The sequence below is a fragment of the Burkholderia sp. HAN2018 genome (genome assembly GCF_024704855.1).
Lineage (GTDB): Bacteria > Pseudomonadota > Gammaproteobacteria > Burkholderiales > Burkholderiaceae > Burkholderia > Burkholderia cepacia.
The window spans coordinates 56,128-98,567 of sequence record NZ_QOBB01000003.1 but is presented as its reverse complement, the minus strand read 5'-3'; the positions used below and the strand labels follow the sequence as shown (position 1 = coordinate 98,567).

Here is a 42,440-nt window from a genome sequence, read left to right as displayed (position 1 = left end):
GGCGTCGCTCAGCCGGCGTCGCGCGCGCGGGCGAGCGCCGCGAGATTGCCTTCGCCGAACCCGTGGTGTCCCTTGCGCTGCACGATTTCGAAGAAGATCTCGCCGGGCCGGCGCTTGACGAAAGTCTGGAAGAACAGCTTCGGCACGCCGTCGCCGCCGATCTCGCCGTCGACCAGCACCGCGCGACGGCGCAGCGCGTCGAGATCGACACCATGCCCGGGCAGCCGCGCGTCGACGTCATCGTAATAGCGGGCCGGCGGCTCGATGAATTCGACGCCGTTCGCCCGCAGCGCATCGACGCAGGACAGGATGTCGTCGGTAGCCAGCGCGACGTGCTGCACGCCCTCGCCCGGATGGTCGGGCAGATACGCGTGCATCAGCTCGGTGCGCCGCGTGCCTTCCTCGTAGACCGGAATCCGCACCGCGCCGCACGGCGACACCATCACACGCGATTCCTCCGACACGTGCCAGTGCGCGTCGATTTCGTGGATCTCGCGAAAATGCAGCAGGTCGTGGTAGAAATCCAGCCACTCCCGCATGCGCCCCGCGCCGACGGTCTGCGTGAAATGATCGACCTGCTGCAGCCCGACGCCCACGCAATCGAGATCGGTATGCGCGGTCGCGATGTCGATCGGCCGGAAATCGATGTCGAAGATCGAGATGTCGCCGACGCCGCCCCGCTGGCCGTCGCGCCCGCGCCAGCGGTCGACGAAATAGAGGTGCGAATCGCCGATGCCCTGGATCGCGGGGATCTTCAGCTCGCCGACGCCGACCTTCTCGCCTTCGAACGCCCACGCACCGAGCTCGATCGCCCGCTCGAACGCGCGCCGGGCGCTGGCCACGCGCAGCCCGATCGCGCAGACACCCATCCCGTATTCCTCCGCGTAGCGCGCGGCGAACGAATCGGGCTCGGCGTTGATCAGGAAATGCATCTGACCTTGCCGGTAGAGCGTGACGTTCTTGCTGACATGCCGCGCGATCGCCTTGAACCCGAGCTGCTCGAAGCGCTGCGCGAGCGCCTCGGGCACCGGCGCCGCGAATTCGACGAATTCGAGGCCGGCCATCCCGAGCGGATTGGCGGCCGGATCGGCAACGGGCGGCGTATCGCTGGACAGGGGGTGGGAATTGCCGGGCATTCCAGTCTCCGGGGGCATGCGTTCGATGGGGATGGCGCCCGTCGCTGGCGGCAAACGCGGCCAGCGTGGCGACCGCATCCGCCCCGAACGGGCAAGTTCTCAATGCTGCAGATTTTAACCAGATCGTTCACGGCGGCACACCCTGGCCAAACGGGATATCGTCGCGCCGCCTAGTGCAAACCCGAAAAGCGTTCGATAATCGCACGGACTTGTACGATAATCGCGCACTCTGTCCGATTGGCCGATTGCCGCCGTACGGCGCGCGCCCTATTCTCCGTTCACTCATCGACTTCAATGCAGCATCGGACGCGGCGCCGCCACGATTCCACGATGCGCCGTGCCAGGAGACACCGCCATGACCCCAACCTTCGACACCCTCGACGCCGCCGCCAGCGCCCGCGTCCGCAGCCAGGCCCGCAAGGCCGCGATCGGCAGCTTCGTCGGCGCCGTTGTCGACTGGTACGACTTCCTGCTGTACGGGATCGTCGCCGCGCTGGTATTCAATTCCGAATTCTTCCCGAAAGTCAGCCCGACGATGGGCACGCTCGCGGCGTTCGCGACCTTCGGTGTCGGTTTCCTGTTCCGGCCGCTCGGCGGCATCGTGTTCGGCCACTACGGCGACCGGCTCGGCCGCAAGCGGATGCTGGTCCTGACGGTGATGCTGATGGGGCTGTCGACGGTCGCGATCGGCCTGCTGCCGGCATTCTCGACGATCGGCTGGTGGGCACCCGTGCTGCTGGTGCTGATGCGCGCGATCCAGGGTTTCGCGGTCGGCGGCGAATGGGGCGGCGCGGCGCTGATGGCCGTCGAAAGCGCGCCGAAGCAAAAGAAGGCGTTCTACAGCAGCGGCGTGCAGGTCGGTTACGGCGTCGGCCTCGTGCTGGCCACGGGCATCGTGTCGATCCTGAGCCACACGCTCGGCGAGGCCGCGTTCAAGTCGTGGGGCTGGCGCCTGCCGTTCGTGTTCAGCATCGTGCTCGTGCTGATCGGGCTGTGGGTGCGCAAGAACATGGACGAATCGCAGGAGTTCGTCGAGAAGGTCGAACACGGCAACCGCAAGCTGCGCCTGCCGGTGCTGGAGGCACTGACGCGCCATCCGAAGGCGTTCCTGCTGATCATTGCGCTGCGGCTCGCCGAGCTGTTCACGATGTACATCGTCACCGCGTTCGCGCTCAGCTATTCGACGACGAACCTCGGCATGTCGCGCGACCTGTTCCTGAACATCGGCCTGCTGGTGGGGGCGGTGAGCTGCGTGACGATCCCGTGTTTCGCGTGGCTGGCCGACCGCTACGGCCTGCGCCGCATCTACCTGATCGGCGCGCTGATCGGCGTCGCGTCCGCGGTGCCGTTCTTCCTCGCGCTGGAGGCGCGGTCGATCGCGTGGATCGTGATCTTCTCGATCCTGCTCGCGAACGCCGCGCACGACATGGTCGTGAGTGTCCAGCAGCCGCTGTTCACCGAGCTGTTCGGCGCCGAATACCGCTATAGCGGCGCGGGCGTCGGCTACCAGTTCGCGAGCGTGGTCGGCGGCGGGTTCACGCCGTTCATCGCGGTCGGCCTCGTCAGCGTGGCAGGCGGCTCGTGGCACCTCGTCGCCGGTTATCTCGCGGTGGGCTGCCTGATCTCGCTGATCGTCGCCGCGCGGATGCGGGCGGCGCAGTAACGACCCGATGGCCGGCCCCAACCGTGGCCGGCCATCACGCATCGCTCGACGGCGACTGCCAACGGCCTCGCTGCGTCGCGCGCGACGTCAAACACTGTCAGTTATACGCGCCGATTCCCCCTTTTCCCCTCTGAACATTCCACGCCGCCCGCCGACCAATGGCATCATATGGGCCTACGTCAGTCACCGATACGCCCCCATATCATGTCGAATCTCATCGTCCACGGCGGCACTCCGCTGCGCGGGGACATCAAGCCGTCCGCGAACAAGAACGCCGTCCTGCCGATCCTGTGCGCCACCCTGTTGACCGACCAGCCGTTGCGCCTCATCGGCGTGCCGGACATCACCGACGTGCGCAAGATCCTCGACATCTTCCGCACGCTCGGCAGCGACGTGTCGGTCGACTTCACGACGGGCCTGCTCGAACTCCACCATCGCGACACGAAATTCGATCCGGCCGTCCATCGGCTGCCGGAAGCGATGCGCTCGTCGATCATGCTGATCCCGCCGCTGCTCGCGCGCTTCGGCGTCGCGCGCCTCGAGAACGACGTGAAGGGCTGCACGCTCGGCGTGCGCGAGATCGATCCGCACGTCGAGGTGTTCGAGCGCTTCGGCGCGCACATCGAGCGCACGCCCGATTCGCTGATCGTCCGCACCGACGGCCCGCTGACGGCCAACGATCACTGGCTCGACTACGCGTCGGTGACGACCACCGAAAACTTCGCGCTGTGCGCGACGACCGCGAACGGCACGTCGACGCTGATGAATGCCGCGTCCGAGCCGCACGTGCAGGAGTTCTGCCAGTTCCTGGCGATGATCGGCGTCGCGATCGAGGGGATCGGCACGTCGCGGCTCTGCGTGACGGGCGGCCGCAAGCTCGGCGGCGGCGAGTTCCGCTTCGCCGAGGATTTCCATGAAATCGCGACGTTCCTCGCGCTCGGCGCGATCACGGGCGGCGACATCACGGTACGCAACTCGTCGCCCGAACACTTCCCGCTGATCGACCGCACGTTCGCGAAGTTCGGCGTCAACGTCACGCACCGCGACGGCTGGTCGCGCGCGGAACGCGACGGCCCGCTGCGCGTGCGCCGGCCGTTCACGCAGAACATCCTCACCAAGGTCGAAGCCGCGCCGTGGCCGTACCTGCCGGTCGACCTGCTGCCGATCTTCATCGCGCTCGGCGTGCGCGCGGAAGGCAGCGCGATGTTCTGGAACAAGGTCTACGACGGTGCGCTCGGCTGGTCCGGCGAACTGTCGAAGTTCGGCGCGCACGTGCTGCTGTCCGATCCGCACCGGCTGATCACGTTCGGCGGGCTGCAGCTGACGCCGGCCCGCGTCGAGAGCCCGTACATCATCCGCGTCGCGATCGCGCTGCTGATGGTGGCCGCGAGCATCGAAGGCCGCTCGGAAATCATGAACGCGCTGCCGATCCGCCGCGCGCATCCGCATTTCGTCGAGAACCTGCGCTCGGTCGGCGCGAACGTCGAATGGACGAGCAGCGAGTAAGACCCTGAAGGTACGGCGCACGCCACACGAGCGCCGTACCGCCACCCGCACCCGGTCGGCGGCTGTGTCAGCCGCCTTCTCCCGTCCCTCCCCCCGTTACTCACCGCCCCCGCAATCGGCATCGCCGGCGCCCATGTGGTCGAACCCGTAGAGCATCACGGCCGTCGTCCCGCGCGCCGGGTTGCTCGGGCGCTTCGCCAGGCTTTCGTCGAGCGGGGACGACGGATACTGGACGCTCGTGTCCATCAGGTTGCCCGGCGCCGAGCGCAACTCCGCGTCGGTCAGCTTGCGCGCTTCCGCGCGCGGCAGCCCGAACGCCTTGCGCACGTCCGCTTCGTTCCAGGTTCCCTTGAGCGTGACGGTGACCATCTGCAGGTCGCCGTGCTCCCAGTCCAGTTCGACCTTCGTCGCGAGCGGATGCACGCCGGCCGCGAGCCGGTCGGGGAACACCGGGCCTTCGTAGTAGGCCTTCGTGTTCCCGCACGCATCGCCGGTATTCCGGTACTTCTTCAGCGCGCAATTGAAGCGCTTGTCACGGTAGCCGAAGGTCGTTTCGACGTAGCAGCCGAATTTCGGCGACGTCATGCGCGGCCACGCACGCACGTCGACGGACGGCTTCGGGAGGGGCGTGCCGGACGAGGGATTCGCCGCGGCAAGCAGCGGCACGGCCGCGACGAGCACGGCCAACACGGATTCGCGAATTTTCATTGTTGTGGTCCAGTTGAGGCGCCGATTCTAAACGACAGGCATGTTCCGGGCTCGGGGCACGCACCCGGCGCCGGCGCATGCAAGCCCGGCGATACATTGCGGCAGATCCGATTTGCGCGATAATCGCCCACTCATGCGCGATTGCCGCGCACCGGGACGCCACCTTCCGACGATGAAAAAGCCCGAACTCGACCGACGCGACTGGATTGCCGGCCTCGAAAAAGGCCTGGCGATCCTCGAGGCATTCGACAGCCAGCACGCGCGCATGACGCCCACCCAGGCCGCCGCGCGCACCGGCCTCACGCGCACGGCCGCGCGGCGCTACCTGCTGACGCTCGAATCGCTCGGCTACGTGTACACCGACGGCAAGCTGTACGGCCTCACGCCGCGCGTGCTGCGGGTCGGCTGGTCGTACTTCGATTCGGCACGCCTGCCGCGCACGGTCCAGCCCTATCTACAGCAACTGAGCGCGTCGCTGAACGAATCGGCGTACGTGAGCGTGCTCGACGGCTGGGAGCTCGTGTTCATCGCGCGCAACGGCGTGTCGCGCGTGATGACGACCGGCTTCGTGCTCGGCGCGCGCGTGCCGGCGCCGCTCACGTCGCCGGGCGTCGTGCTGCTCGCCCATCATCCCGATCGCGAAGCCGTGCGCGCGTGGCTCGACGACACCGAACTGCCGCCGTTCACGCCGCACACGGTCACCAACAAGGCGCGCCTGCTCGAACAGGTCGACCAGGCACGCGACGCCGGTTTCGCGGCGATCGAACAGCAATTGCAGGTCGGCGTGCGCGGCATCGCGGTGCCGCTGAAGAACCGTCACGGCGAAGTGGTCGCCGCGCTGAGCACGAACATGCCGATCGGCGCGGAGACGACCGATGCGGCCGTGCGGCGCGTCCTGCCGCACCTGCAGGAAGCCGCGCTCGCGATGCTCAACGTGCTGTAGGAAAGTTCGCCGATTGTCCCGTCTGCCGCCTGCTCGTTTCCGCAAATCGCTGAAGTCGCTGACGGCCTCGATACCGTCATCGATCGGATAGAAGACCCACGCCGCTCGCGACGCGTCACGGCAAGTACATCGACAGGCCATCACCGCTTCACCGCAACACCTCGCGCAGCTGTGTCACGGCGGCGATTCAAGATCGGGGCCACCGCCGCGCACGATCCGACGCCGCATGAGCAGACAAGATCGGCGCGCTGCCCCGCAGGACGAGCCGCGCGCCGAGCCTCGCCACTGGCTCGTGGCATCGGTCCTCCCGCCAGGACCAGGCGCCTTTCCACCCTCCTTCAATCGAGATCCGCGCCATCGCGATTGAGCAACATGCGAATGTCCTGCCCGGCGATCCGTCTCGTTTCAAGATGCTCGTTGACGGAAAGCGCCGCCGCATGCCCTACCGCATGACCGTAGGAAAAGCATTGCGCGGTGACACGGGCCGATGCGACGGCTTCGTGCTCGGCAGACAGGCAGCGCCCGGCAAACAGCAGCGATTCGCCGGAGGAAGGGACGAAGCAGCCGAATGGCACTTCGTAGAAGTCGTTGAGCAACCATTCGACGCGTGGCCGGTTTCCGGCATGCAACTCGATCGGCCATGGCGACCGCGCAATGCCGTCTGCGAATTTCGCGCCGCCGAGAATATCCGCATTGCGTAGTGTCGCGACGCCTTGCGCCTGCCGGGTCTGCCGGACGCCCACCTGGACGGCCGTGTCATTCACCCAGCTCGCCTCGCAACCGGCGAGGTATTGGCGGAAAAACCGTGCGTACTCGCGCGCCTGAATACGCCCTTCGACTTCGGCATCCGAGAAATCTCGATAAAGCACCGCGTTCAGTTCGCGGCCGTCGCTCCCCGTGACACGCGTACAGTTGCACAGCAATTCGCCCGGCCGCGTCGTCGGAAACAGCCATATCTTTGTGCGCGGGAGCCGGTAGCCAGAGGTATTCGCGTGCGCGATATGCGCCATCACCTCGGCGGGCATGATCGTGTCTCGCCCATAGGCCGACACGAATCGCTCGACGTCCACGCCCGTCAACCGGAAGATCATCGTCGGGTTCTGCACGTGCCCGTTGTCGCCCATGAAGGTCGGCAATCCGGCCATCGCAACCAGATCCGCGTCGCCGGTCGCATCGATCGTCACCCCGGCCCTGACCTGCACCTTGCCTTCCTTCGTGTACAGCTGAGCGCCCGCAACACGGTCGCCCTCCATCAGGACCTCCGTGACGGTCGAGTGATAGATCGTCGTCACGCCTGCTTCGGCGAGCAATGCATCGGCGCTCTCACGCCAGGCCAACGGTTCGTGAACGCGCGTATAGGTCTTGCCGTACTTGAGCGGCGCGCTCAGCCCGTCACGCCGCTCCATCTGCACAATGAACTCGTCGACGAAGCCATGCACCAGTTGCCGCGGCGGTGCGTCGCCGTCGCTGGCCTCGTACAGGCCGCAGATCGTGCCGGACAATCCGGCGACGGCGCCGCCGCCGCAAAAGCCGTACCGTTCGACCAGAATCACCCTGCACCCCTGGCGAGCGGCTGTGACAGCCGCCGCCAGACCGGTTGCCCCGCCGCCCGCCACCAGGACATCCGCATGCAGGACCTGTACGGGGCGCTGGTCCGAGCAATGAACCGCGTATTGGATCGCCATCGAATGATCTCCTCGTTGGGCGCCCGCGGCCATCGCGAATCGTAGCCGCAGGCGCCATCGTCAATCCGCAAACAGCTCGGCTTCCATGAGCTTGAGATTCTCGGCGATCCGCTTCGGGCGAAACGCCATCTGCTCGAGCACATCCCGCTGCACATCGATCCCCTTTGCCACCTCGGTCAGGACAAGTCCGTCCGGCTCCACTTCGAACACCGCGCGCTCGGTGATGATTTTGGCCGTCTGCCCGCGCTCCCTGACGTTCTTCATCACCGGATAGGTGATCTGCTCGGCCTCGGACACGAATTTCCTGACCCGCCCTTCGCGCGCGATGTTGAGCCCGCCTGCCCCGATCTCGGCCTCGAGCCCGGCCGTCGTAAAGGTGCCGGTAAAGATCAGGTCCCGTGCGTTGTATGCGATGTCGATGAATCCGCCCGCTCCGGGGTTGAACGCACCGAAACGGCTGACGTTGACGTTGCCGGCGGCATCGAATTGCGCAAACGCGAGTGCAGCGAACCGGCAGTTTCCGCCATTGATGAAATCGAACTGGTTCAGGCCGTCGAGCAACGCCTCCGGATAAAGGTTCGCGGAAAACTGCCAGCCGCTCATCACGAGGCCGCCGAAGGTGCCATGCTCGGTCGTCATCCAGTAGTCGTTGATCCGGTCGCCTTCGAACAGGCCGTCCTCCCACATCGTCAGCGGGGCGTCGGACGATGCACCGAATCCGAAGATACTGACCGTCTCGCGAGGTACCTCGCGGGCGGCCCGTCGCGCGACGACCTTGTCGATCGTCAGCGGCAGCGGCGCGAGGCCGTTGAAGGTTGGCGGCTGTCCGCCCAGGTAGGCTGCGTCGAACGGCGTATCGGTCACCATCAGTTGCTCGGCGTCGACGACGACATGATCGACCAGCACACCGGGAATCTTGACGTCCTGGACGGCGCGCGTACGCCGTTCGGTGATGCGCTGGACCTGCGCGATCACACGGCCGCCGCATGCCTTGACGGCGAGCGCGATCGCGAGCGACGACGACATGAGCGCCTCGCTTTCGAACGACAGGTTGCCGAACTCGTCCGCGCTCGATGCGCGAATGATGCCGACATCGAGTTTGCGCGTCGGATAAAACAGGAACTCTTCGCCGTTGAACTCGACGAGCTTGATCAGGTCTTCCTCGCTGCGCCCGGTCAGCTTGCCGCCATGCTGACGCGGATCGACATAGGTTCCCAACCCGATCCGCGTGAGGTAGCCGGGCCCCCGCCGCGCAACTTCGCGCAGCCAGTGCATGCTCGCGCCGATCGGCCAGCTATAGGCTTCGATCGCATTCTCCCGGATCAGCCGCATCAGTTCCGGCCGTTTGCCGGTGCGCGGATCGACCGGATTGACGTACGAGCCCGATACGATGCGCTTCATCAGCCCCGGCTTGGCCACCCAGTCCATGCCCTTGATCCCCATCGAGTCGCCGGTGCCGCAGGGAAAATAAAACGAGAGGTTCGAGGGCGAACCGACCTGATCGTGGCGCTCGCGAATGGCCCGCAGGATGCGATCCGGCGTAATCCATCCGATCACGCCGACACTCGCCACCTCGCAGCCATCGGGAATCTTCGATACGGCTTCCTGCGCTGTGCAAATCTTGGTCATGCTTTGACTCCGAAGGCATTGAGGGTCGCCTTCGCGACCGGATGTTCGCAGTTCTCGGCGAACAACAGATTGGCTTCCGCGTCGCGAATCTCGCCGTGGGCGGCGAAGCTGTCGCGGAAATAGCGTTTGGTGGCAACGACCGCGGGCAACGGATAGCTCGCGAGCGTGTTCGCGACCTCCAGCGCCATCGGCAGCGCGCTCGCCTCCTGCGTCACGTAATCGGCGAGACCAAGGCGCTGCGCCTCGGCGCCGTCGATGGCTTCGACGCCCCACGCGAGGCGCCGCGCGGTTGCCGGCGTGCATCGGCCCAGCAGGAATTCCAGGCCCCACGGCGGAATCCAGCCGATCTTCACTTCCGGCATGTGCCATCGGCACGTCGCGGTCGTCACGACGAGATCGCATGCCGCGGCAAGCGCCACCCCGCCGCCCAGCGCAAAGCCCGACACCGCACACAGAACCGGCTTGCGAAGCATCGAGATGCTCCGCGCCAGCGCGGCCGTCACCGCTTCGTGCTCGCGCATCTCGGCCATGCTCATGTTGCCCAGTTCCTTGAGGTCGCTCCCCGCGCAAAAGCCGGGTTCGGTACCGGTGAGGACGATCGCGCGGACTTCGTCGTTCGCCTCGGCGTCGCGCAAGGCGGTTTTCAACCCGCAGATCAGGTCGGTGCCCAACGCGTTGCGACGCCTCGGGCGATCGATGGTCAGGATGTTGACCGCTTCTTGATGCTCGCTCAGTAACATGAAATACCCTCCGAATATGCTCAGGTCGTAGCCGGTTCATTGGCCGAGGTGCGCGCCGGGTCGTTTCGCTCGATACGAATGAACCAGGAAGCCAGGATGCCGACGAGGACGCACCCGGCAAGGAAGATCCAGCCGTTCGAATAGTCCTTGCCCGCCGAAGTGGTGACGATGAGGCTCGCAAAAATCTTCGCGCTGAAGGCCGCGACGACGTAGCCGACGCCATTCACGAATCCCATGGCCTTGCCGTACACCTCCGGGGTGAAGATTTCGGCCGGCACGGTCAGGAACGGCCCCCACGCCATATTTGCGAAAAAGCCCATCCCGCAGAGCGCAAACGCGAGGAGTTGCTGGTTGCCGTCTCGCAGTGTCGCGATCACCAGCAGGAACGGGATCAGCCCCGCGAAGCAGGTCGCGATCATGATGCGGCGGTTGCCGCGAAAAACCTTGTCCGACAGGTAGGAAGACACGAAGCTGCCGATTGCGCCCGCCACGAAATAGAGGCCGGCCCACAAGCCCATCGTCTGGATCTTGAATCCGAACTTGTCTGCGAGATAGATCGGAATCCAGATCGATGCGCCCCAATAGGTCACCTGCATCACGACGTCGACCACGACGACCGCGATATAGGCAGGATGCCTGAACAAGTCGAGGAACGAAAAATGCTTGACCTTCAGGATCCGGCGTTGCACGTCGGAGAAATTCTTGCCGTCCAGTACACCCGCCTCGATCTCGTCCTTGTAGCTGTATTCGAGCTCCGCTTGGGTGATGCGGGGATATTGTTCGGGGCGGTCGAAGACGAAATACGCGATCAGGGCCAGCGGGATCACGCCAAGCGCGCCGGAAATGAAGAACACCAGACGCCAGCTACCCGTGTGCGCGGCCAGCTGCGTGGCGAAGATGCTGGCCCATGCCGGCGTCAGGATCCACGCCCACGACAGCAGTGCCTGCGCCCGCGCCCGCCCTTCCTTGTTGAACCACCGCATCAGCACGCGGGCCGACGGAACGTACTCCGTGCCGACCAGTACCCCGAACAGCGCCATCCGGATGAAGTACTCGTTCCGGGTGTGCAGGAAACCCATCCACGCGGTCATCAGCGACCACGAGATGACCGAGAAGATCAGCATCTTCTTCGCGCCGTACTTGTCGGTCAGCACACCGGACACGTATTGCGAAGGGCCGTAGAAGATGAGCATCAGGAATGTGCCGGTACCGATATCGGCGGCGCTCATCCCGATGTCGGCCGCAATCAGCGGGTTGAGCAGATTGGTTTTCACGCGATCCAGGAACTGGATGCTGTAAGCCACGAACAGTACGGTGGCAATGATCCACCGGTAATCGACTCTTGATTTCATACGGTTTCCTTGCGATTCGAGTTGCTACGCCAAGCCCCACATCATTCGGATATCGCTGATATGTTAGTAGAATATTAACGAGAGGCTCGATCGTCAAAGCGGGTATACCCGCGCAACCAGACGCGGGCTGGCCGGTATGCAGGGGTTGGATGCGCGGCGCGAGTCACGTTAATATGTCAGTGACATTTTTGAGGCGATGGCCCATGTACCAGACAGAACCGACCGGACAGACCAGCGGATCACTTGCCGATCAGGCCCATCAGCAACTGGAAGAACTCATCGTGACCCTGAAGCTGGCGCCCGGCAGCGTATGGTCGGAGGTGTCGCTCGCGGAGAAGTTGAATACCGGGCGCACGCCGGTTCGTGAAGCCGCGCAACGATTGGCCGCGGCGCACCTGCTGGAGATCGTGCCGCGTCACGGCATCATGATCACGGTGCCCAATATCCATGATCAGTTGCTGGTGCTCGAAACACGCCGCGAACTGGAGCGCCTCATTGCCCAGCGCGCGGCGCGGCGTGCGCTACCCGACGAGCGGAACCGGATGCGGGAAGTCGCCGCGAAGCTCGAGGTCGCCGGCGAGTCGCGCGACGTGCTTGCGTATCTTCGAAGCTTGTATGTAGCCAATCGGCTCATGGCGCAGCTCGCGCGCAACCGGTTCGCGGCGGAGGCCATCACGCCGTTGCATGCGCTGTCCCGGCGTTTCTATTTCATCCATCACACGGACCTGAACGATCTGCTGAAGGTCAGCCTGCTGCACGCCCGTGTCGCACGCGCGATCGCCGACGGCGACGAGCGGGAAGCCGGACTCGCGGCCGATACGATGATGGACTACGTCGACGCCTTTACGAAGCAATCCTTTACACGTGATTTCGAGCCGCATCAGATCTGATGTCGCGCGACCGCGTCGAACTTTTTGATCCACGAAGCGATTCGGGCGGAAACGCACGCGGACAATGCGCGGCAACGGGCACCGGCCGGTTCGCGTACACCACGCTCAGGCGGCCCTTGCCTTACCCGATCCGCCACCACCGCGGCAGCAGATCGCGCACTTCACGCCGCCGGTAACGGTCGTCGATCAGATGCACGACGCCTTCGTCGTGCTCGGTGCGGATCACGCGCCCGGCCGCCTGCACGACCTTCTGCAAGCCCGGATACAGGTACATGTAGTCGTAGCCGTTGCCGAAGCGTGCGTCCATCGCACGCCGCATCTGCTCGTTGACGTCGTTGACCTGCGGCAGCCCGAGCGTCGCGATGAACGCGCCGATCAGCCGCTCGCCGACCAGGTCCACGCCTTCCGAGAACGCCCCGCCCAGCACCGCGAAGCCGACGCCGCGCCCGCCCGCGTCGAAGCGCGCGAGAAACGCGTCGCGCTCGCCTTCGGTCATGCCGGGCGCCTGCGCCCAGACGGGCACGTCCGGGTGCCGTGCCTGCATCAGCGCGACCACGCGCCCCAGATAGTCGAAGCTGCTCAGGAACCCGAGGTAGTTGCCGGGCCGCGTCGCGTATTGCGCGGCGATCAGGTCCACGATCGGTTCGAGCGACCGGTCGCGGTCGCGCCAGCGGGTCGACACGTGGCTCGCGACGCGCACCGTCAGCTGCTCGGCGCGGAACGGCCCGTCGACGTCGAGCCAGCCCGTGTCGCCGGGCAATCCGAGCGTGTCGCGGTAGAAATGAAACGGACTCAGCGTGCCCGAGAAAAGCACGGTCGCGCACGCGGCTTCGTAGCGCGGCGCGAGAAAGCCGGCCGGAATCACGTTGCGCACGCACAGCGTCGACTGGACGCGGCGCCGGCGGCCGGCCGACGCAACGCCGTCGAGCGCCGGCTGGCGCGGCATCGGTTCGCCGTGCAGCGTCGCGTCGAAGATCGACGCACTGTCGAACGCTTCGGCGAGCACGCCGAACTGGATCGCCTCGAAATGAAACCGCAGCAGCGCATCGCCGTTCGCGCGCGGCGCGTCGGCCAGGTGCTCGCCGACCGCCGCGACGAGGTTCTGCAACGCCGACACGATCGGGCCCGGTATCTCCGGATACGCGGCATAACGCTCGGCCTGCGCGCGGTTGACCGTGCCCCACGCGCGGGCGAGCCGGTCGAAGGCCTTGCGCAGCGCGGCGGGTGCGGCTTCGCGCGCGGCCGCGAATGCGAACGGATCGAGCGATGCGCTGTACATCTTGCGCGCACGATCGAGCAGGTTGTGCGCTTCGTCGACGAGCACGCCGACGCGCCACTGGTTCTGCTGCGCGAGCGTGTGCAGCATCGCGCTGCCGTCGTAGTAGTAGTTGTAGTCGCCGATCACCATGTCGGACCAGCGCGCGAGCTCCTGCGACAGGTAATACGGGCAGACGTCGTGCGCGAGCGCGGCCGCGCGCACGGTGTCGCGGTCGAGCAGCCCGGCCTCGATCGCCGCGTCGCGCGCGGCCGGCAGCCGGTCGTAGAAACCCTTCGCGAGCGGGCACGACTCGCCGTGGCACGCACTGTCGGGATGCTCGCACGCCTTGTCGCGCGCAACGAGTTCCAGCACGCGCAGCGGCAGCGCGGGCGTGCCGGCGCCGAGCGTCGCCGCCGCTTCGAGCGCGAGCGCGCGGCCGGGCGTTTTCGCGGTCAGGAAGTACACGTGGTCGAGCTCGCCCTCGCCGCAGGCCTTCAGCAGCGGAAACACGGTGCCGAGCGTCTTGCCGATGCCGGTCGGCGCCTGCGCCATCAGGCAACGATCGTCGCGGGCCGCGCGATAGACGGCCACTGCCAGCTCGCGCTGGCCGCTGCGGAACTGCCCGTGCGGAAACGCGAGCGCGCGCAGCGCCGCGTCACGCGCCGCGCGGTGCGCCGTCTCGCGTTCGGCCCAGCCGACGAAGCACGCGCACTGCTCGGCGAAGAACGCCGCGAGCTCCGCCGCCCCCAGCGTTTGCGTCAGCACCGTCTCGCGCTCGGACACGATGTCGAAATAGACGAGCGCGACATCGATTTCCGGGAGGCCGCGCGCGTCGCACATCAGGTGCGCGTAGACCTTCGCCTGCGCCCAGTGCAGTGCGCGGTGGTTGGCGGGCATCGCGTCGAGGCTGCCGCGGAAGGTCTTGATTTCCTCGAGGCGGTTCGCCACCGGATCGTAGCCGTCCGCGCGGCCGCGCACGGTGAGCGTGCCCCACGTGCCCGTCAGCGCGATCTCGGTTTCGTAGCGTGCACCTCGGTTCGACGTGACCGCGCCGTGGCCGGCGATGCCTTCGAGCGCGGTGGGCGCGGGCGTGAAGCGCAGGTCGAGATCGCCGCGCCGCGCGGTGAACTCGCACATCGCCCGCACCGCGACGACGTAGCTCATGCGGACAGGCCCGCCGCTTCGACGGGCACGACGTCCGCGCCGGCCCATTCGACATCGATCACGCGCACCGGAATGCCGTGCGCGACGCAGTATGCGAGCCAGCGCGTCTGGTTGTCCTGCAGGCGGTCGCCGGGGCCTTTCACCTCGACGAGTTCGTAGCGGCGCTCGCCGGGCCAGAAGCGGACGAGATCGGGCAGCCCCGAACGGTTGCTGCGGATATCCGCGAGCAGGCGCGTGAACCACAGCCGCAGATGTTCCGGCGGCAGGCACGCAAGCGCCTCGTCGAGCAGTGCGTCGCTCAGCACGCCCCAGAACACGAACGGGGATTGCAGCCCCGCCTTCGTCGCGAAATGCCGGCGAATCGTCTCGCGATAAGCGCCCGAATCGAGTTGCGCGAAGCACGCGGCGAATGCGTCCGCACGGCGCGCGGCGAAATCGGGCGCGTGCAGGTCGGCCGGGCCGCGCTGGAACGGATGGAAGAACGCGCCGGGTACCGCGGCGAACACGGGTTCCCAGCACAGCAGCCCGAACAGCGAATTGATCAGCGTGTTCTCGACGTAATGGACCGGCGCAGCCGGTTGCGCGAGATGGTCGCGCACCGCGAATTCGACACTGACGAACGCATCGGGGCGCGCGAGCACGAGCGTTTCGCGCGGCACGTCCGCCGCCGAAGCCGCGCGTTCGACGCGCCGGCCGAGCCGGCGCTGCAGGCGCGGCAGCATGCGCTCGACACGCTGGCGCTCCTCGTCGCTCTCGAAACCGCCGCGCGCCTCGAGCGCCAGCGCAAGCGCATCTTCGTCACGCCCGCAGCGTTCGAGCACGCGGATGCGCCGATGGCGGCTGCCGGGCCAGGCGCTGCGCACATACGCGTCGAGCGCGCCGGCCCAGTCGGCCCGGCGCTCGCACGTCTGCCCGAGTGCGAACAGCAGCTTCGCGCGACGCGTCGCGAGCCAGGGCTGCGCGCAGCCGACCGCGTCGATCTCATGCACCAGGTCGTCGAACGGCAGATCGTCGGGCCATGCGTCGAGCGCATCGCGGCACGTCTGCAGCGCGAGATACGTGTCGACGTCGCCGCGCTGCTGGAACGCGCGCGACGACGGCGCGATCGGCACGCTTTCGTACTGGAACACGCCGAGATCGGCGAGCACGAATTCGCTCCAGTCCTGGTGGAGATTGCCGAAGAACATCAGGCGCAGCCGGTCGCACAGCGCGCCGACCGTCACGCGCAGCACGCGGTCGCCGGCCTGCGCGCACCACGCGTCGAGCGGTTGCGCGATGTCGTGCGCGGGCCGCAGCCGTTCGAGCCACTCGGGCTTGCGCTCGCCCGCATGCGCGGCGAGTGCCGGGAAGATACGCAGCAGATCGGCCTTGGTCGACAGCGCGAACAGTTCGTCGAGCGTCAGCGCCGGGGCCGGATCGATCCAGCCGAGTTCGACGAGCGGCGCGGCCGCGTCGAGCACGCAGCCGATTTCGTCGTACACGAGCTTGCTCGCGCGGAAATCGGACCCGTTGCGCATCAGCATCCGGACGAGCAGCGCACGCGACGCCTGCGGCAGCGCGGCGAACTGCCGGACGAACGCGTGCTCGTGCGCATCGAACAGGTCGTCGTAACGCGCGCCGAGCCAGGCCAGCGCGCGTTCGAAATTGGTCAGGTAGTAAAACGCCGGGGGCGTCGGCGAAGCAGGCGTCACGGGGATTGATCACTGTACATTTGTACAGGTCGGAATCATATCAAATGTGACGGGAAATGCCGCTGCCCCGATCGCCTCCCTGCTGCCCGGCCTTGCTCAGAACTGGTAATTCACCGACATGTCGAACACGCCGTTGGTCGACTGCTGCGTGATCGGGCTGCGCGCGGCGCGGCCGACGAGCTGCTCGATCGCGCCGTCGATCGTGATGAACCAGTGCTTGTTCACGAACCAGGCCATGGTCACGCCCGCACCGTACGACTTGATCCCGGCCCCTGACGAATACGCCGGCAGCCCCGAACGCGCGGCGGCCCCCTGGTTCACGCCGAACCAGCTGTTCATGTAGCGCGAATCGGCAAACGACACGGTCGGCCCCGCGAACCAGAAGAAATGCTCGTTGCTGCCCGGCAGCGGCATGTACGCGGAGAAATCGCCGACCCAGCCGTTCGAGCCGCCGATGCTGCGCCGGATATCCGCGCGCAGCACGAGCGGAAACTCCTTCGAGATCACGTAATCGGCCGCCAGTTTCATCACCGGCGCCGCGTTGATGTTGTCGAGGCCGTTCAGGTGCTGGATATCGTCGGCCGAGCGGCGCCCGAGGTCGTAACCGACGGACAGGCTCACGCGCCAGTTCGGCCCGCGCAGCACGTTCGCGCCGAGCCCCTCGCCCGTCGACAGGAAAAACAGGTCGCGATAGCGGATGTCGAGGTTCGGGCCGCCCATCACGCGATAGCGGTCGGAGCCCGCATAGCGCGGCTGCAGGGTCATCGCAGCGCCCACGCTGATATTCCACGTGGAAATGTTCGGGTCGAACAGTTTTTCGAGCGGCACCCCCGCCGAGTATTGCCACTCGCCGAGCGGCGAAGGCGTCTGGGCCGACGCATCGCGGGCGCCGGCCGCGGCAAGCGCCGCGCACGCCGACAGGCCGGAAACGAACCGGCGTGCGCCGGGTGACAGCAACAGGCGAGCAACTGTGGCCAAGGTGGTCTCCGTCGGTTGCGCGAAACGAACCTGAAGGAAAGCGCATCGCGCCTCTTCGGCCGCAGCGGCTGCCAGGCTGCGGCGCGAACGTAGCGTGTGCTGAATTAACGGACATCCTACGCGACGCGCACGCAGACGCAAAGCGCCCGCTGCGCGCGGGCACTTTGCCCTGCATGGGGATCGACCGGCGAAGCAGGGATGAATCAGAATCGTTCGACGTGATAGTCGCCGGCCAGCGCGGCCGGGCTGCGTGACGACATCATCCGCGAGAAGCCGTCGGCGAGCCGGCCGAGCGCCAGCTGCTTCTGGCTCGCATCCCAGTGCGTATAGGTGTCGTACGCGGCATCGTCGAACGACACGGTGACGGCAGCCGGGCGGCCGCTGGCGCGATAGCCGATCTGCAGCACGCCGCCCGGCAGTTCCTCGATGTGATAGCGCAGCGAACGCGATTCGAAATAGCGGCCCAGCACCTGAGCGATCGCGCGCTTGTCTGGCGATTGCACGTGAATGTCCATGACGGTCCTCCTTTTCAAGGTTCGCGCGGCCGGTCGCGATGCACCGCTTCCGCCCGGCATCCGCATCGGCGGCGGGTTCGACGGCGGGTCGCCCTGCGGCAGCCCGTCAGGCACCGGCGGGTCGACCGGATCGTCGTGTCCGGGCGGCGGCGGGTCCGGGTCGACGTCGGGAGTCGTCGGCTCGGGGCGGTGCAGCATGGATGGCATATTCATGTCGCTCCTGCGCGGCGGCGTGCGCATTTCGATGGCGCGGCGAGCGCGCAAGCAGCATGCCTGCTGTCGCGCCGCGAACGTCGGCGGTTTCGCTCAGTCGTCGTAGGCCGCCATCACCAGCCACATCGTGCGTCCTTCCGCGGTCAGCTGCACCGCGAGCGCGTACGGGTCGGACGGCGCGCATTGTTCGGCGAGCGCCCGCTGCGCGCGCTCCGGGCCGTCGTAGACGGTGCCGTTCAGTTCGCGTACCTCGTCCTTGCCGTCGAACATGCGCCGCTCGGGCCGGTAGACCAGCGATTCGCGTTTCCACGTGTCGAAGCGCTCGCGCACGTGACCGAAATCGCCGCCGCACACGTTCGCGTCGTAACGTATCCTTTCCCTGGATGCATCCATCACGTTGTCCTCTCGTTCCCGCCGACGGCGCGTGCCTCGTGGCCGCACCCCGTCCGCCGCCCCCGGCGCGCAAGCGCCGTGCCGCCGAAGCATGACGGGCACGGCGCTTGCGCCTTCAATCGCCATCAAGGAGGTTCGACCATGACCGTTCACGCCCCCGGCCGCCACCACGCCGTGCCACCGGCTGCCGGACTGCTCTGGCTCGCCACGTCGCGCCCGCCGTCGAAAGACAAGACGGAGGAGCGCATCGACGAGGGACTCGAGGAGACGTTTCCGGCCAGCGACCCGCCCGCCGTTGGCGGCGCGACCCGTATCGACCCTGCCAGGCCGTCCGGCGAGCACGAACGCCGCGCGCCGCACGTTCCTTCCCCGCCCCGCGATCACGGCTGACGGCGGCACCCGGCTCGCGCTGCGCGGCGGTGCAGCGGTGCGCCGGGGCAATCCGGAGTTGATCTGATGAAACGCCTTGAACGCAGATGGCATGAAATCAGCGGCGCCGCCGGCGTCGCGGCGCTGGCGGCAATCGAAAGCGCAGTGGTGCTCGTGATCGTCGCGATGACGGGCATCGGCCACTGACACCCTGTCCGGCCCGTTCGCGGCTTGCGCCGTGGAAGATGTACAAGCGGGCTGGCAAATTTCTCCGTCGCACGGCCGTCGAGGCCCGGCGTGTGTGTCACGCGCGCGGCACGCCGTCTGCTTGCACATCGTCCCGCTCACGAAGGAGGCTTCATGTATCGCGTCACCGAGATCATGTCGCGCGACGTGGTGTGCGTCGCGCCGACCGACACGATTCGCCACGCGGCCGAGCTGATGCGGCGCTTCGATATCGGCGTACTGCCCGTTTGCGACGGCGACGAACTCGTCGCGATCGTAACCGACCGCGACCTTGCGGTGCGCGGGCTGTCGCACGGCCATTCGTTCGATACGCCGGTGCAGGCGGTTGCGTCGAGGCCCGTGCAATGGTGCGTCGAGGACGACGGTGTCGGCGACGTCCAGCAGCGGATGGCCGACGTGCAGCTGCATCGATTGCCGGTACTCGACCGTCACCGGCGGCTGGTCGGCATGGTGTCGCTCGGCGACATCGCGACGCGCGCGGGCGGCCCCGAGCGCGACGAACTGGCCAATACGCTCGAGGACGTGTCGCTGCCGCGCCGGCGCTGACCGGCGCCGTTCATATCGGCGACCCGCCCGGGTGCCGCTTCGACCAGGAGGTGTTCGATGACAACCGACAGACCGTCGCGCGACGCCACGCGCATCGTCGGCGACGACCGCCGCACGGCCGGCGGCGGGCCGGGGCCCGACGTGATGGCCGCCCGCACGCTCGAAGGCGATCGCGTGCTGACGATGGACGGCGACGACATCGGCCAGGTCGACGACATCATGCTCGACGTGCGTTCCGGCCGTGTCGCGTATGCGGTCGTTTCGTCACGCGGCCGGCCGGGGATCGGCGACAAGCTGCTTGCGGTGCCGTGGAACGTACTCGTGCTCGACGTCGAGCGCCAATGCTTCGTGCTGCCCGTGGCCACCGAACGGGTGCGCGAAGCCCCCGGCTTCGACAGGAATCGCTGGCCGGCAATGGCCGATCCGGACTGGGCCGAGGCGCTGCATGCGTACTACGGCAGTTCGCCGTACTGGCTCATCGAGGAAGGCGAAACGGCGCTCGACTCGCCGCCGTACGAGGCGTCGCCGGAAGGCCCGGAAGGCGGCAAGCGGTAACGCGATCGTCGGTCACGCCGGTCAGTGCGCGGCCGCCACCGTCCGCTCGAGTTGCCGGGCGGCTGCCAGATGCGCGTTGAGCATCGGCAGCGTGTTGGCCGCGAACGCGCGAAGCTGCGGGTCGCGGCCGTTCCGTGCCTCTGCTTCGTAGAGCCGGATCGCCGCTTCATGCGCGCGCGGGCCCGCCAGCGCGACATAGGCCGTGTCGAACGCGCGCCCCTCCCTGGTTCTCAATGCCGTGACGGCCGGATCGACGAGCATCCGCGACTGCACCGGCAGGCCCCTGGCCGCCCCGAGTTGCTGCAATTCGCCGGCGATCCGTCGGTGATCGTCGACCATCCGGCGCGCGAACGCCTTCACGTCCGGGTTCGACGAGCGGTCGAGCGCGAGCTGGCTGGCCTGCCGCTCCACCTTGCCGATCATGCCGGCCTTGTCGACGAACTCGGCATCGATACCGGTCGGCCGCTGCGTCATGCCGGCCTCGTCGGCCGTCGTGCCGGGGCGGATCACACCGGGCCCGACCTGCGCCGACGAAGCGGGCGACGCCTGGGCCGGCGGAAACGCGGCGGCCAGCAGGCCGACGGTCGCGGCCAGCACGGTCGCCGCCGGCCGGCGGGTTCGGTTCGCTTTCATTCCGACCTCCGTGTGTCGCGACGGCACGCGCCGGTTGCGCGGGCTCCCGTCACGCCGGGCGCCGGGACGATGTGAAGAAATCGGTCCACGCGCCGTGCCGCCACGCCCCCTCGGTTCGCTCCACCGACAGCGCGCCGGCGGCGACCATCGTCCGCTCGGCGAACACCCTCGTGCGTCGCGTCACATGCGCGGCGAGCACGACACCGTTCTCGCACTGCTGCAGCGCGCCGCGGCCCTCCGGCGCATCGCCGCGCATTTTGCCGAGCGCGCCGCACAACGCGCCGACGTAACCGCCGACCAGCGGCACGCCGACCCATGCATGCGGCGAATGGAATCCGCCCACGTGGAGCAGCGCGGCTCCGGCCAGCCCGGCAATCGCCCCGATCGCCACACCCGCCAGCGCGCCCTTCCCGCCCGGCCGCGCGGCGGAATCCGCATACGCGTCACCGCCGAGCCAGAACAGCGCGTGCTGCCCGGGCGGATTGAGAAAGAAGACTTTCACGTCGTCCCGATGCACGAGGTGGCCGCGCAGTTGCTCCGCGCAATGTTGCGCCTGCTCGAGCGTCGAAAAACGGCCGGCAATGATGGTGTCCATGTCGATCCCTCCTGCCCGGCAAAGTACCGGACCGGGCCGCGCGCACGCGGCGCGCGACCGGCCCGGTGCTTTGCCGGTGCCTCACGTTGCTTCCGGCGGATCTGCCGCCTGTCGAGCACGCGGCTCACGCCGTCGACGTCGTGCGCTGCCGCTCGTCGGGTACGCTGCCCGTCGGTTCGGCCGCGCGATGGCGAACCTGCAGGTCGATATCGCCCGATGCCCCGGCTATCCGCCGCTACCGGTCATGCGGGTTCCGATCGTGCCCGGCATCCGGCGCGACATCGGCGATCACGCTCGCCAGCGTCGGCATGTCCACCGGCTTGCACAGATACGCATCGAAGCCAGCGGCCATCACGCGGTGCCGGTCGGCGTTGCCGGCGTGCGCCGTGACGGCGACGACAGGCAGATGTCCGCTGCCACCTGGCAAATGACGGATGCGGTCGAGCAGCCAGAAACCGTCGCCGTCGGCCATCGCGAGATCCGACAGCACGACGTTCGGCGCATCCTGTTCCACCACTTCGAGTGCGTCGTGCCCCGATTGCGCGGTCGACACCTGCGCGCCCATCGTTTCGAGTGCCGCGGCGAGGCTCGCGCGCGAGGTCGCGTCGTCGTCGACGACGAGCACGCGCCGGCCGTCGAGCGCCACCGTATCCGGCGTGCCCGCCGCGTGCAGCAGGTCCTCGGCCGGATCGTCGACATCCCACCGGGTCGGCAGCGTGACCGTGACGGTCGTCCCGCGCCCGGTGCCCGCGCTCGTCGCGACGACCTCGCCGCCGTGCAGTTGCGCGATGTTGCGCACGATCGACAGGCCGAGCCCGAGGCCGCGCCTCGGCGATGCGAATGCGCGTTCGGGCCGGCTGAATGTCTCGAACAGATGCGGCAGGTATTCCGGCGCAATACCCTGCCCCGTGTCGGCGACCGACAGCCGCACACGCTCGCCCGCCCGGGTCAGCGACACGACGACGCGGCCGCCGGACGGCGTGAACTTGATCGCGTTCGACAGCAGGTTCGACAGGATCTGGCGCACGCGCTCGCGATCCGCCGGAATCACGCAGGTCGCCATTTCGTATTTCGTCGAGAGGTCGAGCCCGTTCGCCTGCGCCGTCGCGTCGAGTTCCCGCATGGCATCGCGCACGATCCGCACGAGATCGACCGGCACGCGCTCGAGGCGCAATCGGCCCGTCGCGAGCGACGACGCGTCGAGCAGGTCGGCCACCATGTGCGACAGCGACCGCGCGCTGCGGTCGATCGCGTCGACCGCCTGTTGCGCGAGCCCGTCGCCGTCGACGTTGCGCAGTACCTCGACCCAGCCGTAGATCACGTTCAGCGGCGTGCGCAGTTCGTGCGACACCGTGGCCAGCAGTTCGTCCTTCAGCCGGTTCGACGCGTCCGCCTGTGCGCGTGCGTCGCGCGCGCCGCGCAGCGAGCGCATGTTGCGCCGTTCGCCGCGGCGCCGTTCGTGCGCGTCGCGCAGCGTCATCGACAGCCCCGTGCAGTCACCCCGCGCATCGACGATCGGCGACGCGGCGAAAGTCGCACGAAAGCGGCCGCCGTCGCGCCGCACGCACAGCACGTCGAACGGACCGACCGGCGCACGTAGCGTCGCGAGCGATCCGGACAGCGGATGCCGCCGCAACCAGCGCGGCGCGATCAGCTCGGCGACGTCGAGCCCGGCGGCCTGCGCCGCATCGATGCCGAAGATCCGTCGCGCGGCCGGGTTCCAGCTCGTGATCCGGTGTGCGGTATCGACGCCGACGATCGCGTCGGGCGACGCGTCGACCACCCGGCGCAGCAGGCCGTCGTCGGGTACGGGCACGCGCGCGGCCGGCGAAGGCTCGCCATGCGGCTCGCGGGCACCGGCGTCGCCGTCGTCATGGAATTCGCGGAGACGATCGCTTGCGAGCAGCGGCTTCACGGCCATCACGAGCACGCACTCGACGAAGCTGATCGCGACGAACGCGCCGGCCTGCTCGAGCAGCGTGGCCAGCGGCGCGTTGCGCCACCAGAGCGCGCAGATCACGGCCACACTCGCGGCGGCCGCGACCAGGCCGCCGCCGAACGACGCCAGCCATGCGACGGCCGCAACGCCTGCATAGAAAGGCAGCGGCGCAAATGGCGCGTGCCCGCCGACGACGCGAACCGTCCACGCCTGCAGCGCGGACGCCAGCCCGACGGCCAGCACGACCCATGCACCCTGCCGTAACAGCTCACGGGTCAGGGTCCTCATTGCATCCTTGCCTCGCGCCGGCTCCCGTCGCACGGCGTCATGCCGCTTGTCGACCAGCCTGCCGTCGAGCGTGCCGGGCGAGCCTGATGGCACCCGCAAGCGACATGCCCGATGCGTGCTTCAGGCGGCCGGCCGGCGCCAGCCTGCCGGGCTGCTCCGAAGGCCGCGGCCGGTCGGGCGCCGGCCGGTATCGGGGTACGCATCGACGCAAGGTGTCGCGACCGTCTTTTTCATCGGCGCGCTGTAAAAAAGCACCGATGTGCGCCTGGACCTCTGAAGTGCCGCGATTCGTGCGGTGAATCGATGGCCTGTTTCTTCCGTCCCCGCCACGCACATTGGAAATTTCTATTCCGCGGCACCTTCGTGGTCGTTTCGCTGTCGATGATAAATATTGCAATCAACGGAACGGGTGATGCCGATTTTCAAAACGACCCGCTAATGCCGATGGGAGATACCGCAAACCGTTCGAAGCAGCGTGCAGACGCCCGCCGTTTGTCGGGCCGTTCGTCCGCGATGCGCACGCTGCTCGGCCGCATCGAAAAAATTGCGCCGACCCGCGCCAGCGTGATGATTGCCGGCGAAAGCGGGGTCGGCAAGGATATCGTCGCGCGCCGGCTGCACGATCTCAGTGCCCGGCGGGACGGCCCGTTCGTGCCCGTGAACTGCGGCGCGATTCCGCCCGATATCGCGGAATCGCAATTGTTCGGGCACGAGAAGGGCAGCTTTACCGGCGCGATCGCGCAGCGGGAAGGTTTCTTCGAAGCCGCACGCGGCGGCACGCTGCTGCTCGACGAGATCGCGGAAATGCCCGCGTCGCTGCAGGTGAAGCTGCTGCGGGCGCTCGAATCGAATGCGATCGTCCGGGTGGGCGGCACCGAGCCGATTCCGCTCGACGTGCGCATCGTGTCGGCCACGCGCCACAACCCGGCCGAAGCCGTGCGCGACGGCCGGTTGCGCGAGGACCTGTTCTATCGCCTCGCCGCGTTCGCGCTGTACGTGCCGCCGCTGCGCCAGCGCGACAGCGACATCGAGACGATCGCGCTGGAGTTCGTCGACGCGCTCAACGCGCGGCACCGCGCGCACAAGCGGCTGACCGACGCGGCGATCGCGGCACTGCGCGCGTATTCGTGGCCCGGCAACGTCCGCGAGCTGCACAACACGATCGAGCGCGCGTACATCCTGTCGGACGAAGGCATCGACGTCACGCTGCCGAAGCCCGCGGTGCCGCCCGAGCGTCTGTCGGAGGACACGATGGCGCTGCCGCTCGGCGCGACGCTGCACCATGCGCAGCAGCGCTTCATCGCGGCGACGCTGCGCCACTTCGACGGCAACAAGCCGCGCGCCGCGAAAGCGCTCGGCATCAGCCTGAAAACGCTCTACAACCGGCTCGCGCTGATGCGCGACAACGGCCGCTCCTGAGCGGCGCGGCCGTGTCGCCCGCGCACCGCATGCCGCGGTTGCGCGGTGCGCAACAGGATTACGCGACCTTGAACCGCCCGACCGTGGTCGCGAGCGCGTTCGCCTGCGACTGCAGTGCGGTCGCGGCGGCGGTCGACTGTTCGACGAGCGCCGCGTTCTGCTGCACCATTTCGTCGAGCTGCGTCACGGCGCGATTCACTTCCTGGATGCCGCGCGTCTGCTCGTTCGCCGCGTGCGTGATCTCGGAGATGATCGTCGTCACGTTCGACACGTTGGAGACGATCTCGCGCATCGTATCGCCGGCCTGACGCACCTGCCCGGACCCGGCCGACACGCTCGCGACCGTCGATTCGACCAGTACCTTCACTTCGCGCGCGGCCTGCGCGCTGCGCTGCGCGAGGCTGCGCACTTCCTGGGCGACCACCGCGAAGCCGCGGCCCTGCTCGCCCGCGCGCGCCGCTTCGACGGCCGCGTTCAGCGCGAGGATGTTGGTCTGGAACGCGATCCCGTCGATCACGCCGATGATGTCGCCGATCCGGCCCGACGCTTCCTCGATCTTCTCCATCGTCGCGACGACGTCCGACACGACCACACCGCCGTGCGACGCGATCCGCGACGCGGCTGCCGCGCGTTCGTCGGCCTGGCCGGCCGCCGCCGCCGACTGGCCGACGGTCGCGGTGATCTCTTCCATCGATGCGGCCGTTTCCTCGAGGCTCGCCGCCGCCGATTCCGTGCGCGACGACAGGTCCTGGTTGCCCGCCGCGATCTCGTTCGCGGCCGTGCGCACCGATTCGCTCGCATCGCGGATCTCGCGCATCACGTCGTTCAGCTTGTCGACGAAGCTGTTGAACGAGCGTGCGATGTCGGCCACTTCGTCACGGCCGTCGGCCGGCAGGCGCTGCGTCAGGTCGCCGGCGCCCGAGCCGATCGCGGCCATGGCCTGGCGCACTTGCGACAGGCGGCGGAACGCGGTCGCGGTGATCGCGCCGATGATCAGCGACGCGACGCCGACGATCACGAGCAGCGTGATCAGCGAAGCGGTCAGCAGCGAGCGCATCCCGGCCGTCGCCTCGTACTTGTCGAGCAGCACCAGCGCGTACCAGTCGGTGCCCGGCACGGGGCGCGCGCGCACCAGCTTCGCGTCGCCGCCGACGCTCACCTCGACCGGCGCGGTCGCGGCCGCGATCGTCGCGCCGTTCGTCGCGCCGAGTTCGGGCGACACGTCGGCGACCGGCTTCAGCGTGAGCTTCGGATCCGGGTGCGCGACCACATGGCCGCTGCTGTCGATCAACATCCCGAAACTCGCGGGCGTCGGGTGGATCGACTTGACGTTCGCGATCACGGTGTCCATCGCGACGTCGGCGGCGACGACGCCCTTCAGCGTACCGTCGCGCAGGATCGGCACCGCGAACGTGACGACGAGGTTGCCCGTGCCGGCATCGACGTAAGGCGGCGTGACGACCGGCTTGCCGGCCTGCGCGGCCTGCTTGTACCACGGGCGGCCGGTCGGATCGTAGTCGGGCGGGATGCCGGTCGGGTCGGAGAAGTGGAACGCCTTGTCGGCGTAGCCCGCGTAGACGTTCGTGAAGCCGCCAGCCGTGGCCATCTGCTTGAACACCGGCAGCGGATCGGGCGTCAGCGCGGCATCCTGCAGCGACGCGATCATCCGGCTCCGGGTGGCGACCCAGTCGGCAATCCCGACCACGTGTCCGCTTGCGACGGAGGTCAGGTTGCGGTCGATCGCGTCGTCGTTGTACGAGCGCGCGATGAAGTAGTTGATGAGCGTGGTGGCGACGAGCGCGAATACGACGATGGCGACGCACGCGGCGAGAATGCGGGCGCGGATGGACGAGAACATGGCAACGACTCGGTAAGGGAGCGCGAACGCCCGGTGGACGAATTCACCGGGTAAACGGCAATCGCGCCGCTTACTTGAGGCCACTGTGACAATTCAGTGAAACGTCTGACAAAACGCAATGCCGATCGTCAGCGGATCGTCGGCGAATCGTCAGGATGACTGCGCGGTCCTGCGACGCGCGCGCACGCCGCCGGGACGCGACGACGGTACCTGCGAGCGTGGGCAGGAGGCGTCGAAAAGGAGGTCGAGACAGGCCGGTTCCCGGTCGACGGATGCATGCGTGTCGATTGGAACCCGGCCGCAGCGCGGCGACGGATCGCGCCGCGCCCGCGTCATCAGTTGCGGCGCGCGCCCGTCACAGGCGATGGCCCGGACGCGGATCGGCTTCCGCGGGCGGCCCGTCGGCCCGCGTGTCGTTGTCTAGCTCGTCCTGCCGGCGCATCCGTTCGCGCAGGTGCCGGATCGCGAACACGTGGATGTAATCGTGCACCCGCGCGTCGGACGACAATACGCGCACTTCGTCGTCGAGCATCGCACGCAACTGATCCGCGCCGATCGCGCGCTGCCTGGCGGCTTCCTTGAGTGAATCGAGCAAACTGTCCTTGGACATCGACGACTCCTGACGGTCGAGGAACGAAAAGAAGAAGGTACTGGAAGCTTAAAGACTGAACGGCCGCGCGGCGTGCGATGCGCCGGCGCGTGTTTGCGCGCGATCAACGGCACGTTGCGTGCCGCCGTGCCGATCCGTCCCCGAACCGGCCGCGCAAGATTCGCGGCGCAAACGGCCCGCGAACGAGACTGGAAACCTGCCACGCCACCCCGGGGCGCGGCACCGGCTGGCGGGCGAACGATGGGACGCTGCTCGACGCCGATGCATCCGCGAACTTAGACCGGCCGAAATCATGCGTCAAGCGCGCTCCGCCACGCGCCGGCCATTCGTCGGAACGAACGGGCGGATCGTCGCCCGGACGGCCGATCGGGCGCCCTGCGTGTCAGCGGATTCCGATACGCACCGCGCAATCCCTGACAGCGAGTTCAGCGCACGCTGCTTGGCAGCGTACTGGCGCCCCACGATACTGGTGACATGGACGAAACGTTCATACAGGTCATCGCTCAGCCGGCCGTCGAGCCGGCATGCGGGGCCTGGCGCAGGAGACCAACCATGGCACATCGCAACTTACCGGGCCGGGACGGCCAACGGCGCGCGTCGGGCAACGCACGCGCCCTGCCCGCCCAGGCCGTGCCGGCCGGCAACCGTCCGTCGGACGATATCGACACCTTGCTTGCGCTCGCTCGCGAAGCCGGATTGCTCGTCACGCTCGACGGGCAGATCGGCCGCGAGAAGTACCAGAGCGTCGCGGGCTCGGTTCTCGCGTTGCAACGGTTCGCCGCGGCACTGTGCGCACGGGCCGCACCCGACGCGCCGGCCGCGGTCGAGGCACGCCGCAAGGCGCGCCCCGGCTGGCCGCATGCAAACCGCCTGCGCAACCGTACATGCGGCCTATGCGCGCCGCTGCACGTCGCGCGCCAGCGCCCGCGGGTACGCCGCGGCGCTGGCCGGCGACACGACTTGCGGTCGATGCTTCGCACCGGCTGAGCGGGCAAGCGGCCGGCACGGCACGGGGCCGTGCAATGGCTGCTCACCGCGCAACGTCGGCAGCGCCTGCCGCACGCCGAGCCTGTAGGACGACGGCGCGGCAACGGTGAGCCCGCCGCGACCCTCACCACTTCGCGTCGGCGCAACCGCGCGCCATCACGCATCACCACGCGCCGTTCCACACGGTCGCAATGACAACGATTCCTGCGGGGAATGCACTTCAGACGGGGCCAACGACAACACCCATGCGGAAAGCGGACGGGGTGACTTGCACCCCGCCCGTCCTCCAAGGCAGCCGACGGCTGCCTACCCTCGTGCCAGAGAGTTCTCGGCAGGATGACGCGCCGTGCATCGCACGTCGCGGCTCCGGAAAATGATGTGATGCCGGTGAATGCACCGTCGATCACGGCCTTCGACGCTCGCGCGGTTGCGCGGTGCATGCACGACAGACCGGCCGCGCGGCCGGTTGTTCCGTCAATGTCTCACGCGATACTTGCGCCATTTCTGATGCAGATCAAACCAGGCCGGTTTCGATCTCGACACCGCGCGATTTACTCGGTACCGCGCACGAGCAGGACGGGCACCTGGGCGAGATGCGCCACGCGACGCGCGACGCTGCCGATCAGCCAGGCGGCGATGCCGCGCCGGCCGTGCGTGCCGACCACCAGCAGTTCGGCACGCCAGTGCACGGCGTCGCGCATCAGTGCATGGGCGACGTCGTCGCTGGTCGGGCGGGTTTCGACGATACCGCGCTTGGTCGGGTTCCCGGTCGCATGGAACAGCGGGCCGATCTTCGCGAGTGCATCCTCGCCCTCCGCGCGATAGGCATCCTCGAGCGCGCGCACCGGCACGATATCCGTCAGACGAACCGCGCGATCGATCACGTATGCCGCGTACAGCAACGTTGTCGGCGTCGCGAAGCCGAGCCCGACGCGCACTGCGTGCAGCGACGGCTCGCTGCCGTCGACCGCGAACATCAGCCGCTGCAGGCCGCCATTCGACGGCAGCGCATAGGCGGCCGGCACGATCAGCAGCGCGCAGCGCGCGCGTGTCGTCAGCGTGTCCGACATCGCGCCTTCGACGAGCCGCAGCAGCCCGTGATGCGGATTCGCGCCGACTATCAGCACGTCCGCGCGCCATTCCGACGTATCGTTCACCAGTGCATCGGCCACCGAGCCGCCCGTCACCGACGTATCGACGATGGCCTGCTCGACCTCGATCCCGCTATCGGCGAACAGCGCGGCGATCCGCTCGTTGGTGGCTTGCGCTTCGCGCATCATGTCCTCGCGCGCGGACGTCAGCAGCGCGTCGATGCGCGGGATGTCGGGCAATACGAGGCGGGGGTTGTCGATTGCGCAGACGATGCGCAATCGCATGCCGGGACGCAGCAGCGTGCGCGCGTAGCGTGCGGCGGACAGCGATTCGGGCGTCGGATCGACGGCCAGCGCGATCCGCGCAAGCGTCGGGATGGACTGGGCAGGCTGCATGGCGAAGGCCTCCGTGCGTGCGCGTCGTCGTGGAACGACGACGGGAGCTTCGCGCGGAAGCGGCGCGCGGCGGCCGGACGGCCGCCGCGGTCGCGGGGATCGGCGGGATGTCACGCGAAGCGCGGACAATCGATGCGTTCAGCATAGGACGTCCGGCCCGCGCGTGCATGATCGCGATCAAGGGTCGCGCGGGCCCCTGCCCGCGCCGCTTACGACTTCGTCGGCACCGATGCCGCCGGGCGGTTCGCGTAGAACAGTGCATACGCGATGCCGAGCAGCACGATCCAGACCGGCCCGATCACGAGCGCGACGCGCGTGTCGGGCGTGAATGCCATCAGCACGACGACCAGCACGAGAAAACCGAGGGCGACGAACGAACCGAGCGGATAGAACGGCACGCGGATCGGCAGGCGCGCGATCTTGTCGGCCGACAGCGTGCGGCGAAAGCGCATCTGTGCGATCAGGATCACGCACCACGTCCAGATCGCGCCGAACGTCGACACCGACGTGAGCCACGTGAACACGTGCTGCGGCGCGAGATAGTTGAGCAGCACGCCGATCAGCAGCAGCGCGACCGAGACGATCACGCCGTACACCGGCACGCCGTTGCGGTTGACCTTGCCGAGCTTGCTCGGCGCCTGGCCCTGCTGCGCGAGGTTGTAGAGCATCCGCGCGGTGCTGAACAGGCCGCTGTTGCACGACGACAGCGCCGCGGTCAGCACGACGAAGTTGATGATGCCGGCGGCAGCCGGGATGCCGAGCCGCGAGAACGTCATCACGAACGGGCTGCCCTGCGTGCCGATCTGATCCCACGGATAGAGCGACATGATCACGAACAGCGCGCCGATGTAGAAAATCAGCACGCGCCAGAACACCGAGTTCACGGCCTTCGTCAGCGACTTCTCCGGGTTGCGCGCCTCGCCTGCCGTGAGACCGAGCATCTCGACGCCGAGATACGCGAACATCACGATCGGCAGCGCGGCGATCACGCCGTTGATGCCGTTCGGCATGAAACCGCCGTGCGCCCACAGGTTCGACAGGCCGATCGCGACACCGCCGTTGCCGATGCCGAACGCGATCATCAACCCGCCGCCGATGATCATCAGCACGATCGTGACGATCTTGATCAGCGCGAACCAGAACTCGAATTCACCGTACAGCTTGACCGCGATGAAGTTCACCGAGCCCATCGCCATCAGCGCCGCGAGCGCCCAGATCCAGTTCGGCACGGAGGGGAACCACATGTGCATGTAGACGCCGACCGCGGTGATTTCCGCCATGCAGGTGACGATCCACACGAACCAGTAGGTCCAGCCGGTCAGGTAGCCGGCCAGCGGCCCGAGGTAGTCGCGCGCATAGCGGCTGAATGCGCCGGCGACGGGATTGGCGATCGCCATCTCGCCGAGTGCGCGCATGATCAGGAAAATCGCGATGCCGCCCAGCAGGTAGGTCAGCAGGATGGCCGGGCCGGCGACGCGGATCGCGCTGGCCGAGCCGAGGAACAGGCCGACGCCGATCGTCGCGCCGAGCGCCATCAGGTTGATGTGCCGCTCTTCCAGCCCGCGGTGCAACTGGTCTTCTGGTTGTTTCAAGTCCGTCTCCTGGCAGCCGTGAACGGGCCGCCGTCATTGTCGATATCAATGCGCGACCGTTCATGCCGAACCCGGCATGCCGAAAACGAAATAATCTCCGCTGTCGCTTTCCAAATAAGAAACGACACGGATACTGCGTCAATCCGATGGGAATTGCCGCGGATTATCCGTATTTTCCGGAACAATCCGGAAAACGGATCGGGCCTTTCACGGAATACGCCCGTGCGGCCCGTGTGACGCGGCTGAGCGCGTAACGGACGGCACCGGGATCAATCGCTTTCGGCGCGAACGAATACGCGTCGAATGTGCGCGATCATGCGCACGCAATATGCAGGCGGGATTATATGGAGGATCAGCGGTTTCGCGCCAGCCGATTTTCGTGGAAATCGTGACGGGTGAAATCGGCGGCGGAATTCGAATACGCGCGTATCTCGCGCATGGATTTATTTGGACAGCGTCGCGCGCACCGTATATTCGCCTTCGAGCGCCCCGTGTTCCGGCCGCACGAAATAACGCGACGCGTCGAGATCGGCCGGCAGCGGCTCGACCGGATAACCGTGCTTTTCCCACGCATCGAGGCCGCCCTTCAGCGCCCGGATGTTGTGGATCATCTTCTTGCGCTGCATCTTCGCGATCAGACGCTTGGCCGTGGCCTCGTTCGGGCACACGCAATAGACGACGATCGGCCGTTTCAGCAATTCGGGGTCGAGCAGGTCCGGCGAATCGAGATCGACCGGCACCGCGCCGGCGATCCGGTACGGTTCGCGCTCGCGAATCGCCTTCGGCCGCGCGTCGAAAATCAGCGGCGGTTCGTCCGACGTCATCATCTCGACGAGCTGCGGTGGCGAAATGCGCACCTGCGCGAGATAACGGCGGAACTGCACGCGACGCACCCAGCGGTACAGCAGGAATGTGATGAAGATCGCGAGGAACGCGTCGAGGATCGTGCCGCCGCTCGCGCGCACCCACAGCACGAACTGGACGATCTGGTCGTGAATGGCCGCACCGCCGACCAGCCAGAACGCGGCCCACAGCGACGCGCCGGCCAGATCCCAGAACAGGAACACGCCGACACCGATCGCGGTCGTGCCGAGCAGCGGCGCCGACACGAGACCGAGGCCCGGCAGGAACTTGGACAGCACGAGCAGCGGCGCGCCGTACCTTTCGAATACGTTACGCGCGAAACGCAGCGTGGTGTCGAGCGACAGCGAGAAGCGCACGAGGCCGTTCAGCAGGCGTCGGCCGCGCGTGCGGCCCATGAAGAACCACAGCGAATCGGCCAGCATCGTCGCGCCGATCGCCGCCGCGAACATGCTGACCCAGGATGCCTGCCCCATTGCCGCCATCGTGCCGCCGAGAATCAGCATCGGCACGGCCGGCACCGGCACGCCGAGCTGCGTGATCAACACGCTCGCGAACACGGCCCACGGGCCGAGCGACGATGGAATAGCGATGGGAAAGTGCCACACGGCGGCGCTCCTGGAAGACATGCGGCCGCGCGACGAGGGCCGTCGGACCGGCTGGGCAGCGGCCGCCGCGGCACGTCCGCAGCCAACCAGTGCATGACGGGCATTCTAAACGGGTTTGGCCGCGATCGCGCGGAACCCGCGCCTTCGGCGCGGGCTTCAGGAGGCTGCCGGCACCGCTGTCGTGCTCATGCGTCCGGGCGCTGCGCAAGCCGCGCGACGTGTTCCGCGTAGTCGGGAAACGCGGCGGCCAGCGCGGCTGCGTCGGCCAGTTCGAATTCCGCGAACTCGAAACCCGGCGCCACCGTGCAGCCGACGAGCGCGACGTGCTCCGGCGCCGCGCAGCGCGCGCCGAACCAGCTCCCGGCCCGCACGACCGACTGGAACACGGTGCCCGGATGCGTGAGCGGATTGCCCAGCCGGTGGATCGTCAACCCGTCGCGCTCGTCGAGCACCCATACCTCGATCGGATCGCCCGCATAGAAATGCCAGACTTCGTCGGAACGGATTCGATGCCACGACGAGTAAGCGCCGTCGCACAACAGGTAATAGATCGCCGTCGACGCGGCGCGCGGCGCGCCGTCGGCGGAACGCATGACCGAATCGGTCGCACGGTAGGTTTCGCGGAAATAGCCACCCTCGGGGTGCGGCTGCAGGTCGAACTGGCGAATCAGGTCGGTAGCGGAAATCGGCATGGCGGATGACGTCGGTAAGGTAAGGAACCGGACACCCGGCGCACCGGATCGCTTCGCCCGTCGCGAACGCGACCGCATGCCGCCGGATGCCGCTGGGGCGAACGCCGCGGCCATGCGCGCGGCGAACAAGCGGACACCGGCCGATGCTGCCAGAACTGCGCATCGGGATGCAACCATGGGCACGCGATTGCGCCCATGGGGCGCATCGGGTGTACCACCCTCGCCCGGCCGGTGCGACGGTAACGGCCGTCGCGTTCACACGCCGAGCGTCGGCCGGCGCGTCGCGCGTTTCCGTTTCGTCAGGCCGTCATCCGGCGAATCCGCGCGACAGCCGCGGCCCATGCGTCGGCGCCGCGTCCGCATACGTCACGCTGCCGACGGCGCGCCCGGCTCGCTGTGCCGCACCAGCAGCACGGGCCGGTCGGCCGCGCGCAGCAGCGATTCGGCGACGCTGCCGAGCAGCAGCCTGCGCAGGCCGTGCCGCCCGCTCGTGCCCATCACGATCAGGTCGGCATCGGTTTCGGCCGCCGTGCGCATCAGCACGGTGGCGACATCCTCGCCGTAGGCGTCGAGCGCGCGCACGGTGCCCGGCACGTGCTCCTGGGCGAGCACCGCTTTCGCAGCGTCGAGCACCGGCGTCGCGGCATCGGTCGCGGCCGCATCGCCATCGCGCTCGGCCGCGAAACCCGCATCGACGTCGACGAGCTGCGGCCGGTGCTCGACGACATACGCACAGGTGACTTCGCCGCCTGACGCCGCCGCGATCCGGATCGCCTCGTTCAGCGCGAGGCGCGCGCTCGGGCTGCCGTCGAGCCCGACGAAAATCCGCTTGTACATGGTCCGTCCCTCCGACCGGGCACGCCTCGCGCGTCGCGCGACGGCGGCCCGTTATCGCCACCCGGCCCGGTGCCGGCTGGCCTGCCGAACAGTCTGCCCCACGTGCCGACGCGCCCGTTGATGCGCGTCAAGTGCGGCCGGCGCACCCGCTGCTTCACGCCGTTTGCCGCAATTTCTAGTGACCCCATTACAAAAAACGTGTAAATCGCGCACAATTTCATCTTGAAATTAGACGTTGCGTGCAGCCGGTGCGAGTTTTGCCCGGTTTTGCTGCGCTGCCCCCGTGCCACGGGGCGGCCCCCGACAACAGAATGGCCATCGAATGACCGCCAGTGGAACCCCGACGCGTGACGCCCGAGGGCCCACGCGCCTCCAGATCATGTTACGCCAGCCGCTCGCGGCCGGCGTCGTTGCGCTGTGCGCCGGCGCGGCGCTGTCGCTCGGCGTCGCGCTGCTCGTGCGCGAGCAGTGGCAAGGCGCCGTCCATACGCGTTTCGAACGCCGCACGTCGCACGTGACGGCCATGCTCCGCCACGAGCTGCAGTCCGGCGTTGCCGTGCTCGCAGGCGCGCGCGGCGCGTTCAGCCTCGTCCCGGACATGACGCCCGAGCAGTGGCGCCGGTACGTGGACACGCTCGACCTCGACAGCGGCCGCTCGCCGGTTCGGCAGATCGGCTATGCGCCGCTGCCGCCCGCGACCCGCACCGCGCTCGCCGGCACGAACCCGATGCCGGCCGGCACGCTCGCGACCGCGGTGCTCAGCGCGCCGGCGTCGAATTCGCCTGTCGTGCGCTTCGGCGCCTCCGACGCTGCGCCGCTCGCGCGCGCGCTGCAGACCGGCGACATCGCGCTCGGCGTCCACCCGGCCGACGACGACACATCCCGCGACGCCCGCACCTTCACGCTGTTCGTGCCGGTCGCCGCGTCGCCGCATGCGGCCGCCCCGCCGTCCGGCACGCGCGAAGCCTCCGCCGACGGGGTGCTGTTCGCGGCGTTGAGCCCGCGTCGCCTGATCGAGCGCGCGCTCGACGCGGAACGCGGAATCGACGTGTCGATGACCGCCGGCGGCGACCGGCGTGCGATCGTCAGCGTCGAAACGACGACCGACGAGGCGTCGGCATCGCCCGACCTGATGCGGCGCACCGACGAGCTGAACTTCGGCGGCACCGTGCTGGCGCTCGCCTATTCCGCGGACGGCCGCCCGAGCGCAACCGGCGCGCAACGCGCGGCCGGCACCGTGCTCGCCGCCGGGCTGATCGCGTCGATCGCGTTCGCGATGCTCGTCCACGCACTGCTGCGCCGCGCCGGTGCCGCCGATTCCGGTGCGAGCAGCCGCGGCATCCTCAACGAGGCGCGGATGATGGGCATCATCCGTTCGTCGATGGAAGCGATCATCACGATCGACGAGAAGCAGACGGTCGTGATCTTCAATCCGATGGCCGAGCAGGTGTTCGGCGTGTCCGCGATGGAAGCGATCGGCGCGCCGCTGTCGCGCTTCATCCCCGAACGGTTCCGCGCCGCGCACGCGAAGCACGTCGACCAGTTCGGCGTGACGGGCGTGTCCGAACGTCAGATGGGCCGCCAGCGGGTGCTGTTCGGGCTGCGCGCCAACGGCGAGGAGTTCCCGATCGAGGCCTCGATCTCGCAGATCCGCGACGCGTCGGGCAAGCTCTACACGGTCATGCTGCGCGACATCACCGAGCGGCTGCGCGCGGAGAATGCGCTGAAGCTGTCGCGCGAGGAATTGCGCGAACTGTCGGCGAACCTGCAGAACGTGCGCGAAGAGGAAAAGACCCGCATCGCGCGCGAACTGCATGACGACCTCGGCCAGCAGCTCACCGCGCTTAAGATGGATCTGTCGGTGGTCGAACAGCAACTGCGCATGCCCGGCCGCGCGCTGCCCGACGCGGGCGTGCTGTCGCACCTGCAGGGCATGCGGCGGCTGATCGATGCGACGGTCGCATCGGTGCGGCGCATCGCGGCCGACCTGCGGCCCGTGATGCTCGACGATCTCGGCCTCGTGCCGGCGATCGAATGGCTCGCGAACGATTTCACGAACCGCTACGGGATCGACGTCGAGCGGCACATCGAAACGGGCGGCCTCACGTTCACCAGCGCGGGCGCGACCACGTTGTTCCGGATCGTCCAGGAAGCGCTGACGAACGTGGCGCGCCATGCGGATGCGACGCGCGTCGCGCTGCGGCTCGACGTGGAGGAAGGCTTCTGCGTGTTGCGCGTCGCGGACAACGGCCGCGGCTCGGCACCCGGCGGCCCGGCCCACGAAGACAAATCGTTCGGCCTGATCGGCATTCGCGAACGCGCCCACATGCTGGGCGGCACCGTGACGATCGACACCGCGCTCGCGCGCGGTTTCTCGATCACCGTCGCACTCCCGCTCAGCACCGTACAACAGGAAACGCTCATCACATGATCAAGGTGCTCATCGCCGACGACCATACGCTCGTACGCGACGGTCTGCGGCACATCCTCCAGAACGCCACCGGGTTCGAAGTGGCGGGCGAAGCCTGCGACGGCCCGTCGACGATCGCGCTCGTGCGCGCCACGCCCGCCCAGGTGCTCGTGCTCGACCTGTCGATGCCGGGCCGCAACGGCGTCGAACTGATCAAGCAGATCAAGGACGAGAAGCCCGCGCTGCGCGTGCTCGTGCTGACCATGCACGCGGAGCAGCAGTACGCGGTGCGCGCGTTCCGCGCCGGCGCGTCGGGGTATCTGACGAAGGAAAGCGCGAGCGCCGAGCTGGTCGGCGCGGTCACGAAGGTGGCGTCGGGCGGCGTCTACGTGAGCCTCGCGATGGCCGAGCAGTTCGCGCAGAGCCTGAACGAGCCGGCCGAGACGTTGCCGCACCAGCGGCTGTCCGATCGCGAATTCGACGTGTTCCGGCGGATCGCGGCGGGCCAGACGCTGACCGAGATCGCCAACGCGCTGTGCGTGAGCGCGAAGACGGTCAGCACGTACAAGACGCGGATCCTGGAAAAGATGCAGATGCCGCACGAAGCGGCGCTGGTGCGCTACGCGATGCGGCACAAGCTGCTCGACGAAACGGACGACGTCTAGCGACGTCTGGCAGCGGATGGCGTGCGCCGCCCGGCCGCGGGCGGCTCACCACGCCTACTTCGCGGGCACCGGGCACGCGAGATCGCCTTCCTCGCACGACAGATAGCCCTTCAGCGTTTCGGTGCGCGCTTTCGTCAGATCGTCGAGGCAGGTCGACACGACCATCGGATACGCGCTGCCGCCCTCGGCGTTCGCGCTGGAGAAGCTGCATTCGGCATCGCGGTACGCGATCCACGCACGCTGCGCGTTCACGAGCTTGTCGGCGAGCGGCCGCGCATCGCGCAGGCGCGCGGTGACGGCCTGGTAGATCCGGTTCAGTTCCCCGTCGGATTTCCTGTACGCGCGATCGGCGCACGCCGTCATCGCCGCCTGGTCCGTCGCGTCGGCACAATTCGCCTGCGCATGGGCGACGTTCGCCGCCAGCGCCAGTGCGCACAGCAAACCGGTCAAGACACGCATGGATGCTCCTTGTTGTTCGTTGAAGTCGTGGAACCCGGTGCCGGGCCTGTCGCGCTGTCGCACATCGGCCGCCGTGCGGCGGCGATACCGATCGCGATGCTAGCGCACGCGCGGCGGCTTGTCAGCCGGCATCGCAGCGCCCGCGACGGCTTGCATATCGGCCCCGCGCACCTACACTGGAAAATCGATACGCCGCTTCAGGCCCGCGCTATCGCATCCATCCCGTCTCCGCTTCCGCGCATTCCTCAGCGCATTTCGCGTTCGCATCGCCGAGCGGGGTGACGACTCGTCAGTCAGGTTCCTCCACCCGGCCCAACGTGCTTTCGCCGTCGCTCCCTGGAGGGAATCATGAGCTATCACCTGGAAGGCCGTCTGCTCGAGGTCTGCAACTGCCGCGTACTCTGCCCGTGCTGGATCGGCGAGGACCCGGATTTCGGCGTCTGCGACACGATCGTCGCATGGCATGTCGACAAGGGCACCGTCGACGGCGTCGACGTGAGCGGCAACACGATCGCCGCCGTGTGCCGCGTGCCCGGCAACATCCTGCAAGGCAACTGGACGGCCGCGATCTACGTCAGCGACACGGCATCCGACGTGCAGGAGCAGGCGCTGCTGAAGGTCTACACCGGCCAGGCCGGCGGCCCGATCGCCGAACTCGCGAAACTGATCGGCACGGTCGTGTCGATCGAACGCGCCCCCATCGCCTTCAACGTCGAAGGGGCGCGCGGCACGCTGTCGATCGGCACCGACTACCACGCGGAACTCGAGCCGTATCTCGGCCCGAGCGGCGCGCAGACGACGCTGACCGACACCGTGTTCTCGACGGTACCCGGCGCACCGGTATTCGTCGGCAAGGCGCCGGTCTACCGGTCGAAGAACGCGGCGATCGGCATCGACGTCGATCTGAAGAATCACAACGCGCTGCAGAGCACGTTCCTGTTCGACGCGTGAAGCGCGATCGCACGCCCACGGTCATGGCTGCTTCGCTGCATCGGCGCCTGTTTCCGCTCGTGCTCGCGAGTCTCGTCGCGTTCGCGTGGCTCACGCTGTGGGCATGGACGCGCAGCCCGTACGGGCGCTACCTCGACCACGGCGACAGCGCATTGTCCGCACCGTTCAGCGCTCTTTGCCGCGCGCTGCCGGGCGGCACGCTGTGGTTGCCGGCCGCGTTCGACGCGGCCGGCTGGACGCTGATGATCCTCGCGATGATGCTGCCGACGACGTTGTCGCTGTTCGATGCGTTCGCCCGCGTCGTCGCGAGCCGCCCCGACCAGACGCGCCTGCTCGCGCTCGTCGGCATCGGCTACGTCGCCACGTGGAGCGGTTTCGGCCTCGTCGCGCACGGCCTGCACGGGCTGGTGCTGGCAGGTGTCGCGCGCGTGCCGGCGCTCGCGTGGCGCGGCTGGCTGATCGGCGCGGCCGTCTTCGCGCTCGCGGGCGCGTTCCAGTTCAGCGGACTGAAGACGCACTGTCTCGATCGTTGCCGCACGCCGTTCAGTTTCGTGATCAGCCGCTGGCGTGGCCGCACGCCGATGCGTCACGCGTTTGCGCTCGGCGTCAGCCACGGGCTCTTTTGCGTCGGCTGCTGCTGGGCGCTGATGCTGCTGATGTTCGTCGTCGGCGCCGGCAGTCTCGGCTGGATGCTGGCGCTCGCCGCGTTGATGGCACTCGAGAAGAATGCGGCCTGGGGCCAGGCACTCACCGCGCCGCTTGGCGCCGCGTTGTTCGGTGCGGCCGTGCTGATCGTTGCCAGCCACGCGTGAGGCCGCGATGCGACCGCTTGCCTCCACGTTCGCGCTGCATGTCCGGCCGGGCATGCGCGTCGCCGCGCTGACGTCGATCGCGATGCTCGCGTTCGCGTCGAATTCGCTGCTGTGCCGGCTCGCGCTGCAGGCCGGACGAATCGACGCGGCCAGCTTCGGCAGCTTGCGTCTCGTATCCGGCGCGCTGATGCTCGCGATCGTCGCGCGCGCGGGTGCGCGGCGGCCCGCCCCGCCTGCGGACTGGCCCGCCGCGGCGATGCTGTTCGTGTACGTCGCGTGCTTCTCGTTTGCGTATCTGACCGTCAGCGCGGCCACCGGCGCGCTGATCCTGTTCGGCGCGGTGCAACTGACGATGTTTGCGGCGGGATGGCACGCCGGCGAACGGTTTGCCGCGACCGGCTGGGCCGGGTTCGGCGCGGCGCTCGGCGGACTGGTGTATCTCGTGTCGCCCGGGCTCGCCGCGCCGACGCCGCGCGGCGCCGCGCTGATGACGGCCGCGGGCATCGCATGGGGAATCTATTCGATACGCGGCCGTCGGCCCGTCGATCCGGTCGCAGCAACCGCAGGCAATTTCCTGCGCGCCGCGCCGCTGGCGCTCGCGCTGAGCGTCGCGCTCGCCGCCCGCTTTCACGTCACGCCGGCCGGCGCCGTACTCGCCGTGCTTTCCGGCGCGCTGACCTCGGGCCTCGGCTATGTGCTCTGGTACGCCGCGCTGCGGCACCTCACGGCGATGCGCGCCGCGGCGGTCCAGCTCTCCGTTCCCCCCATCGCTGCATGCGGCGCCGTGCTGTTCCTGTCGGAACAGCCGACCTGGCGGCTCGCGCTCGCATCGGCCGCGATCCTCGGCGGTGTCGCGACCGTGCTCGCGACCCGGGCGCGCCAGGCGGGCAGCCGCCGCTGATGCGCATCGGGCGCAACGCGCTCGCGCCCGACCCGACGATTCAGGCAGCCAAAATGCAAAACCCGCACACGGACACCGTGCGCGGGTTTCGGAAGAGACGGCAAGCGCCGGGCGCCCTTGCGGGCGCTGCCAGGCTTAGTGGCCGAAGTACACCGACGAACGGTCGGCGGCGGTCGGCACGAGCACGCGCTGACCCGACTGCGACGTCCCGACAGGGTTCGAGCCGTAGCCCGTTGCATCGGCTTGCGCGCCGGTGTTCTGTGCGGCGGCGATCTTTGCCTGCGCGGCCTGGATGTTTTCCGGGTAATTGATCCAGTCGTTCGGGTTGTAACCGGCCTTTTCGAGCTGGACCAGCTCGGCGCGCACTTGCGCGCGCGTCAGCGGCTGCTGGCTCTGGGCGAACGAAACGACCGGTGCGGCCACCAGGGCGGCCAGTGCAACTGCCTTGATCAGCGATTTCATGATGCGTTACCTCCAGGATTGTTTTGTCAGGCGCTTCGGACTCGGGGTCGTTGCGCATGAGTAGAAGTCTAGGAGGCGGCCCTATCAGGGTAAATACTTAAATCACGAATTCACTGTTGACGGAAAACATACAATCGTCGCGGAATTCACTGAATCGTCAGACGATTATCGGCGTTCGCGCACCGAATGCCGCGATACGGTAACCGGCGCGCCCCGCCGGACATCAGCGCCCCGACGACGCCATCAGCCGGTCGAACAGCAGCGCCTTGAGGCGAATCAGGTCGTCGGCGCCGGTCTCGCCGAACGCCGCATGATGCAGCGTCAGCGCGGGCGCCGCCGGGTCGGCATGGACGGCCCGCACCGTGCCGTCGAGCGCCAGCAGCTCGACCCGGCCGCCCGTCGCGTACGGCAGCAGCACGCGCAAGGGCTCGCCGATGGCGGCAATCGGCCGGTCGACGGCAATCGATAGCCCGCTCACGCTGATGTCGTGCACCATCCCGATGCCTTCCGCGCCCTCCGCTCCGCCTGCGCAGCACGCGGCGATCCGCACCGGCACGCGCGGCTCCGCGCGTGTGCGCAGGCGGTCGACGAAACCCGGCGGCGACAGGACCAGAAACCGCGCGCCACCGGCCTCGTGCACCGATTCCACCGTCGCACCGAAACGCGACACCGCGGCGCGGCCGATGGCCACCGCCTCGATGTCGTCGCCGCTCGCGAAGTCGAACGCGGCCGCTGGCTGCGGCTCGACGAACAGCGCACCCGAGGCGGCAGTGCCGATCAGCCGGTAGCGCTGCAGCCCGCGGGTCGTGCCGACCCGGCGGCGGATGCCGATCGCGGCGCCCGCCGACAACCCCATTCGCGTGGCATGCGGCACCGCGTCGGGCACGCGCGGCGCGGTTTCGGTTTCGGCTACGGCTTCGGTGTCGTCGCGCCGGCGTACCGGCCGGAAATGGTCGAACAGGAATGCATGCTGCGGGGCATCGCGCAGCGTCGTGCCCGCCGGCAGCAGCGCGGCGCCGTCGGCATCGTAGAGATCGAAGGCGAGCGGGACACCGGCGGCGAGATCGTCGCGCGCGAGCGCGACGTAGTCGGAAGATAGCCTCATCGGAGAGGCGCGGAGCGACCGCGCGAGCTGTCGTGACACCATGATTACGGCAGCCGCGCGCGAAATCTGAACGGCTCCGTTACTGCGAC

General features: G+C 68.1%; 39 protein-coding genes (1 of these 39 running past the window's edge). 14 read left to right on the top strand and 25 right to left on the bottom strand.

The annotated features are described in order from the left end of the window. Positions 1–8 precede the first annotated feature (8 nt). Complete coding sequence (locus DPV74_RS01545; protein WP_059861260.1) at positions 9–1,136, bottom strand: 4-hydroxyphenylpyruvate dioxygenase family protein; 1,128 nt, start codon at positions 1,134–1,136, stop codon at positions 9–11. A 355-nt stretch (positions 1,137–1,491) separates the two neighbouring features. On the opposite strand from DPV74_RS01545, the gene shiA reads away from it, so the two are divergent. Beyond that, complete coding sequence (shiA, locus tag DPV74_RS01540; RefSeq protein ID WP_048023001.1) at positions 1,492–2,799, top strand: shikimate transporter; 1,308 nt, start codon at positions 1,492–1,494, stop codon at positions 2,797–2,799. Between the two features lie 204 nt (positions 2,800–3,003). Beyond that, positions 3,004–4,305, top strand: a complete 1,302-nt coding sequence (locus DPV74_RS01535) for a UDP-N-acetylglucosamine 1-carboxyvinyltransferase (protein WP_027791585.1) — start codon at positions 3,004–3,006, stop codon at positions 4,303–4,305. Positions 4,306–4,401: 96 nt separating this feature from the next. Here the strand turns inward: DPV74_RS01535 and DPV74_RS01530 are convergent, their stop codons facing one another. Further along, on the bottom strand, positions 4,402–5,013 hold the full coding sequence (locus DPV74_RS01530) for a hypothetical protein (protein WP_060195800.1): 612 nt from the start codon (positions 5,011–5,013) through the stop codon (positions 4,402–4,404). A 172-nt stretch (positions 5,014–5,185) separates the two neighbouring features. Between DPV74_RS01530 and DPV74_RS01525 the strand changes: the two genes are divergently transcribed. Then, complete coding sequence (locus tag DPV74_RS01525; RefSeq protein ID WP_021162744.1) at positions 5,186–5,956, top strand: IclR family transcriptional regulator C-terminal domain-containing protein; 771 nt, start codon at positions 5,186–5,188, stop codon at positions 5,954–5,956. Between the two features lie 338 nt (positions 5,957–6,294). Here the strand turns inward: DPV74_RS01525 and DPV74_RS01520 are convergent, their stop codons facing one another. Genes DPV74_RS01520 through DPV74_RS01505 form a run of 4 tightly spaced genes read right to left on the bottom strand, consistent with a single transcriptional unit; the run spans position 6,295 to position 11,362 of the window. After that, a complete protein-coding gene (locus tag DPV74_RS01520; protein ID WP_060314805.1) occupies positions 6,295–7,641 on the bottom strand; it encodes an FAD-dependent oxidoreductase in 1,347 nt (448 codons plus the stop codon). Between the two features lie 60 nt (positions 7,642–7,701). Then, positions 7,702–9,270, bottom strand: a complete 1,569-nt coding sequence (locus DPV74_RS01515; protein WP_060207359.1) for an acyl CoA:acetate/3-ketoacid CoA transferase — start codon at positions 9,268–9,270, stop codon at positions 7,702–7,704. Then, positions 9,267–10,010: an enoyl-CoA hydratase/isomerase family protein gene (locus DPV74_RS01510; RefSeq protein WP_060195806.1), complete on the bottom strand. Its 744-nt coding sequence runs from the start codon at positions 10,008–10,010 to the stop codon at positions 9,267–9,269. Before DPV74_RS01510 ends, DPV74_RS01515 begins: the two co-directional genes overlap by 4 nt. Positions 10,011–10,030: 20 nt before the next feature. Beyond that, positions 10,031–11,362 (bottom strand): MFS transporter, encoded by a 1,332-nt coding sequence (locus DPV74_RS01505; RefSeq protein ID WP_060314810.1) that lies wholly within the window; start codon positions 11,360–11,362, stop codon positions 10,031–10,033. Positions 11,363–11,565: 203 nt separating this feature from the next. On the opposite strand from DPV74_RS01505, the gene DPV74_RS01500 reads away from it, so the two are divergent. Further along, positions 11,566–12,252, top strand: coding sequence for a GntR family transcriptional regulator (locus DPV74_RS01500; protein WP_059683503.1), 687 nt, complete (start codon positions 11,566–11,568; stop codon positions 12,250–12,252). Between the two features lie 121 nt (positions 12,253–12,373). Here the strand turns inward: DPV74_RS01500 and DPV74_RS01495 are convergent, their stop codons facing one another. The 5 genes from DPV74_RS01495 to DPV74_RS01475 all read right to left on the bottom strand — a co-directional run bounded on the left by DPV74_RS01495 (position 12,374) and on the right by DPV74_RS01475 (position 18,464). After that, the gene (locus DPV74_RS01495; RefSeq protein ID WP_060195812.1) at positions 12,374–14,674 is read right to left on the bottom strand and encodes an ATP-dependent DNA helicase; all 2,301 of its coding nucleotides are present in this window, start codon (positions 14,672–14,674) and stop codon (positions 12,374–12,376) included. Continuing rightward, entirely contained in the window at positions 14,671–16,365 is a 1,695-nt protein-coding gene (locus DPV74_RS01490; RefSeq protein ID WP_119336381.1) for a VRR-NUC domain-containing protein, read from the bottom strand. Before DPV74_RS01490 ends, DPV74_RS01495 begins: the two co-directional genes overlap by 4 nt. 96 nt (positions 16,366–16,461) lie before the next feature. Next, positions 16,462–17,343, bottom strand: a complete 882-nt coding sequence (locus tag DPV74_RS01485; protein WP_027791580.1) for a MipA/OmpV family protein — start codon at positions 17,341–17,343, stop codon at positions 16,462–16,464. A gap of 203 nt (positions 17,344–17,546) precedes the next feature. After that, the gene (locus DPV74_RS01480) at positions 17,547–17,858 is read right to left on the bottom strand and encodes a hypothetical protein (protein ID WP_060085522.1); all 312 of its coding nucleotides are present in this window, start codon (positions 17,856–17,858) and stop codon (positions 17,547–17,549) included. A 306-nt stretch (positions 17,859–18,164) separates the two neighbouring features. Then, on the bottom strand, positions 18,165–18,464 hold the full coding sequence (locus DPV74_RS01475; RefSeq protein ID WP_119336380.1) for a hypothetical protein: 300 nt from the start codon (positions 18,462–18,464) through the stop codon (positions 18,165–18,167). Positions 18,465–18,605: 141 nt separating this feature from the next. Between DPV74_RS01475 and DPV74_RS01470 the strand changes: the two genes are divergently transcribed. The 3 genes from DPV74_RS01470 to DPV74_RS01460 all read left to right on the top strand — a co-directional run bounded on the left by DPV74_RS01470 (position 18,606) and on the right by DPV74_RS01460 (position 20,180). Next, entirely contained in the window at positions 18,606–18,854 is a 249-nt protein-coding gene (locus DPV74_RS01470; RefSeq protein ID WP_021162008.1) for a hypothetical protein, read from the top strand. Positions 18,855–19,193: 339 nt separating this feature from the next. After that, a complete protein-coding gene (locus DPV74_RS01465) occupies positions 19,194–19,625 on the top strand; it encodes a CBS domain-containing protein (protein WP_027791577.1) in 432 nt (143 codons plus the stop codon). A gap of 57 nt (positions 19,626–19,682) precedes the next feature. Continuing rightward, a complete protein-coding gene (locus DPV74_RS01460; protein ID WP_027791576.1) occupies positions 19,683–20,180 on the top strand; it encodes a PRC-barrel domain-containing protein in 498 nt (165 codons plus the stop codon). A gap of 21 nt (positions 20,181–20,201) precedes the next feature. On the opposite strand, the gene DPV74_RS01455 is transcribed toward DPV74_RS01460, so the two are convergent. The 3 genes from DPV74_RS01455 to DPV74_RS01445 all read right to left on the bottom strand — a co-directional run bounded on the left by DPV74_RS01455 (position 20,202) and on the right by DPV74_RS01445 (position 23,635). Beyond that, positions 20,202–20,813, bottom strand: a complete 612-nt coding sequence (locus DPV74_RS01455; RefSeq protein WP_119336379.1) for a DUF4142 domain-containing protein — start codon at positions 20,811–20,813, stop codon at positions 20,202–20,204. A 49-nt stretch (positions 20,814–20,862) separates the two neighbouring features. Further along, the gene (locus tag DPV74_RS01450; RefSeq protein ID WP_119336378.1) at positions 20,863–21,408 is read right to left on the bottom strand and encodes a hypothetical protein; all 546 of its coding nucleotides are present in this window, start codon (positions 21,406–21,408) and stop codon (positions 20,863–20,865) included. A gap of 235 nt (positions 21,409–21,643) precedes the next feature. Beyond that, a complete protein-coding gene (locus tag DPV74_RS01445; RefSeq protein ID WP_060315270.1) occupies positions 21,644–23,635 on the bottom strand; it encodes an ATP-binding protein in 1,992 nt (663 codons plus the stop codon). A 381-nt stretch (positions 23,636–24,016) separates the two neighbouring features. Between DPV74_RS01445 and DPV74_RS01440 the strand changes: the two genes are divergently transcribed. Further along, positions 24,017–25,054 (top strand): sigma-54-dependent Fis family transcriptional regulator, encoded by a 1,038-nt coding sequence (locus DPV74_RS01440; RefSeq protein ID WP_060171245.1) that lies wholly within the window; start codon positions 24,017–24,019, stop codon positions 25,052–25,054. Positions 25,055–25,112: 58 nt separating this feature from the next. Here DPV74_RS01440 and DPV74_RS01435 read toward each other — a convergent pair whose 3' ends face one another. Further along, the gene (locus DPV74_RS01435; RefSeq protein WP_027791571.1) at positions 25,113–26,912 is read right to left on the bottom strand and encodes a methyl-accepting chemotaxis protein; all 1,800 of its coding nucleotides are present in this window, start codon (positions 26,910–26,912) and stop codon (positions 25,113–25,115) included. Positions 26,913–27,267: 355 nt separating this feature from the next. Continuing rightward, positions 27,268–27,522: a DUF3562 domain-containing protein gene (locus DPV74_RS01430; RefSeq protein WP_060085258.1), complete on the bottom strand. Its 255-nt coding sequence runs from the start codon at positions 27,520–27,522 to the stop codon at positions 27,268–27,270. 552 nt (positions 27,523–28,074) lie between these two features. On the opposite strand from DPV74_RS01430, the gene DPV74_RS01425 reads away from it, so the two are divergent. Further along, a complete protein-coding gene (locus tag DPV74_RS01425; RefSeq protein WP_027791569.1) occupies positions 28,075–28,509 on the top strand; it encodes a hypothetical protein in 435 nt (144 codons plus the stop codon). Positions 28,510–29,060: 551 nt separating this feature from the next. On the opposite strand, the gene DPV74_RS01420 is transcribed toward DPV74_RS01425, so the two are convergent. The 5 genes from DPV74_RS01420 to DPV74_RS01400 form a co-directional block, all read right to left on the bottom strand. Next, on the bottom strand, positions 29,061–29,996 hold the full coding sequence (locus DPV74_RS01420) for a universal stress protein (protein ID WP_091919663.1): 936 nt from the start codon (positions 29,994–29,996) through the stop codon (positions 29,061–29,063). 209 nt (positions 29,997–30,205) lie between these two features. Next, on the bottom strand, positions 30,206–31,588 hold the full coding sequence (locus DPV74_RS01415) for an amino acid permease (protein ID WP_059694883.1): 1,383 nt from the start codon (positions 31,586–31,588) through the stop codon (positions 30,206–30,208). Between the two features lie 443 nt (positions 31,589–32,031). Then, positions 32,032–33,057: a DedA family protein/thiosulfate sulfurtransferase GlpE gene (locus DPV74_RS01410; protein WP_119336377.1), complete on the bottom strand. Its 1,026-nt coding sequence runs from the start codon at positions 33,055–33,057 to the stop codon at positions 32,032–32,034. 185 nt (positions 33,058–33,242) lie between these two features. Beyond that, the gene (locus DPV74_RS01405; protein ID WP_119336376.1) at positions 33,243–33,749 is read right to left on the bottom strand and encodes a cupin domain-containing protein; all 507 of its coding nucleotides are present in this window, start codon (positions 33,747–33,749) and stop codon (positions 33,243–33,245) included. Between the two features lie 366 nt (positions 33,750–34,115). Continuing rightward, the gene (locus DPV74_RS01400; protein WP_021159153.1) at positions 34,116–34,586 is read right to left on the bottom strand and encodes a universal stress protein; all 471 of its coding nucleotides are present in this window, start codon (positions 34,584–34,586) and stop codon (positions 34,116–34,118) included. Positions 34,587–34,908: 322 nt separating this feature from the next. On the opposite strand from DPV74_RS01400, the gene DPV74_RS01395 reads away from it, so the two are divergent. Continuing rightward, positions 34,909–37,017, top strand: coding sequence for a PAS domain-containing sensor histidine kinase (locus DPV74_RS01395; RefSeq protein ID WP_119336375.1), 2,109 nt, complete (start codon positions 34,909–34,911; stop codon positions 37,015–37,017). Continuing rightward, positions 37,014–37,661 (top strand): response regulator transcription factor, encoded by a 648-nt coding sequence (locus tag DPV74_RS01390; RefSeq protein WP_006483707.1) that lies wholly within the window; start codon positions 37,014–37,016, stop codon positions 37,659–37,661. The genes DPV74_RS01395 and DPV74_RS01390 overlap by 4 nt, the downstream gene beginning before the upstream one ends. A 54-nt stretch (positions 37,662–37,715) precedes the next feature. Here the strand turns inward: DPV74_RS01390 and DPV74_RS01385 are convergent, their stop codons facing one another. Continuing rightward, the gene (locus DPV74_RS01385; protein ID WP_021159155.1) at positions 37,716–38,120 is read right to left on the bottom strand and encodes a lysozyme inhibitor LprI family protein; all 405 of its coding nucleotides are present in this window, start codon (positions 38,118–38,120) and stop codon (positions 37,716–37,718) included. 348 nt (positions 38,121–38,468) lie between these two features. Here DPV74_RS01385 and DPV74_RS01380 point away from each other — a divergent pair, with 348 nt between their 5' ends. From DPV74_RS01380 to DPV74_RS01370, 3 genes are read left to right on the top strand one after another with little or no spacing between them, the layout of a single operon-like run. Continuing rightward, positions 38,469–39,071, top strand: coding sequence for a DUF1326 domain-containing protein (locus tag DPV74_RS01380; RefSeq protein WP_027791559.1), 603 nt, complete (start codon positions 38,469–38,471; stop codon positions 39,069–39,071). Positions 39,072–39,094: 23 nt separating this feature from the next. Beyond that, positions 39,095–39,883 (top strand): DUF2182 domain-containing protein, encoded by a 789-nt coding sequence (locus DPV74_RS01375; protein ID WP_027791558.1) that lies wholly within the window; start codon positions 39,095–39,097, stop codon positions 39,881–39,883. 7 nt (positions 39,884–39,890) lie between these two features. Further along, entirely contained in the window at positions 39,891–40,784 is an 894-nt protein-coding gene (locus DPV74_RS01370) for a DMT family transporter (RefSeq protein WP_059694888.1), read from the top strand. A gap of 135 nt (positions 40,785–40,919) precedes the next feature. On the opposite strand, the gene DPV74_RS01365 is transcribed toward DPV74_RS01370, so the two are convergent. From DPV74_RS01365 to DPV74_RS01355, 3 genes are all read right to left on the bottom strand, one after another. Then, a complete protein-coding gene (locus DPV74_RS01365) occupies positions 40,920–41,246 on the bottom strand; it encodes a DUF4148 domain-containing protein (protein ID WP_027791556.1) in 327 nt (108 codons plus the stop codon). A gap of 223 nt (positions 41,247–41,469) precedes the next feature. Beyond that, positions 41,470–42,351 carry a PilZ domain-containing protein gene (locus DPV74_RS01360; protein WP_119336385.1) on the bottom strand — a complete coding sequence of 294 codons (882 nt, stop codon included), beginning with the start codon at positions 42,349–42,351 and terminating at the stop codon, positions 41,470–41,472. A gap of 79 nt (positions 42,352–42,430) precedes the next feature. After that, positions 42,431–42,440: the final stretch of a penicillin-binding protein 1A gene (locus DPV74_RS01355; protein WP_119336384.1), read on the bottom strand. 2,579 nt of this gene lie beyond the right edge of the window; 10 of the gene's 2,589 nt are visible here — the last part of the coding sequence; the start codon falls outside the window, past its right edge; its stop codon occupies positions 42,431–42,433.

Bases quoted from the DNA above. Each gene is read 5' to 3' on its own strand.
- DPV74_RS01400 (WP_021159153.1), bottom strand. From the start codon at position 34,586: ATGTACAAGCGGATTTTCGTCGGGCTCGACGGCAGCCCGAGCGCGCGC.
- DPV74_RS01375 (WP_027791558.1), top strand. From the start codon at position 39,095: ATGGCTGCTTCGCTGCATCGGCGCCTGTTTCCGCTCGTGCTCGCGAGT.
- DPV74_RS01455 (WP_119336379.1), bottom strand. From the start codon at position 20,813: ATGAAAGCGAACCGAACCCGCCGGCCGGCGGCGACCGTGCTGGCCGCG.
- DPV74_RS01390 (WP_006483707.1), top strand. From the start codon at position 37,014: ATGATCAAGGTGCTCATCGCCGACGACCATACGCTCGTACGCGACGGT.
- DPV74_RS01445 (WP_060315270.1), bottom strand. From the start codon at position 23,635: ATGAGGACCCTGACCCGTGAGCTGTTACGGCAGGGTGCATGGGTCGTG.
- DPV74_RS01545 (WP_059861260.1), bottom strand. From the start codon at position 1,136: ATGCCCGGCAATTCCCACCCCCTGTCCAGCGATACGCCGCCCGTTGCC.
- DPV74_RS01360 (WP_119336385.1), bottom strand. From the start codon at position 42,351: ATGAGGCTATCTTCCGACTACGTCGCGCTCGCGCGCGACGATCTCGCC.
- DPV74_RS01515 (WP_060207359.1), bottom strand. From the start codon at position 9,270: ATGACCAAGATTTGCACAGCGCAGGAAGCCGTATCGAAGATTCCCGAT.
- DPV74_RS01460 (WP_027791576.1), top strand. From the start codon at position 19,683: ATGACAACCGACAGACCGTCGCGCGACGCCACGCGCATCGTCGGCGAC.
- shiA (WP_048023001.1), top strand. From the start codon at position 1,492: ATGACCCCAACCTTCGACACCCTCGACGCCGCCGCCAGCGCCCGCGTC.
- DPV74_RS01440 (WP_060171245.1), top strand. From the start codon at position 24,017: ATGATAAATATTGCAATCAACGGAACGGGTGATGCCGATTTTCAAAAC.
- DPV74_RS01365 (WP_027791556.1), bottom strand. From the start codon at position 41,246: ATGAAATCGCTGATCAAGGCAGTTGCACTGGCCGCCCTGGTGGCCGCA.
- DPV74_RS01505 (WP_060314810.1), bottom strand. From the start codon at position 11,362: ATGAAATCAAGAGTCGATTACCGGTGGATCATTGCCACCGTACTGTTC.
- DPV74_RS01535 (WP_027791585.1), top strand. From the start codon at position 3,004: ATGTCGAATCTCATCGTCCACGGCGGCACTCCGCTGCGCGGGGACATC.
- DPV74_RS01530 (WP_060195800.1), bottom strand. From the start codon at position 5,013: ATGAAAATTCGCGAATCCGTGTTGGCCGTGCTCGTCGCGGCCGTGCCG.
- DPV74_RS01510 (WP_060195806.1), bottom strand. From the start codon at position 10,010: ATGTTACTGAGCGAGCATCAAGAAGCGGTCAACATCCTGACCATCGAT.
- DPV74_RS01525 (WP_021162744.1), top strand. From the start codon at position 5,186: ATGAAAAAGCCCGAACTCGACCGACGCGACTGGATTGCCGGCCTCGAA.
- DPV74_RS01480 (WP_060085522.1), bottom strand. From the start codon at position 17,858: ATGGACATTCACGTGCAATCGCCAGACAAGCGCGCGATCGCTCAGGTG.
- DPV74_RS01465 (WP_027791577.1), top strand. From the start codon at position 19,194: ATGTATCGCGTCACCGAGATCATGTCGCGCGACGTGGTGTGCGTCGCG.
- DPV74_RS01475 (WP_119336380.1), bottom strand. From the start codon at position 18,464: ATGGATGCATCCAGGGAAAGGATACGTTACGACGCGAACGTGTGCGGC.
- DPV74_RS01520 (WP_060314805.1), bottom strand. From the start codon at position 7,641: ATGGCGATCCAATACGCGGTTCATTGCTCGGACCAGCGCCCCGTACAG.
- DPV74_RS01395 (WP_119336375.1), top strand. From the start codon at position 34,909: ATGACCGCCAGTGGAACCCCGACGCGTGACGCCCGAGGGCCCACGCGC.
- DPV74_RS01470 (WP_021162008.1), top strand. From the start codon at position 18,606: ATGACCGTTCACGCCCCCGGCCGCCACCACGCCGTGCCACCGGCTGCC.
- DPV74_RS01495 (WP_060195812.1), bottom strand. From the start codon at position 14,674: ATGAGCTACGTCGTCGCGGTGCGGGCGATGTGCGAGTTCACCGCGCGG.
- DPV74_RS01430 (WP_060085258.1), bottom strand. From the start codon at position 27,522: ATGTCCAAGGACAGTTTGCTCGATTCACTCAAGGAAGCCGCCAGGCAG.
- DPV74_RS01450 (WP_119336378.1), bottom strand. From the start codon at position 21,408: ATGGACACCATCATTGCCGGCCGTTTTTCGACGCTCGAGCAGGCGCAA.
- DPV74_RS01500 (WP_059683503.1), top strand. From the start codon at position 11,566: ATGTACCAGACAGAACCGACCGGACAGACCAGCGGATCACTTGCCGAT.
- DPV74_RS01420 (WP_091919663.1), bottom strand. From the start codon at position 29,996: ATGCAGCCTGCCCAGTCCATCCCGACGCTTGCGCGGATCGCGCTGGCC.
- DPV74_RS01380 (WP_027791559.1), top strand. From the start codon at position 38,469: ATGAGCTATCACCTGGAAGGCCGTCTGCTCGAGGTCTGCAACTGCCGC.
- DPV74_RS01425 (WP_027791569.1), top strand. From the start codon at position 28,075: ATGGCACATCGCAACTTACCGGGCCGGGACGGCCAACGGCGCGCGTCG.
- DPV74_RS01370 (WP_059694888.1), top strand. From the start codon at position 39,891: ATGCGACCGCTTGCCTCCACGTTCGCGCTGCATGTCCGGCCGGGCATG.
- DPV74_RS01405 (WP_119336376.1), bottom strand. From the start codon at position 33,749: ATGCCGATTTCCGCTACCGACCTGATTCGCCAGTTCGACCTGCAGCCG.
- DPV74_RS01435 (WP_027791571.1), bottom strand. From the start codon at position 26,912: ATGTTCTCGTCCATCCGCGCCCGCATTCTCGCCGCGTGCGTCGCCATC.
- DPV74_RS01385 (WP_021159155.1), bottom strand. From the start codon at position 38,120: ATGCGTGTCTTGACCGGTTTGCTGTGCGCACTGGCGCTGGCGGCGAAC.